Source organism: Paenibacillus cisolokensis, assembly GCF_050481165.1.
In the GTDB taxonomy this organism is placed as follows: domain Bacteria; phylum Bacillota; class Bacilli; order Paenibacillales; family Paenibacillaceae; genus Paenibacillus_AH; species Paenibacillus_AH cisolokensis.
Window position 1 is genome coordinate 1 of sequence record NZ_JBCNFP010000091.1, and the last position, 57,671, is coordinate 57,671.

At 58.0% G+C, this 57,671-nt stretch carries 53 protein-coding genes (1 of these 53 running past the window's edge); 36 read left to right on the forward strand and 17 right to left on the reverse strand.

The window, feature by feature from the left end:
* The first annotated feature begins 30 nt into the window (after positions 1 to 30).
* Entirely contained in the window at positions 31 to 1,464 is a 1,434-nt protein-coding gene (locus tag ABEV74_RS14965) for an alpha-L-fucosidase (protein ID WP_430147061.1), read from the forward strand.
* Positions 1,465 to 1,655: 191 nt separating this feature from the next.
* Here the strand turns inward: ABEV74_RS14965 and desA are convergent, their stop codons facing one another.
* The 7 genes from desA to ABEV74_RS15000 form a co-directional block, all read right to left on the reverse strand.
* Entirely contained in the window at positions 1,656 to 2,702 is a 1,047-nt protein-coding gene (gene desA / locus ABEV74_RS14970) for a Delta(5) desaturase DesA (RefSeq protein ID WP_430147146.1), read from the reverse strand.
* A gap of 472 nt (positions 2,703 to 3,174) precedes the next feature.
* Complete coding sequence (locus tag ABEV74_RS14975; protein WP_430147063.1) at positions 3,175 to 3,531, reverse strand: Rieske (2Fe-2S) protein; 357 nt, start codon at positions 3,529 to 3,531, stop codon at positions 3,175 to 3,177.
* Positions 3,532 to 3,552: 21 nt separating this feature from the next.
* On the reverse strand, positions 3,553 to 4,605 hold the full coding sequence (locus ABEV74_RS14980) for an amidohydrolase family protein (protein WP_430147065.1): 1,053 nt from the start codon (positions 4,603 to 4,605) through the stop codon (positions 3,553 to 3,555).
* Between the two features lie 29 nt (positions 4,606 to 4,634).
* The gene (locus ABEV74_RS14985) at positions 4,635 to 6,191 is read right to left on the reverse strand and encodes an extracellular solute-binding protein (RefSeq protein WP_430147149.1); all 1,557 of its coding nucleotides are present in this window, start codon (positions 6,189 to 6,191) and stop codon (positions 4,635 to 4,637) included.
* A gap of 77 nt (positions 6,192 to 6,268) precedes the next feature.
* Positions 6,269 to 7,129 (reverse strand): carbohydrate ABC transporter permease, encoded by an 861-nt coding sequence (locus ABEV74_RS14990; protein ID WP_430147067.1) that lies wholly within the window; start codon positions 7,127 to 7,129, stop codon positions 6,269 to 6,271.
* Between the two features lie 16 nt (positions 7,130 to 7,145).
* Positions 7,146 to 8,006 carry an ABC transporter permease gene (locus ABEV74_RS14995; RefSeq protein WP_145977371.1) on the reverse strand — a complete coding sequence of 287 codons (861 nt, stop codon included), beginning with the start codon at positions 8,004 to 8,006 and terminating at the stop codon, positions 7,146 to 7,148.
* Positions 8,007 to 8,246: 240 nt separating this feature from the next.
* Positions 8,247 to 10,562: a helix-turn-helix domain-containing protein gene (locus ABEV74_RS15000; RefSeq protein ID WP_430147070.1), complete on the reverse strand. Its 2,316-nt coding sequence runs from the start codon at positions 10,560 to 10,562 to the stop codon at positions 8,247 to 8,249.
* A 218-nt stretch (positions 10,563 to 10,780) separates the two neighbouring features.
* On the opposite strand from ABEV74_RS15000, the gene ABEV74_RS15005 reads away from it, so the two are divergent.
* The gene (locus ABEV74_RS15005) at positions 10,781 to 11,992 is read left to right on the forward strand and encodes a Gfo/Idh/MocA family protein (RefSeq protein ID WP_213530982.1); all 1,212 of its coding nucleotides are present in this window, start codon (positions 10,781 to 10,783) and stop codon (positions 11,990 to 11,992) included.
* Here the strand turns inward: ABEV74_RS15005 and ABEV74_RS15010 are convergent.
* Complete coding sequence (locus tag ABEV74_RS15010) at positions 11,949 to 12,539, reverse strand: hypothetical protein (protein ID WP_430147073.1); 591 nt, start codon at positions 12,537 to 12,539, stop codon at positions 11,949 to 11,951. The two genes, ABEV74_RS15005 and ABEV74_RS15010, sit on opposite strands and share 44 nt — an antisense overlap.
* A gap of 456 nt (positions 12,540 to 12,995) precedes the next feature.
* Here ABEV74_RS15010 and ABEV74_RS15015 point away from each other — a divergent pair, with 456 nt between their 5' ends.
* Genes ABEV74_RS15015 through ABEV74_RS15030 form a run of 4 tightly spaced genes read left to right on the forward strand, consistent with a single transcriptional unit; the run spans position 12,996 to position 18,882 of the window.
* Positions 12,996 to 13,706 carry a stalk domain-containing protein gene (locus ABEV74_RS15015; RefSeq protein ID WP_430147076.1) on the forward strand — a complete coding sequence of 237 codons (711 nt, stop codon included), beginning with the start codon at positions 12,996 to 12,998 and terminating at the stop codon, positions 13,704 to 13,706.
* Between the two features lie 55 nt (positions 13,707 to 13,761).
* Positions 13,762 to 16,119, forward strand: a complete 2,358-nt coding sequence (locus tag ABEV74_RS15020) for an ABC transporter ATP-binding protein (RefSeq protein ID WP_430147079.1) — start codon at positions 13,762 to 13,764, stop codon at positions 16,117 to 16,119.
* Positions 16,116 to 16,646: a DUF1854 domain-containing protein gene (locus ABEV74_RS15025; protein WP_213530976.1), complete on the forward strand. Its 531-nt coding sequence runs from the start codon at positions 16,116 to 16,118 to the stop codon at positions 16,644 to 16,646. The genes ABEV74_RS15020 and ABEV74_RS15025 overlap by 4 nt, the downstream gene beginning before the upstream one ends.
* A gap of 22 nt (positions 16,647 to 16,668) precedes the next feature.
* Positions 16,669 to 18,882, forward strand: coding sequence for an ABC transporter ATP-binding protein (locus ABEV74_RS15030; RefSeq protein ID WP_430147082.1), 2,214 nt, complete (start codon positions 16,669 to 16,671; stop codon positions 18,880 to 18,882).
* Positions 18,883 to 19,019: 137 nt separating this feature from the next.
* On the opposite strand, the gene ABEV74_RS15035 is transcribed toward ABEV74_RS15030, so the two are convergent.
* Entirely contained in the window at positions 19,020 to 20,006 is a 987-nt protein-coding gene (locus ABEV74_RS15035; RefSeq protein WP_430147085.1) for a hypothetical protein, read from the reverse strand.
* 676 nt (positions 20,007 to 20,682) lie between these two features.
* Between ABEV74_RS15035 and ABEV74_RS15040 the strand changes: the two genes are divergently transcribed.
* From ABEV74_RS15040 to ABEV74_RS15105, 14 genes are all read left to right on the forward strand, one after another.
* On the forward strand, positions 20,683 to 22,065 hold the full coding sequence (locus tag ABEV74_RS15040) for an ABC transporter substrate-binding protein (protein WP_213529092.1): 1,383 nt from the start codon (positions 20,683 to 20,685) through the stop codon (positions 22,063 to 22,065).
* Between the two features lie 90 nt (positions 22,066 to 22,155).
* The gene (locus tag ABEV74_RS15045) at positions 22,156 to 25,041 is read left to right on the forward strand and encodes an extracellular solute-binding protein (RefSeq protein ID WP_430147088.1); all 2,886 of its coding nucleotides are present in this window, start codon (positions 22,156 to 22,158) and stop codon (positions 25,039 to 25,041) included.
* Positions 25,042 to 25,056: 15 nt separating this feature from the next.
* Entirely contained in the window at positions 25,057 to 26,010 is a 954-nt protein-coding gene (locus ABEV74_RS15050) for a carbohydrate ABC transporter permease (protein ID WP_062494304.1), read from the forward strand.
* Between the two features lie 2 nt (positions 26,011 to 26,012).
* Positions 26,013 to 26,888, forward strand: coding sequence for a carbohydrate ABC transporter permease (locus ABEV74_RS15055; protein ID WP_062494302.1), 876 nt, complete (start codon positions 26,013 to 26,015; stop codon positions 26,886 to 26,888).
* A gap of 31 nt (positions 26,889 to 26,919) precedes the next feature.
* A complete protein-coding gene (locus ABEV74_RS15060) occupies positions 26,920 to 28,965 on the forward strand; it encodes a YIP1 family protein (protein WP_430147151.1) in 2,046 nt (681 codons plus the stop codon).
* A gap of 6 nt (positions 28,966 to 28,971) precedes the next feature.
* A complete protein-coding gene (locus ABEV74_RS15065) occupies positions 28,972 to 31,521 on the forward strand; it encodes a DUF5696 domain-containing protein (RefSeq protein ID WP_430147091.1) in 2,550 nt (849 codons plus the stop codon).
* 6 nt (positions 31,522 to 31,527) lie between these two features.
* Complete coding sequence (locus ABEV74_RS15070; protein ID WP_430147093.1) at positions 31,528 to 32,430, forward strand: carbohydrate ABC transporter permease; 903 nt, start codon at positions 31,528 to 31,530, stop codon at positions 32,428 to 32,430.
* Between the two features lie 14 nt (positions 32,431 to 32,444).
* Complete coding sequence (locus ABEV74_RS15075; protein WP_430147096.1) at positions 32,445 to 33,416, forward strand: carbohydrate ABC transporter permease; 972 nt, start codon at positions 32,445 to 32,447, stop codon at positions 33,414 to 33,416.
* Positions 33,417 to 33,439: 23 nt separating this feature from the next.
* Positions 33,440 to 34,825, forward strand: coding sequence for an N-acyl-D-glucosamine 2-epimerase (locus tag ABEV74_RS15080; RefSeq protein WP_430147098.1), 1,386 nt, complete (start codon positions 33,440 to 33,442; stop codon positions 34,823 to 34,825).
* A gap of 42 nt (positions 34,826 to 34,867) precedes the next feature.
* Entirely contained in the window at positions 34,868 to 35,680 is an 813-nt protein-coding gene (locus ABEV74_RS15085; RefSeq protein WP_430147100.1) for an MBL fold metallo-hydrolase, read from the forward strand.
* A gap of 48 nt (positions 35,681 to 35,728) precedes the next feature.
* Positions 35,729 to 35,866 carry a hypothetical protein gene (locus ABEV74_RS15090; protein ID WP_430147101.1) on the forward strand — a complete coding sequence of 46 codons (138 nt, stop codon included), beginning with the start codon at positions 35,729 to 35,731 and terminating at the stop codon, positions 35,864 to 35,866.
* A 159-nt stretch (positions 35,867 to 36,025) separates the two neighbouring features.
* A complete protein-coding gene (locus tag ABEV74_RS15095; protein ID WP_430147103.1) occupies positions 36,026 to 36,457 on the forward strand; it encodes a phage holin family protein in 432 nt (143 codons plus the stop codon).
* Positions 36,458 to 36,533: 76 nt separating this feature from the next.
* The gene (locus ABEV74_RS15100; protein ID WP_430147105.1) at positions 36,534 to 36,941 is read left to right on the forward strand and encodes a YhjD family protein; all 408 of its coding nucleotides are present in this window, start codon (positions 36,534 to 36,536) and stop codon (positions 36,939 to 36,941) included.
* Positions 36,942 to 37,070: 129 nt separating this feature from the next.
* Complete coding sequence (locus ABEV74_RS15105; RefSeq protein ID WP_213529086.1) at positions 37,071 to 37,454, forward strand: cupredoxin domain-containing protein; 384 nt, start codon at positions 37,071 to 37,073, stop codon at positions 37,452 to 37,454.
* Positions 37,455 to 37,515: 61 nt separating this feature from the next.
* On the opposite strand, the gene ABEV74_RS15110 is transcribed toward ABEV74_RS15105, so the two are convergent.
* Positions 37,516 to 37,773: a hypothetical protein gene (locus ABEV74_RS15110; protein WP_430147108.1), complete on the reverse strand. Its 258-nt coding sequence runs from the start codon at positions 37,771 to 37,773 to the stop codon at positions 37,516 to 37,518.
* 145 nt (positions 37,774 to 37,918) lie between these two features.
* On the opposite strand from ABEV74_RS15110, the gene ABEV74_RS15115 reads away from it, so the two are divergent.
* The 4 genes from ABEV74_RS15115 to ABEV74_RS15130 all read left to right on the forward strand — a co-directional run bounded on the left by ABEV74_RS15115 (position 37,919) and on the right by ABEV74_RS15130 (position 39,984).
* The gene (locus tag ABEV74_RS15115; protein ID WP_062494283.1) at positions 37,919 to 38,206 is read left to right on the forward strand and encodes a Dabb family protein; all 288 of its coding nucleotides are present in this window, start codon (positions 37,919 to 37,921) and stop codon (positions 38,204 to 38,206) included.
* A gap of 133 nt (positions 38,207 to 38,339) precedes the next feature.
* On the forward strand, positions 38,340 to 38,768 hold the full coding sequence (locus ABEV74_RS15120; protein ID WP_430147111.1) for a DUF86 domain-containing protein: 429 nt from the start codon (positions 38,340 to 38,342) through the stop codon (positions 38,766 to 38,768).
* Positions 38,769 to 38,992: 224 nt separating this feature from the next.
* Positions 38,993 to 39,493 (forward strand): hypothetical protein, encoded by a 501-nt coding sequence (locus ABEV74_RS15125; RefSeq protein WP_430147113.1) that lies wholly within the window; start codon positions 38,993 to 38,995, stop codon positions 39,491 to 39,493.
* Between the two features lie 2 nt (positions 39,494 to 39,495).
* Positions 39,496 to 39,984 (forward strand): YtxH domain-containing protein, encoded by a 489-nt coding sequence (locus ABEV74_RS15130; protein ID WP_430147114.1) that lies wholly within the window; start codon positions 39,496 to 39,498, stop codon positions 39,982 to 39,984.
* A 118-nt stretch (positions 39,985 to 40,102) separates the two neighbouring features.
* Here the strand turns inward: ABEV74_RS15130 and ABEV74_RS15135 are convergent, their stop codons facing one another.
* A complete protein-coding gene (locus ABEV74_RS15135; RefSeq protein ID WP_430147116.1) occupies positions 40,103 to 40,951 on the reverse strand; it encodes a helix-turn-helix domain-containing protein in 849 nt (282 codons plus the stop codon).
* A gap of 157 nt (positions 40,952 to 41,108) precedes the next feature.
* On the opposite strand from ABEV74_RS15135, the gene melA reads away from it, so the two are divergent.
* Positions 41,109 to 42,407 (forward strand): alpha-glucosidase/alpha-galactosidase, encoded by a 1,299-nt coding sequence (gene melA, locus ABEV74_RS15140; RefSeq protein ID WP_062494274.1) that lies wholly within the window; start codon positions 41,109 to 41,111, stop codon positions 42,405 to 42,407.
* Between the two features lie 158 nt (positions 42,408 to 42,565).
* Positions 42,566 to 43,375, forward strand: coding sequence for a glutamate racemase (racE, locus tag ABEV74_RS15145; protein ID WP_062494273.1), 810 nt, complete (start codon positions 42,566 to 42,568; stop codon positions 43,373 to 43,375).
* 97 nt (positions 43,376 to 43,472) lie between these two features.
* Here racE and ABEV74_RS15150 read toward each other — a convergent pair whose 3' ends face one another.
* Entirely contained in the window at positions 43,473 to 43,793 is a 321-nt protein-coding gene (locus tag ABEV74_RS15150) for a hypothetical protein (RefSeq protein ID WP_430147119.1), read from the reverse strand.
* Between the two features lie 488 nt (positions 43,794 to 44,281).
* Here ABEV74_RS15150 and ABEV74_RS15155 point away from each other — a divergent pair, with 488 nt between their 5' ends.
* The 4 genes from ABEV74_RS15155 to ABEV74_RS15170 all read left to right on the forward strand — a co-directional run bounded on the left by ABEV74_RS15155 (position 44,282) and on the right by ABEV74_RS15170 (position 46,445).
* Positions 44,282 to 45,484 (forward strand): M14 family metallopeptidase, encoded by a 1,203-nt coding sequence (locus ABEV74_RS15155; protein WP_430147122.1) that lies wholly within the window; start codon positions 44,282 to 44,284, stop codon positions 45,482 to 45,484.
* Positions 45,485 to 45,564: 80 nt separating this feature from the next.
* Complete coding sequence (locus ABEV74_RS15160) at positions 45,565 to 45,807, forward strand: hypothetical protein (protein WP_430147125.1); 243 nt, start codon at positions 45,565 to 45,567, stop codon at positions 45,805 to 45,807.
* Between the two features lie 87 nt (positions 45,808 to 45,894).
* On the forward strand, positions 45,895 to 46,197 hold the full coding sequence (locus ABEV74_RS15165; RefSeq protein ID WP_062494266.1) for a hypothetical protein: 303 nt from the start codon (positions 45,895 to 45,897) through the stop codon (positions 46,195 to 46,197).
* Between the two features lie 20 nt (positions 46,198 to 46,217).
* Complete coding sequence (locus ABEV74_RS15170) at positions 46,218 to 46,445, forward strand: YuzB family protein (protein WP_062494264.1); 228 nt, start codon at positions 46,218 to 46,220, stop codon at positions 46,443 to 46,445.
* A 64-nt stretch (positions 46,446 to 46,509) separates the two neighbouring features.
* Here the strand turns inward: ABEV74_RS15170 and ABEV74_RS15175 are convergent, their stop codons facing one another.
* Positions 46,510 to 48,498 carry an LTA synthase family protein gene (locus tag ABEV74_RS15175; protein WP_213529121.1) on the reverse strand — a complete coding sequence of 663 codons (1,989 nt, stop codon included), beginning with the start codon at positions 48,496 to 48,498 and terminating at the stop codon, positions 46,510 to 46,512.
* Positions 48,499 to 48,807: 309 nt separating this feature from the next.
* On the opposite strand from ABEV74_RS15175, the gene ABEV74_RS15180 reads away from it, so the two are divergent.
* Positions 48,808 to 49,464: an O-methyltransferase gene (locus ABEV74_RS15180; protein ID WP_244863486.1), complete on the forward strand. Its 657-nt coding sequence runs from the start codon at positions 48,808 to 48,810 to the stop codon at positions 49,462 to 49,464.
* A gap of 54 nt (positions 49,465 to 49,518) precedes the next feature.
* On the opposite strand, the gene ABEV74_RS15185 is transcribed toward ABEV74_RS15180, so the two are convergent.
* Positions 49,519 to 50,742, reverse strand: a complete 1,224-nt coding sequence (locus ABEV74_RS15185; RefSeq protein WP_430147153.1) for an MFS transporter — start codon at positions 50,740 to 50,742, stop codon at positions 49,519 to 49,521.
* A 140-nt stretch (positions 50,743 to 50,882) separates the two neighbouring features.
* Between ABEV74_RS15185 and ABEV74_RS15190 the strand changes: the two genes are divergently transcribed.
* Entirely contained in the window at positions 50,883 to 51,134 is a 252-nt protein-coding gene (locus ABEV74_RS15190; protein WP_430147128.1) for a hypothetical protein, read from the forward strand.
* Between the two features lie 53 nt (positions 51,135 to 51,187).
* Here ABEV74_RS15190 and tatC read toward each other — a convergent pair whose 3' ends face one another.
* The 3 genes from tatC to ABEV74_RS15205 are packed head-to-tail and all read right to left on the reverse strand — an operon-like array spanning position 51,188 to position 53,838.
* Positions 51,188 to 51,907, reverse strand: a complete 720-nt coding sequence (gene tatC / locus ABEV74_RS15195) for a twin-arginine translocase subunit TatC (RefSeq protein WP_430147131.1) — start codon at positions 51,905 to 51,907, stop codon at positions 51,188 to 51,190.
* Position 51,908: 1 nt separating this feature from the next.
* Entirely contained in the window at positions 51,909 to 52,139 is a 231-nt protein-coding gene (tatA, locus tag ABEV74_RS15200) for a twin-arginine translocase TatA/TatE family subunit (protein WP_430147134.1), read from the reverse strand.
* 22 nt (positions 52,140 to 52,161) lie between these two features.
* Positions 52,162 to 53,838 carry a PhoX family protein gene (locus tag ABEV74_RS15205; RefSeq protein WP_430147136.1) on the reverse strand — a complete coding sequence of 559 codons (1,677 nt, stop codon included), beginning with the start codon at positions 53,836 to 53,838 and terminating at the stop codon, positions 52,162 to 52,164.
* A 213-nt stretch (positions 53,839 to 54,051) separates the two neighbouring features.
* On the opposite strand from ABEV74_RS15205, the gene hemE reads away from it, so the two are divergent.
* The 4 genes from hemE to ABEV74_RS15225 form a co-directional block, all read left to right on the forward strand.
* Entirely contained in the window at positions 54,052 to 55,119 is a 1,068-nt protein-coding gene (gene hemE, locus ABEV74_RS15210; RefSeq protein ID WP_213529539.1) for a uroporphyrinogen decarboxylase, read from the forward strand.
* Positions 55,112 to 56,047, forward strand: coding sequence for a ferrochelatase (gene hemH / locus ABEV74_RS15215; protein ID WP_430147139.1), 936 nt, complete (start codon positions 55,112 to 55,114; stop codon positions 56,045 to 56,047). The genes hemE and hemH overlap by 8 nt, the downstream gene beginning before the upstream one ends.
* Position 56,048: 1 nt before the next feature.
* Complete coding sequence (gene hemG / locus ABEV74_RS15220) at positions 56,049 to 57,482, forward strand: protoporphyrinogen oxidase (protein WP_062494246.1); 1,434 nt, start codon at positions 56,049 to 56,051, stop codon at positions 57,480 to 57,482.
* A gap of 159 nt (positions 57,483 to 57,641) precedes the next feature.
* Positions 57,642 to 57,671, forward strand: partial view of a CapA family protein gene (locus ABEV74_RS15225; protein WP_430147142.1) — the beginning only. It continues 1,458 nt past the right edge of the window; 30 of the gene's 1,488 nt are visible here — the first part of the coding sequence; the start codon lies at positions 57,642 to 57,644; its stop codon lies beyond the right edge, outside the window.

Here is a 57,671-nt window from a genome sequence, read left to right on the forward strand (position 1 = left end):
TTAGATTTTCAAGATAGAAGGAGTCGAAGGATGGAGGACATCATCAAATACGCCGCCCAAGTAAGACCTTCGGAACGGCAGATTGCTTTGCAGGACATGGAATTTTACGCCTTTATCCACTTTTCGGTCAACACGTTCACGGATCGGGAATGGGGGACGGGCAAGGAAGATCCGGCCATCTTCAATCCCGTCCGATTCGATGCCGATCAGTGGGTGGCGGCCTGCCATGCCGCCGGCATGAAAGGGCTCATTCTGACCTGCAAACATCATGACGGCTTTTGCCTGTGGCCGAGCGCGTATACCGAGCATTCGGTGAAGAACAGCCCCTGGAAGAACGGCCGGGGCGACATCGTGAAGGAGGTGTCCGACGCGTGCCGCAGAGGCGGCATCAAGTTCGGCATTTACTTGTCGCCGTGGGACCGCCACGAGCCGACATATGGCGATTCGCCGCGGTATAACGCGTTTTTCGTCAACCAGCTGCGCGAGCTGCTGACGAACTACGGGGACATCTTCTGCGTCTGGTTCGACGGCGCCTGCGGCGAAGGGCCGAACGGCAAGCGCCAGCAGTACGATTGGGACGCTTATTATGCGGTCATTCGCGAGCTTCAGCCCGGCGCGGTCATTTCGGTCTGCGGACCGGATATCCGCTGGTGCGGCAACGAGGCGGGCTATTGCCGGGAGTCGGAATGGAGCGTCGTGCCGGCATCGCTTCGGGATAACGAGAAAATTCAGGAAAATTCGCAGCAGACCGACGACCGCGAATTCGCGCGGAGATACAATTCGCAAGACCGGGATCTCGGCAGCCGGGACATTATCCGGCACGAGCGCGAGCTGATCTGGTATCCCGCCGAGGTCAATACGTCGATCCGTCCCGGATGGTTCTACCACGCCTCGGAGGATGACAAGGTTCGGCCGCTCGAAGAGCTGCTGCGTATTTATTACGGCTCGGTCGGCGGCAACGCGACATTCCTGCTCAATATTCCGCCGGACACCCGCGGATTGATCCATGAGAACGACATGCAACGGCTGCAGGAGCTTGGCGACGTCATTCGGACCACGTTCCGCGATAATTTGGCGGCGCATGCGACCGCCACCGCTTCGGAAGCGGCGAGCGGATGCGGGCCGGACAAGCTGTTCGACGGAAACCGGGATACGTACTGGGCGCCGGAGGAAGGGACGGAATACGCCGTCATCGACATCGACCTCGGGCGGGAGGTGACGTTCGACCATATCGTCCTGGCCGAGCACCGGTACAGCCAGCGGATCGAGAAATTCCGGCTGGAGGTACGCGAAGGCGGCGAATGGAAGCCGTTGTGCGAAGAAACGGTCGTAGGCCGCAAGCGCATCTGCCGGTTCGCTCCCGTCATTGTGCGGTTCGTCCGGCTCACTATTTTGGAATCGAGATGGTGTCCGACGTTGTCTTCCTTCGAAGTATACCTGGGGCCGCAGACCGAGGCAAACTGATTCCGTAGACAGTTTGGGGAGCGTCCCGGACCGAGTAGAATAAAGTTAAAGCATTCGGTCGAGGGGGCGGAAAAGACAGGTGCGAGTAGAAGTTGCGATTTAAGGAGGCGAGGGAAAGCGGAAGTGGTGATCCTTCCGCCCTGAGATTAAGGTCAAGGAGTGCCATCTCCCGGTGTAGTCGGGAGAATCCGTTAAGATGATTTATCGGAAACACTGGTTAGTCGCTCGTCTGTTTTCCGGGCCATCAGGAAATGCTTGATGTACCCGAATCCCATCAGTTTCTTGCGATTCTCGTCCCATATGCGGAATTTAAGTGATTTCAGGCTTGACAAAAGGGTAACAGGCGGAACATCCTGGAATATCGTATTTTCTTCTTGAACACGGTCCAGATAGTAGTTCGGCACCCGGGGGCTCAGGTGATGAATATGGTGGAAGCCAATGTTTCCCGTAAACCAATGCAGAACCTTGGGCAGCTTATAGAACGAGCTCCCATGTAGAGCCGCGCTCAAATGATCCCATTTCTCGCCTTTTTCAAAGTAGGTTCCCTCAAACTGGTGTTGGACGTAGAAGAGCCAGAAGCCGACCAGACTTGAAAACAGAAAGACAGGTCCCTGGACTAGCAAGAACGCTTTCCAGCCGATTGTCCAACAAAGCAGCCCGATGATAGCGGCTATTCCGAGGTTGATGATGTAGGTATTAAGCCGTTCCTTCATCTTGGCACCCTTCCGGTTAAACCGGTATTCAATGAGGAAAACATAGGAGGGACCGAGTCCGAACATAATCAGAGGGTTCCTGTACATGCGGTAAGCCAGTCGCTTCAGCGGCGGTAATGCCAAATATTCCTCCACTGTCAACGTCCAAATATCCCCCATACCGCGCCGATCCAAGTTACCGCTGGTAGCGTGATGGACCGAATGACTGTGCCGCCACTGATGATACGGGCAGCAGGTCATGATACCGGCAACCGTTCCTAATATCTCGTTTGCGGTACGGTTGGCAAAGAAGGAACCGTGACAGCAGTCATGAAAGATGATGAAGATCCTAACCAACAAGCCGCCTGCCAGAACAGCCAGCACCAAGGTGAGCCAATAAGACACCGAAAGACTCCAATACGCAGCGTACCAGAGCATAAAGAAAGGTATAAAGGTGTTCATGATTTGCCAAATGCTCCGCTTCAGGTTCGATCTCTCGTAAGGTGCGATAATCTTCCGCCAGTTTTTCTTCTCGTTATGATCGATCGCTAAAAACTCCTCTCGCCAATTCAATAACTGAAATCATCAAAGCACGTAAAATTGTCCTGTTATGGACAACGACCGCTAATGTATATTAGCGGTCGTTGGGTACTTCGTAAAGTATAATGGATGTCCGCAATGTTTCAGTTACATTTAGGATACCATACCGGATAATGGAAGTCAACATTTGGCGTTCTATGCGAAGCCGGAAAGCAAGGGAAATTGTTCAAAATTAACAATGAGCTAGTAGGAGATTTAGGATTTATAACGAAATAGAAAGGGTCGAGGTAGCGATTGTCGTTCGCGGAATCAAATGGAAAAAATTTTGATGTAGCATGGAGGATTCCTAGCCGATGACTTATCAGAAAGTGAACATCTCTTCAGAAGATGATATCTATTTTGCGTTAAGTACCGTTCGTCATTTTCGCGTGGATTAGGACTCCCGGGACAACCCCTTGTATCCGCTTTCACTCCCGCTTCAGCCTTTCATCACGATGCCGATTTTGCTGTCGCGCAGTTCGACCGGATAACTTCTGGCGCGGATGCGCCCGCTTACGAGCGACCGGCCGGTCTTGATGTCGAACTCCCAGCCGTGCCACGGGCAGCGGACGATCTCGCCCGCCCGGCCGTACTCGTACGCGTACACGTCGGACGGCATCGTCGTCCCGCATACGATCCCTTCGCACAGCGGCGCGCCCTGATGCGGACAGTAGTTGTACAGGGCGTAAAACAGGCCGCCGATCCGGTAAACGCCGATTTCGCGCCCCTGCACGTTGACGATGACGCGTCCTCCTTCGGGCACGTCCTTCTCTTCCAACACGAAATGTACCGCCATCGTTCCCTCCGTACCGCGCCGTTACAGCCGGTAAAGCTGCCTGGCGTTTTCGTACATCACCTTGCGCCGCGCTTCCGGGCTCATCCGCTTCAGAACGGTCGGCGGGTCGAAATCCCAGTGCGGATAGTCGCTCGAATACAGCAGCATGTTTTCGGCGTCCACCATATTAAGCAGGTCGACCAGATGCTGCGGATTGTCCGGCTCCTCGACCGGCTGGGTCGACAAGTAGCAGTGCTCGCGGATATATTGGCTCGGCAGCTTCTTCAGCCACGGCACCTGGGAGCGCAGCGCCTTGTAGTTTTTGTCCAGCCGCCACATCAGATGCGGCAGCCACGCCATGCCGCCTTCGACGAGCACGACCTTGAGCCGGGGAAACTTCTCGAATACCCCCTCGCATACCATGCTGACGAGATGGGCCATGAACATCTGGGACAGACATGTATGCCATTCGATATACCAGGTCGGGTAGCCGGCCGCCGTCGGCGCCGTCGCGCTGCCCGCCCCTTCCGCGCCGGGGTGGAGGGCGACCGGCAGCCCGTTGCGCTCGGCCGCTTCGTAGATCGGGTGGAACTGGCGCTGGCCGAGCGGCGCCCGCGCCGCGCTGGAGATGATGACCTCGACGATGTCGGGATGCCTGCCGATCCGGTCGATCTCCCGGGCGGCCAGCTGCGGATCCTGCGTGGCGACCGCCATCGCCCCCTTGAACGCCGGATGCTTGCCGAGCCATTCGGTGATCAGATAATCGTTGTATGCCGAGCAGATCGCGGCGGCGAAATCCGGATCGTGGGTCGTCGAAATATTGTAGACGACGCCGGTCAGCACAGCGTACTCGACATTGTACGGCTCGATCAGCTGGCGGATGATCAGATCCGGGTCCGAGCCCGCCTTGCCGCCGCCTGGCGGCAGCGCATCCCGGCGCATGACGCCGACGGGCGAGTAATACCCGGAGTACGAGTAGCCGACGCCGCTGCGCGCCACCCTGCTCCGCCAAGGCTCGGGCAGGTAGGGGACGAGATCGGCGTCGTTCTGCTCGTTGTGGACGTCGACGTCGATCACTTTGCCAAGGTCTGTCATGGCGGTCAGCTCCTTTGCGGATGAAATGCTTACTTGGAATCGTATGTGCGCTTGTAGGCCGTATTGTACATGTTCAGCAGGTCGTCGGCGCCAAGCTTCTTCGCCTGATCGAGGAAGCGCTGATACGTCTCGTCGTTGATCGGCGTCTTGCCGGTGACGAATTCCGTTATTTGCTGCTCCAAATATTTGTTCAGATTGTTCAGCCTCGACTTCTCCAGCTCCATCTCTTCCTCGGTCTTGACGATCGCCTTCGGTGCGGGAATAATGTATGGCTCATAGCTGGCGTTGATCGCCTTGCTCTTCTCGTCCAGACCGTTCTCCCAGGCGGCGCGGGCTTTGGCGTTGTTGAGCGAAATATGGTCGTACCAGACGCCGTAGTCGCGGCGCAGCGGCACATACGGGCTGCTGCCGAATTCCTTCATGAACACCGGCTTGCCGTCCTCGATCGTGTACGTCTTGCCAAGAATGCCGAGGGACAAATAATCGGACCCTTCGTCGCCGACCAGGTAGTCCAGGAATTTCACCGCCGCTTCCTTATCCTTGACCTTGGCCGATATGGCCCGGCCGACGCCGCCGACGAGCGGCCGCGAATACTGGTAGTTGCGGATGCCTTCGGCGGCAAACTGCGGGATCGCGTCGAGCTCGAAATTCTCGTTCCCGCTGGCCGTGCGGCCTTTCTCGGTCAGCGGCGCGATATCCGCCTTCCAGAAATAGGAAATGAACGACTTGCCGGACAGTATCCGCTCTTCCCATTGCGCGCCCGTCAGCAGCGAATACTCGGGGTCGAGCAGCTTTTCCGCGTACAGCCTGTTCAAATATTCGAGCGCCTCCCGGTATCCGTCACGGTACGGGGCGAACGCGTACTCGTCGGTCTCCGGGTCCAGATTGAAGAAGCCCTGGATGCCGGTGAACGCCCGCCCGAACACGGTGTACAATCCCGTATCGCCGATCGGCGAATTGGCGGTGAGCGGGTACGAATCCGGAAATTTCTCCTTTAACGTCTTGAGCATTTGATAGAATTCGTCCAGCGTCGCAGGCGGCTTGATGCCGGCTTCCTCCAGTACGTCCTTGCGGGCCATCCAGACGAAGTTGAACCCTTTGCCCTCGGGATCGCCCTCGAGAACCGGAACGGTGTAGATGCCGCCGTCCGGTCCGGTGGCGACCGCCTTCGCTTCCGGATAGCTGTCGTAGAACGCCTTCAAGTTGGGGGCGATGTCGAGGTATTCCCCCAGATTCAGAAACACGTTCTCCGGCCCGTGCTCCCGTCCTTCCTGTGTACTCACCTGAATGAAATCGGTGACCGAGTTCGTCGCGATCATAATTTGTTTCTTCTCTTCGATTCCTTCCTGGCCGACGACCTGAAAATCGATTTTGACGCCCGTTTTCGCTTCGATCTCCTTGAAAATTTCCCAATCGTCGCGCACCTTGCCTTCGGTCCGGTCGTAGACGAGCCAGGAAAAGGTGACCGGTTTTCCGCCTTCCGTTTCGCCTTCCGCTCCTTCCTCCGCCGTGCCTTTGTTGTCCTTGCCGCCGCTGCAGCCCGCCGCCAGTCCGGCGATCAGAAGCAGAGAGAGCATGAGCGCCATCTTTTTCGTCTTCACCTTCCAACCTCCCCGTGATTGAATCTATCGGCTAATCAAGCGGATTCCCGGGGAATCCGCCGTTACCCCTTGATCCCGCCGATCATGCTGCCCTGAATGAAATATTTCTGAACGAACGGGTAGACGCACAAAATCGGCAGCGTCGCAATGATGATCATGGCGTATTTCATCGTCTCCATGTAGCTCGTATCGCCCTCGCCCTGAATATTGGAGCCCGCGATCAGAATGTTGCGCAGCATCAGCTGCAGCGGATACATGCTCCGGTCGTTAAGGTAGATGAGCGCGTCGAAAAAGGCGTTCCACTGATTGACGGCCGTATACAAGCCGATCGTCACGAGCACCGGCAGCGACAATGGCAGCACGATCCGGATCAGCACCTGAAGCGTGCCGCAGCCGTCGATCGTGGCGGCATCCTCCAGCTCCTCCGGCAGCGCTTCGAAAAACGTGCGCATAATGAACAGATGCCAGGTGCTGATGAGCGAGGGGAGGACGATGGCCCAGATCGTGTCGAGCAGCCCGAGCCGCTGCACGACGAGAAACGTCGGAATCATGCCGCCGCTGAACAGCATCGTGAAAGCGGCCATCAGCAGCACGTGCCTTCGTCCCGGCAGCCATTTTTTCGCCAGCGGATAGGCCATGGCCGCCGTCGCCATCAGCGTCAGCGCGGTATGAACGGTCGTATACCGGATCGTGTTCCAGTAGCTGATCCACAGGTCCGGATTAAACACAAGCCGTTCGTAAGCGGCAAGCGACAGCGATTTGGGCCACAGCAGCACCTGGCCGCTGACGACTTTCGCGTTGTCGCTGATCGAGGCCGACAGGACGAAGACCATCGGATACAGCATCGCGGCGGCAAGCATGACCATCAGAACCGCGTTGCACGCGTCGAACAGTCTGGAACCCCAGCTTTCCTTTATTTTCATCCGGTTCCCTCCCGCGTCACCACAAGCTGGTCTCGGAATATTTTCGGGCGAGCCGATTGGCGATGACGACCAGCACGAATCCGATCACCGACTGAAACAGGCCGACCGCCGTGGCGAAGCTGAAGTCGGCGTCCAGAATGCCTCTCCGGTAGACGAAGGTGTTGATGACGTCCGACGTTTCGTAGTTCATCGGGTTGTACAGCAGCAGTATTTTCTGGAATCCGACTTCCATGAACTGCCCCAGATTGAGGACGAACAGGATGATCATGACCGGAATCATGCCGACGAACGTGACGTGCCGCATTTGCTGAAAGCGGTTGGCGCCGTCCATTTTGGCCGCCTCGTACAAGGTCGGGTCGACGCCGGCGATAGCCGCCAAATAGAGGATGGTGCCCCAGCCGACCTTCTGCCATATTTCCGAACCGATATAGATCGTCCGGAACCACTCCGGCATGCCGAGAAACATGACCGGCTCCATCCCGAACAGCTTGACGAGAATGAAATTGACGATGCCGGTCGTCGGCGACAGAAACATGACGATAATGCCCGCGATGACGACCGTCGACAGGAAATGCGGCATATAGCTGACGCTCTGCACGAATCGCTTGAACGCCTTGTTCCGGATTTCATGGAACAGCAGGGCGAGCGCGATCGGCGCCGGAAAATGAAACAGCAGATCGTAAACGTTCAGCATGACCGTGTTGCGGATCAGCTTCCAGGAATCCGGCGTATAGTGGAAAAACTCGATAAAATGCTTGATGCCGACGAATTTGCTGCCGAAGATGCCCCGTCCGACCGAAAAATCCTGGAACGCGATGATGATGCCGTACATGGGCACATATTTGAAGACGATATAATACAGAATGCCGGGCAGCATGAGCAAATAGAAAACGCGGTACTTCCGGAGCGTCCGCACTGCCTGCCATGCGCCGGATGATCGCCGTCTCCGGTTCTCCACGCCCGCACCTCCTTATGGCTTAACGATAAGAATCCGGAAAGCCGCCGTAAAGCGCGCATATTTTGTTGAAGGCGCAGCATTTGCCCCGGGCGAATGCCGCGACCCGATTCGGGACGCCGCGCAAAAGCCGCGCAAAAAAAGAGACGCGCGCAAAAACGGTCATGCGCGGTAAGCGCTCCGGTACTGCGCGGGTGTAATGCCTTCGTACCGGCGGAAAACGCGGATGAAGGAGCTGCGCCCCCAATAGCCGACGCGCTCGGCGATCTCGTCGATTTTCATATCCGTATCGAGCAGCAGCCGCTTCGCCTCGGAGAGCCTCACCCTGGCGATGTACTCCACATATTTCTCGCCGACCTCTTCTTTGAATACGCGGCTGAAGTGGCCGACCGACATGCCCATCTGCTCCGCGTAACGTTCGATCGACAACTCCTCGCCGTAGTGGTTCCGGATGTGCGCCAATATATCGGCGAGCTGAACGCTTCTGGCGTCCGGCTCTTCCTTGCGGAACAGCATGGCGTGAATGTCCCGGAAGCATTGCCGGATTTCGTCCCAGGTCGCGCAGCGTTCGAGCCTGTCGAACATGGCGGCGTACACGGAAATGCCGAAATCGCCGCGATCGGCGCCGGCGGCGCGAATCCAGGTGTTCAACACGTCGGAGCAGAGACATTTGACCTGAAACGCGTTGGCGTTCCGCCGCATTCCCGCATCCAGCAATTCGCCTACGGACTGCAGCAGGCCGTCGAAGTCCCGCTGTTTGACCCGATTGAAGATCAGATTGACCTCATGGACGGACAGGAAGCTGTCCCACGGCACATCGACGTCCGGCGCCTGCTCCTCGCTGCATATTTCCACTTCCGGATGAAGCCCCTTGTACCGGAGCATCGTCCGGGCATGGAGGTACGACTTGTGCAGTTCTTCGATCGCATGCGCCGTTTTGCCGATGCCGATGGCCGCTTTGTAATAAGGCTGCGGCAGGATGGACTGAATCAGAACGGCGGCTTCCTTCGGACCGAACGGCCCCGGTCCGTCATGATGGACGACGCAGGCGAGCAAGCCGGGCTCCGTCTGGCACAGCCAGACGCTGACGGGGAGCAGCTTGCGGATCTTCTCTTTCAGCTCGGCCATCAGAAACGTTCTGGACGTCTCGGGAAGCCGCTCCTGCATAGGCGAGCGGTATTGGAGTTCGATGCAGAGCACGGTTCGCTGCGCTTCGGGCTCGTACGGAAAGTCGATCTCCTTGGCGTAACAGGCGATCGACAGGCGATCGCGGTATCCGCCGAGCAGAAGCTGGGTAATAAAGTGCTCCTTCACGATCGGAACCATGCCGCTGACGAGCTGCGCCAGCTCTTTGTTTTCGGAAATGATCAGGCTGGAAAACCGCTTGATGACATCGAAGTCGTTGCGTTCCCGCGTCTTCGGCTCGTCGGCCCTGCGATGCGATTGCAGTCCGGTGCGGATTTCCCGGATCGGCGAATACAGCTTGCGGCTTAAATAATAGGAGACGAAGCTTCCGAGAATGAACACGAATCCGAGAAACACGGCGCTGATCGTACGGATGAGACGGGCAGGCTTCAGCAGCGTCTGCAGATCGATCAGGCTGACATAGTACCAGTCGTCGTGAAAGCGGGACTTCATGAACGTCAACGCCTGTCCGTTTCCGCTTCTGACCAGCGTACCTTCCGCATTCGAGCGGATCGTCTCCGGCCAGGCGGAGGCGGCGAGCGCGGCGTTTCCCGCCTGGCTGACGATCCGGCCCGACCGGTCGACGATCGCCGTTCCCGTCACCCAGTTTTCACGGATGCGGATCAGCTCGCGAAGCCTGTCCCGGTCGATGTTGACGGCGAGATAGGCGTCGGGGACGGACGTATTGAACGGATAGCTCATCAAGGCGGAAATATGGGAACGGGAAGACAGGACGTTGTCGGAGAACAACGGCTTCTGATGGACGGTATGCGGCTTGGTGAACACCATCATTTTTTTGCCGGTGAAATGCGAGAAGAACGCCGGCTGGTCGGCCCGGTCCAGCGGATAGTAGTGGGTGAAATACATCTTTTTGCCGGTATGGGTCCGGTAGTCGACGACCAGATCCCGATCGGCGGCGTACAGAAAAGCGCTGGAAACGAGTTCGCCGGACTCCAATTTGCCGAGCTGTTCCATCAGGGCGTGAAGAAGCTCGGTGTGATGCGGATTTTCCGGCGCGCCGTCGGCTGCGGCGAGCAGGCTTGCCAGATTGGCGGAGCCAAGCGTGTGAATCATGCCCGTCATGAGCGAGGAAAACAGGGCGTCGGTTCGATCGGAAAAATTCCGCATCGTGCTGTTGCTCAGTTTGGACGCGTCGTTTTCGATGATGCGCACGACGAACGAGTAGGTGAAGACGCTGGCCGCTACGACAGGCGTGAGGATGAGGAGGAAATAGCTGGCGAAAAAGCGCCAGAAGAGGGCGATATTCATCGTACCGGATTTGAATAGGCGCATATCGTTCCGAAGTCCCCCTTAGCCGGTCTCTTTTTTTGTCATTGTATGTTGACAGGCCGGACAATAGGACGTGGATTCGCTTGGCAGAAGCTGCGTCGGCGCGCGCAGGCGAGAATTTTTTTTATTTCCGGCGATAAAAAAGGATTTTCATGCCGCAGCGAGAATTACAATTTGTCGAAGCAGGAGATTGACCTTGCGATGAAGGAGTGGGATGGCGAATGAAGGATAACGTAAAAGTCGGCATGATCGGACTCGGTCACCGCGGCATGGGACTGCTGGAACATATCATTCTGCCAATGGACGATGTGGAAGTTGTAGCCGTATGCGACCTGTATGAAGACAGAATCCGGGAAGCCGCCGACAAGGTCGGGCAAGCGCAGGGGAAGCGTCCGCTCGAAACGAAGCGGTACGAAGACGTGCTGGCGCTCGAATCGGTCGATGCCGTCGTGATCGGCGCGTCGTGGGAGGCGCATATCGAGATTGCCGTCGCGGCGATGGAAGCGGGCAAATACGCGGCTTGCGAAGTGGGGGGCGCCGCCTCCGTGCAGGAATGCTGGAAGCTGGTCGAAACATACGAGCGGACCCGGGTGCCGTGCATGATTATGGAAAACTGCTGCTACGGCCGCGACGAGCTGATGGTGCTGAACATGGTCAAACAAGGCGTTTTCGGCGAGATCGTGCATTGCGCGGGCGGATACCACCACGATTTGCGGCACGAAATCGCTTACGGCAACGAAAACCGGCATTACCGTCTGCGGCATTATACGAACCGCAATGGCGAAAATTATCCGACCCACGAGCTCGGGCCGATCGCCACGATTCTCGGCATCAACCGCGGCAACCGGATGGTGTCGCTCGTCTCGATGGCCTCCAAGTCGAAAGGGCTCCAAGCGTATGTGAAGCGCGAGAAAGGCGCGGACAGCGCGCTGGCCGCAACCGATTTCATGCAGGGCGACATCGTGACGACGATTATCAAATGCGCGCGCGGCGAAACGATCGTGCTGACGCTCGACACGACGCTGCCGAGATATTATTCGAGGGGCTTTACGGTCAGAGGAACGAAAGGGATGTACGTAGAGGAAAACCAGTCGATCTTCATCGACGGGCAGCACGACGAGGCGCATAACGATTGGAAAGACCATTGGGGCAACGCCGAAAGCTTCAGGGAGCGGTACGAGCATCCTATATGGAAGCGTTTTACCGAAGAGGGAGTGAAGGGCGGCCACGGCGGCATGGACTGGCTCGTTTTCGAGGACTTCTTCAAGAGCGTCCGGAACGGGACCGAAACGCCGCTCGACGTATACGACATGGCGGCGTGGATGTGCATTACCGCGCTGTCCGAGGAGTCGATCGCCCTGGGCGGCCATCCGGTGGCGATTCCCGATTTTACGAACGGCAAATGGATGAGCCGGGAGCCGTTCCGGTTTTAGGAATGGCCGCCCGCCGGGGCGGGCAAGAGGTCCGGCCTCTTCGAATAAGCGGTTGAAAACCGTCTGAAGACGCGGCGCCTGCGCCGCGTCTTCCATTCGCATTAATGAAACGTAAAGCGGTCAGTCCGGTCAATTCAATAAACTTGTGTTGCACATCCTGAACTTCCTGCGACTGGGATTCAAGGATTTCCCGATTCTTCTTCGCTTCCGCCATCCCTTGATCCCATGTTGCGTAAACCTTTTTTTCTTTGGCAAGCTGGAGCAACAATTGTTCCGTGATCAATTCTTTCAGAAGCTCCTCATCGGCAGCGTCGACATTGTCGATCTTCTTGTAGGACTTGTAGTTGGCCAGGTCGACGTTTGTAATCGCCGTTTCTCCGACGAGAACCAGAACTTTTTGTTCGAGGGCCAGGTTGGCCTTCCGTTCTTCTTTTATTTCGCTAGTCGTTGAGGCGAGCGGCGCAATGGCGAAAGTGGACAAAACCCCCGCAGTCAAAGCGCCGGCGATTGCGACGGATGCGATCGTCATGTGCTTTTTCCATTTCATTTTCACCCCTCCTCGTACATGTTCAGGAAACCGGCAAAGGTTCGGTAACCGTTACGGCTCTCGTTTCTTCCGTATTATTGCCGCTTATGCCCCAGCTTTCAAAAACGACATAGAGCGGGCGGTCGGGCGCGTGTTCCGCGGGGACGGTAAATCCGATCTTCACCGATTCGTTCGCACGGATCAGCGATGCTTCCGACCGCCGCCGTGTTTCGCTTCAAATCGCAAGTCCTCCTCTACCGACATTCTCGCTGTTCCGAATCGAAAAGCGAGGCATGTCGAGCAGCTATTTTCCTCTCTTTCCTGATCTTAACATATTCTCGATGGAACAATAAACTCGTCATCAACCGATTTTTTACTTTCCGGTTGTGCCGAGCCTGTGACGATGCAACTTTCGCCCACGGACCGGCGTCCACAGTAGAAATGATGATTTACCACTTTATGGGAGGCTGCGGAAAAATGCGAAAGATGAAGCGGATGGTCGTATTATGGCTCGGAAGTTTGCTGCTGACAGGCTCCGTTGCCTATTCGGCGGGCAAAATATCGCTGTACGTCAACGGAACGGCGGTCAAGGAGGCGGCGGTCTATGTACAGAACGGACAGGTTTACGTGCCGGTCAGACTGGTGTCCGAAGCGCTGGGCGCGGACGTATCGTGGAACGCCAGCCGCAAGGAAGTGCGTATTGATGGCGTTACGGGCGGGGTCTGGAACGACGGCACATTCCCTTCCTTGCCGTCGAATCTGGACGCGGTCAATGTCGTGAACCGCTATATGGCGGCGCTGCAAGGGGCGTTTTCAGGCTTTTACGACGCGGATGAAGATTTCAAAGCGTTGCTGTCCAGGCAGGCTTTGAAAGAAGACAGCCGGGTTTGGCATCCGATCTCCGGCCTGGTCGGTTCTTCCGCAAGAGCCATCGTTAGGTACGAGATCGTCGACGGCAGACTTGCGGGCGAGGATGCGGACGGGCGGCCGATCTATGAAATCGCCGTGCGGTATTCGGTCCACGATCCGGTCGACGATGCGAAATACCAGCTGCTGACTAAAGCCTATACCGTCATCATGGAGCGGACCGACGGTAAAGGGCTGGCTTACCGGATCGACCGGGAACGGCTTCTGTCGCGGAAGGAATTGAAAGAGGAGCCAAAACCGTTCTTTTTTCGATCAAAATGAATAAAATGCAAAATGATTAAAATGCAAAATTTCTCTTTCCCGGAAGAAGTGGAAGGTGTATGATAAAGGCTGGAAAAAGCATGTCAAATATCGAAAATCGAAAGAGTTGATGACGATACTTCCGAATGAGATCGTATCCTTGCTCAAGCAGTATGAAGCGGCGGAGGAGGATATCGTTTGCTGGACGGTTTGCGACCGGATGCTGGACGGCGGCTTTGCGGACATGTATCTGGTTCTGCTCCGGGAGCATCTGTTCATCTTCTCCGGCAGCCGGGAGCCGTCAAGCGAGAAGACATTCAAAGGCTACGCCGTGCTGCGCAAATCCGCGAATCGGCCGTCTCCGGCCAAGCCTGCCGCATGGGAAGTCGAGCGCATCGGAATCGATCGGATTGAATCCGTTTCCATCGTCAATCTGGTCGCTTCCGGCATGGTCGTCATGAAGGATTCGGCATCGGAGGAACGAATTGCGGGGGCGTTCACCAACGGGCACATGAAGCAAGCCGCGAAGCTGGCGGCGGCATTCGAGAAGCTGAAGAAAAATGAAGAGATCGATATCCGGGAGCTGGACGGCGATCATAGCGGTGCAACCTGTCCGAAATGCCGGATGATCTATCCCGAGGAAGGCCGTCAAGTGTGCCCGAGGTGCATGAAGAAGCACGCCATCTTTATCCGGCTGCTGTCGCTCGCCGGAAAATACAAGCTGTCCTTGTTTTTTATTGTTCTTTTCATGCTGCTGAACTCGGCGACAGGGCTGGTCATCCCTTATTTTCAGGGAACGGTGCTGTTCGACCAGGCGCTGGCCGGAACCGGGACGTTCGCGGGCAAGATCGGTCTTGTCATTCTGATCATCATCGCGTTCCGGACGCTCTCGCTGCTGTTCGGCGTCTTGTTCGGCATCATGATTGCGAAGCTGGCGGCGAATGTCGCCTTCGATTTGAAATCGTCCGTTTTTACCGCGATGCAGCGGCTTTCGCTCGATTTCTTCATGCGAAAGCAGACCGGCCACCTGATGACCCGGGTGAACAACGACGCGCACGAGCTGCAATATTTTTTCGTCGACGGAATGTCCTACTTCATTGTCAACGCGATGAATATTATCGGCATTGCCGCCGTGCTGTTATGGATGGACTGGCGGCTGACGCTCATTTGCCTCATTCCGATGCCGCTCGTTTTCTGGCTCGTCCGGAAAGCGTTTCCGAAATTGTGGCGGCTGTCCTGGCGCAGACACCGGCGAGTGAGCGCGCTCAATTCGATCATCAGCGATACGATCCGCGGCTCGCGGGTTGTCAAAGCTTTCGGCAAGGAGCAGATGGAGATCGGCCGGTTCCAGCGGGCCAACGACGCGTTCTCCGGCGCGGAAAAAAATTTCAACAAAATGAGCGGGACGGTCTTTCCCGTTCTGAATCTGCTTACCCAGACGGGCGGAATTCTGATCTGGGCGTTCGGCGGCTGGAAGGTGATGCAGGGCCAGATGTCGTTCGGTGCCGTTCTGACGTTCGTCAATTACATGTACATGCTGTACGGGCCGATCCAGTTTATGAACAACATCGTCGGCTGGTGGTCGTACTGCATGGCGGCGGCGCAGCGCATCTTCGAAATCCAGGACGCCGTACCCGACGTCGCGGAACGGCCCGATGCGGTCCGTTTGCCGGATATGAAAGGCGATATCGAGGTGAACAACGTCACGTTCGGATACGAGCCGAACAAGGCGATTTTGAAAAATGTGTCCCTGCGCGCAAAGCCCGGTCAGATGATCGGCGTCGTCGGCCATTCGGGAGCGGGAAAATCGACGCTCGTCAACCTGATCTCCCGCCTGTACGACGTGACGGAAGGCGAAATCCGCATCGACGGCGTCAATGTCAAAGACATCTCGATGGCCTCCTTGCGCAGCCATATCGGCATCGTCTCCCAGGACGTCTATGTGTTCTCGGGCACCATCGCCGAGAATATCGCGTACGCGAACCCCGACTGCACGACGGAAGATATTATCCATGCCGCCAAAATCGCCAATGCGCACGATTTCATCGAGAAGCTGCCGGACGGCTACGATACGCTGGTCGGCTCGGGCGGCTACAACCTGTCCGGCGGGGAGAAGCAGCGGCTGTCGATCGCGCGGGCCGTGCTGCACAATCCGAAGGTGCTTATTCTGGACGAGGCGACCGCTTCGCTCGATACGGAGACGGAACTGCAAATCCAGGAGGCGCTCGATTCGCTCGTCAAGGGCCGGACGACGATCGCGATCGCGCACCGGCTGTCCACGCTCCGCAATGCCGATTATTTGGTCGTCATGGATCGCGGCAAGGTCGTCGAAGCCGGCACCCACGACGAGCTGATGGAGAGGAAAGGCGCCTACCACGATCTTGTCCGGAAGCATGACGAAGCGCTCAAGATGAAGGAGGGGGTGATCGCGTGACGCAAGACGGAAACGTTGGAAAGACGGAACTCGCCGACGCGGCCAGAATCCGGTACTTGACGAAGGAGAATGCGGAATTTGCCGAGACGCCGGGCCATCTGCTCGCTGTCAAAACGGACGGCGAGGAGCACTCGCCGGTGTATGTGCACTGCTCCTTTCCGCATACGAACCGGCGGGTCTATCTGTCGATCCGGACGGCGGACAACAAGGAGATCGGCATGATCCGCAATTTGGACGACTTTCCGCCGGAAACGGCCGCCCTGCTCGAGCGGCAGATGGCCATCCGTTATTTTACGCCGGAAATTACGAAGGTCGTCGCCGTGAAGGAGGAGTTCGGCTATTCGTACTGGGAAGCGGAAACGACGGCCGGGCTTTGCCGGTTTACGGTGCGAAACGGTGGCGGCAACGTCAAGTTTGCGGCGGAGAACCGGCTGCTGATCACCGATGTCGACGGCAACCGGTTCGTCATTCCCCGGCTGGATCAGCTGAGCGAGAAGGAATACCGGATGGTCGAAATGCGCTTGTAACCGACAAGCAACGGAGGTTTCCATGAACCTGAATTTTTCGCTCCCGGAACGGGATTTGGCAGCGGCGAAGCGAGCGGTAGGAGCGGATATCGCCTACAGCGTGCCCGCCGATCTGTCGCTTGAAGGCCGACGGGTGAACGGCTATCTGGTGATCGGCCGCGACAAGTGGGCGTATGTGGAGAACGGCGAGACGCGGGACAGCGGCCTCATCGCGGACGCCTGCGACTACAAAATCGTGCCGTTCGTCGGCAATGCGGTGCTCGAAGCGTCGGAAAGCGGAACGAAGCGCATTATCGTCCGGGTGACGATGCAGCATGCGGCAAGGTACGGCTACATCGCGCAAATTTTGAACGATATGGCCGCAAAGCGAAAAATCCGCATCTACAACAACGAGGCGGAGCCCGTCTGCGTTCAATGCGGCGGCCCGCTCGTGCCGGGTACCCGGGTTTGTCCGCGCTGCATGAACAAGGCGGCCGCTTTCAAAAGGCTGTTTCTCGTATCGAAGGGACATTGGCGGAAGCTCGCGCTCGGACTGGGCGTACTGATCGTCTCTTCCGCCCTCGCGATGGCCGGCCCGTACTTTCAGAAGCTGATCGTCAACTCCGCACTGCAGCCGCCGGAAGGGCAGAGCGCGAGCGTCCGGATGTTCTTCCTTGCCTTGACCGGGATGCTGCTTGTGCTGGCATGCGGCGAGCTGCTCGGCATCGCGAGAAGCCGGATTATGGCGAGCGTCAGCTCGGGCATCGCGGCCGACCTGCGCAAGACGGTATTCGATAAGATTCAAAACTTGTCGCTCGGTTTTTTGACATCGCAGCGGGCCGGGGACATTATGAACCGGGTGACGGCCGATACGGACCGCATCCGGCATCTGATTCAGGAAATGTGCACGACGGCCATTTTTCAGCTGATCATTCTCGTCGCGTCCGCGTACCTGCTCTTTTCCGCCGATTGGCGGCTTGCGTTCGTCGTGCTGCTGCCGGCTCCGTTCGTTGCCTATTTGCACTACTATATTTGGAGATACGTGCTCCGAAAGCTGTTTCACAAGCAATGGCGCATTTCCGATAAAGCGAATTCCTTCCTGCACGATGTGCTGAGCGGGATCCGGGTCGTCAAGGCGTTCGGCAAGGAAGAGCGGGAAATCCGGCGGTTCAGGGCGTACAACAGCGAATTCGCCGCCGCTGCGATCAAGAGCGAGAAGCTGTTCAGCATCCTGTCGCCGATTTCGAACTACTTGATCCAGCTCGGACAATATCTTGTCCTGATGATCGGCTGCTATATGATTATCGGCCGGGAGATGAACGTCGGGGAACTGATCCAGTTCAGCGCGTACGCGTCGATGATATTCGGTCCGATCGCCTGGCTGATGTTTATGCCGCGTTGGGTGGCGAACGCCGTCATCTCCATCCACCGGGTGTTCTCGGTTATCGACGAGCAGCCGGAAGTGCTCGATTCCGAGCATGCCGTGGAGCATAAGATCCGGGGCGCCATTACGTTTCGCAATGTCGTCTTCGGCTACAAATCGTACGAACCGGTGCTGAAGGATATCGATATTGAAATCAAGCCGGGGGAAATGATCGGACTCGTCGGCCATTCCGGGGCGGGGAAGTCGACGCTGATCAATCTCGTGACCCGTTTCTACGACGTGAACGAGGGCGCCATACTGATCGACGGGGTCGACATCCGGTCCATCCGGCAGGAAGACTTGCGTTCGCAGATCGGGGTCGTGCTGCAGGAGACGTTTCTGTTCAGCGGAACGATCGCGGAGAACATCCGGTATTCGAAGCCGGACGCCACGCTGGAGGACATTATCCGGGCGGCCAAAATCGCGAACGCGCATGATTTCATTATCCAGCTTCCGGACGGTTACGATACGCGTCTCGAGGAGAACGGCAACAATCTGTCCGGCGGCGAGCGCCAGCGGCTCGCGATCGCGAGGGCGGTGCTGAACGATCCGCGCATTCTTATTCTGGACGAAGCGACCGCATCCCTCGATATCGATACCGAGACGGCCATTCAGGAAGCGCTCAAGCGGGTGACGCAGAACCGCACGACGATCGCCATTGCGCACCGGCTCACGACATTGCGCAATGCCGACAGGCTGCTCGTGCTGGATAAAGGGCGGGTAGCCGAAGTCGGCACCCATAATGAGCTGATGGAGAAACGGGGCATTTATTACAAGCTCGTGACCGCCCAGCGCGGCATGGCCAAGAAGAGCGGCCAGCCGGCGGCTGTGTGAGAGAAGCACGCAGCGAAGGCGGGCTGTCCGTATCGGACGAGATAGCGAGAAGAAATGAAGCTAGGTTTCAGGCAAGATTGTCAAAGGGCGGCTCCTTTGTCTTCATAGACAAGGGAGCCGCCCGGCTTATGCGGATATTATTCGATCGGGATGTTGGCGCTGCGGAACGCTTCGACCTTCGCCGTCAGCTTGTAGTTTTCGTCCTTGAGCAGTTTCATGAACTTCTGCAACAAAGTCAAGTATTCGCTTGACGACGGCTTGTTATACTGCAGGACGAGCGTATAGCCTTTTTTGGCGTTCGGCATGATCGTCTTGGTGTTGTAGTCGAACAGCGGCGTATTGCTGAGTCCATAGAACGTAAACAGTTTGTAGCGGTCGAACAGCGTCTTCACCTGGGCTGCCCGGTTGGAATACGGAAATTTCGCGACGAACTGTTCCATGGACAATGTCCGGTTGACAAGCTCCTGATAGCCGATCGTCAGCGCCGCATCCTTGGCGACGGCTTTTTCCGATTCCACGGCCATAATATCGAAGTAAGCCTTAATGTCGGGATTAACATACGCGCCGTATTTCCGGAACTTCGTATAGTCGACGATCGGGAAGAACATCCCTTCGGCCGTTTCCAGCTTGTAGCCGCTTGCGTCCGCCTCTTTCAGCAGCGCGATCAGCTTCCGGTCTTTTGTCCGCTTGATCACGTCGGCAAAATCGTCGCCGAAACGGTACACTTTGAAGATCGCGGTTTGAACGGATGTGGAGTTAAAACGCGCTTCCATAGCCGGCAGCGCCTTTTTGACGGCGTTCTCGAGATGGAGCGTCATCAGCGTCGCCTGGCGTTTGGATACATCGCCGATATGCTTGTTCAAGAAAGCGAACGCTTGCGGCAGTTGGCCCCGCTTCTTCAGCAGCGCATTGTACTGATCGACGATTTTGTCGGCTGCTGTGCTGCTTGCCGCGGCGGTCTGCGCTGCGGCAGAAGCATGGACCGCAGCGCTTCCGGCCGCGGCGGCCGAAAGCCCATCCGCCCGGACGGCCGAAACCGTATAGACCGTTCCGGCGGTCAGCGTCAAAGCGGCGAGCGACGCAGCCGTCCAAATCTTCATTTTTTTCGAACCGTTATGTTTCATTAGCAATCTCCTCCTGTCAACCGGGCGGTTTCGTCCGCCCCTTTCATGAACCGATCTTACCCCCCGCATGTTTCGCAACCATATCGAAATGTTTCCAACTTGCAAACTTTTAAAAAAACTTTTCCCCGAATCTATCTATGGAGTTTTTTTTTATTTTTCATTTTTTAGTGGAATATTTATTTATACTGTGTTAAGATAGCTTCAGAACCTCAGCAGGCGATTGTTAATCGGTTTACATACTGCCTCCATGATAACAAGAGCTTGCAACGACTTCAGACATCCTTGCCATTTAACTTTTAACCTCCAGAATTACCAACCGGTTTCTTCTCGCGATACTTGCTTATGCTTGATTTCTGTCTGTTTTATTTATAATGTATCCGTTTTCCGTTTTAGAAGGCTGCGGGATAAATAAAGGCGCGTGTGAAGCGGCAAAAGATGTGAAATCCGATCTTTTTCGTTGCATCATTTCGCGCATATATTTGTTCATTGAAAGTTAAATTATTCTATTAAATATTTATTATGTAAATTAATTACGCCTAATTTCGTGTTTTTAATTCTGATATAGAACGGTAATTCGACGTTATTTTGTAAGGTTCAACTCTGATAGGGGGTGATTCATCGTCACTTTCACGGTGAAAAGGATTTATCTTCTACAAATCGGAGGGGAAAACGAACCATGAAGCAAATGAAGGTCGTGATGTTGTTTCTGTTGGCGCTTGTTTTGATCGCTGCGCCTGCCTGCAGCAAAACCGAAGAGTCGGAGACGCCTCCCGCTGCGGAACAGACAGGCGAACAGACCGAGGCCGAATCGCAGACGCCTGAAGAGGAAGAGCCGCCGGCGCCCGAAGTGCCAGCCATCGACATGAACGGCTATACCATCAAGATGGTTCACTGGATCGACGGCCCGCAGGAAGGAACGCAGGAAGGCGATCTTGCGGTGGCGAGAGAGAAAGAAATCGAAGAGAAGTACAATGTCAACATCGAATGGGTAAAAGTACCGTGGGGCGAGCCGCCGACGATGATTACGAACGCCGCGCTTGCCGGCGAGCCGGTCGCGGATCTGGTGGCGCTTGATCTGTATCACGCCATTCCGCTGATTCGGCAGGGGCTGCTCCTTCCGGTCGACGATCTGTTCGACATGAACGATCCGAAATGGCCGGTGAACATGAAAGAGAACGGTTCGTTCGAGGGCAAGCAATACGGCTTTACCGACAAGATTACGGGCAGTACCGGACTGTATTACAACAAGACACTGTTCGAGCGCGAAGGCTTGCCCGATCCGCACGATCTGATCGAGCAGGACAAGTGGAACTGGGATTCGTTTCTTGACATTGCCAAGCGGGCGACCAAAGATACGGACGGCGACGGCGTTGTCGACCAATGGGGGATGACGACCTATCTCGGCAACCTGACAAGGCTGCTGGTCTATTCCAATAACGGCAATTACTACGAGCTCAAGGACGGCAAATACGTCTTCTCGCACGACAATCCGAACACGCTGGAAGCGCTCCGCTTCCTGGGCGATCTGTTCAATGTTCACAAGGTCGTGCTGCCGAACACGCACAATTCGTTCGACGACTACACCGAATCGCAAACCGTATTCAGCAGCGGCAAAGCGGCCATGATTAACGGCGAGCTGTGGGAAGGCGCGGAACGCAAAGATATGACCGACGAGCAGGGCTTCGTTTATTTTCCGAAAGGGCCGAAAGCGACGGAATATTCCAATACGATCGAAAACTTCGTGCTCTGGTACATGCCCGCGAATGCGAAGCATCCGAAAGAAACGGCCCAGATCTGGCAGGATCTCGTGCTGTGGGACCGGGTCGAGAACGCGAAACGCGAGGACGCCGAGAAGCAGCGGCTGGCCGACGAGAAGGACGTCGAGCTGATGGTGAAAATTACGGATATCGTGACACCGTTCTTTAATGCGACCGGCGGCGCTGTTGGCGATGCCGCGTGGGGAATCGTCAACAACGGCGAAACGCCGGAAGCGGCGCTGGAACGGGTCAAACAGGTGGCGCAAGATTCGCTCGACCAGAATTTGAACACGAAGCCGTAAACGAACGAGAGGGAACCGCCGCCGGCCGGGGTTCCCTCGCCAGCGTCAAGATGCTTGTCCGAACGAAAGATGTAGGAATGAGGGGTGCGCGTGCACAAGAGGACGAGAAATCAATTGATCGCCGCGGCTGCGGTCGTCCTGATCGCATGGGCTGCAATCGCCTCTCTGCTGCCCGGAAATTCCGCTTCGGGGAACGGACATATACTGGAGCCGGCATCTCCCCGGACGGACGCCGCAACCGGGCTGTCCGCCGAGGCGGAGCAGGACCGGTACGAAGCCTATATGACCCGCCATGCTCAGCAGGCCCGTCCCTCGATCCGCATCGTCATCGAAGCGGAGACGTTCGCCGCGACAGACGGGATGGAAGCCGAAGTGCTGCAGCAGTTCGAGGGCGCGACGGGTCCTGTCGTCCGTACGGCCGAAAGCGGCGCGATCCATTGGGATATCGATGTGCCGGAGGACGGGCTGTACAATATCGGCCTTCGCTATTACCCCGAGCCCGGGAGCAGCTCTCCGATCGAACGGGAGCTGACGATCGACGGACAGCTTCCGTTCGAGGAGGCGGGACGGCTTGTCTTCAGCCGCGTCTGGCGCAATGAAGCGGATACGATCGAGCGGGATGCGCGGGGGAACGAACGGCGGCCCGCGCAGGTCGAGCAGCCGCAATGGCAGGATGTGGTGCTGCGCGATGCGGACGGCTATTACGACGAACCGTTTTTGTTCTATTTGACGAAAGGCAGCCATCGCATCACGCTGCAATCGCTTCGCGAACCGTTGACGGTCGACTATCTCCTCTTGTACCAGGAGGACGCCGTGCCTGCCTATGCCGAGATCAGCGCCGCCTATGCCGAGGCAGGGTTCAAAACGACAAGCGGCGTTATGGTCAAAGTGCAGGGCGAAGATGCGGCGCTCAAATCGAACCCTTCCCTGTATCCGATTAACGACCGGACCAGTCCGGCGACGGAGCCGTATCATGTGTCGAAAATCCGGATGAACGCGATCGGAGGCGTCAACTGGAAAACGCCGGGGCAGTGGCTGGAATGGGAGTTCGACATTCCCGAGGACGGGTTGTATCAGTTCGGCGTGCGGTATATGCAAAACACGGTTCGCGGCGTCAACGTCGTCCGGAAAATGTATATCGACGGCAAAGTGCCGTTCAAGGAAGCGGAAGCGGTGCCGTTCCGCTACGGCGGGGAATGGCAGCTCGGCATGCCCGGGAGCGGCGGCGAGCCTTACCTTTTTGCGCTGACCGAAGGCAAGCATACGGTGCGTCTCGAGCTGACGATGGGCGAACTGTCCGATACGATCCGGATGGTCCGCTCGAGCATTCGGCGGTTAAACGAACTTTATTTGAAAATTGTGATGATTACCGGTTCCGTGCCGGACCCGTACCGCGATTATCAGCTGGATTCGCAAATTCCGGACATGGAGCGAATTTTTCGCGAGGAGAGCGAAGCGCTGAACCGCGCGGCCGACCGGATGGACGAGATGGTCGGCGGCACGAGCAGCAGCACGACCATATTAAGGACGACCGCCTATCAGCTTGCCGATCTCGGCGACCGGTCGGAGACGATCGCCTCCCGGCTCAAACAGTTCAAGGACAACGTCAGCTCGCTCGGAACGTGGCTGCTCAGCGTCAACGAACAGCCGCTGACGATCGACTACCTCTTTTTCAAATCGCCCGACGTGGCAATGCCGCGGGCGAATGCCGGTTTCCTGGGGGAAATGTGGCATGAGACGATGGCCTTTCTGAAATCTTTTACCGAAGACTACAACGCGGTCGACAGCGGCGAGGGCGGCGGTCAGGCCGTAACGGTCTGGATCGGCTCGGGACGCGATCAGGCGCAGCTGCTGCGCTCGATGATCGACAGCATGTTTACGCCCGAGACGGGAATCGAGATCGACTTGCAGCTGGTCAATCCGGCTGTCGTCATGCCGGCTACGCTTGCCGGGAAGGGACCCGACGTCGCGCTCTCGATGCCGGATATTATCAACTTCGCGATGCGGGGTGCGGTGCAGGATTTGACGGCATTCCCGGATTTCGGAGAAGTGCGGAGCCAGTTCATGGACAGCGCCTTCACCGGATTTACGTACCGGAACGGCATCTATGCCTTGCCGGAGACGCAGTCGTTCCCGATGCTCTTTTACCGCAAAGACATTCTGGACAATCTCGGGCTAGAAGTTCCGGACACCTGGGAGGACATGTACCGGATCATTCCCGAGCTGCAGAAAAACAACATGGAGCTGGCGCTTCCTTTCACCATCGTATTCGAAACGATGCTTTATCAGGCGGGAGGCGCTTATTACCAGGGCGACGGCATCGCCACCGATCTGGATTCACCGGTAGGGATCGAGACGTTCCGCAAATGGACGGAGCTTTACACCAACTACAAGCTGCCGCTTGAATTCGATTTTATCAACCGTTTTCGGACCGGGGAAATGCCGATCGGCATTGCGGATTACACGACATACAACTTCCTTAAAATTTTTGCGCCTGAAATTCGCGGGCAATGGGATTTCACGCCGCTTCCGGGCACGAAACAGGCGGACGGAACGATTCGCCGGGATGCGCTGACGACCGCTACGGGCACCGTCATCTTTAACAATTCGAACCGGAAGGAAGCGGCTTGGACGTTTCTGAAATGGTGGACCGGCGCGGAGGCTCAGGCGACATTCGGGCGGGAGATGGAAGCGATTCTGGGCGAATCGGCCCGCTACGCGGCGGCCAACCTGGAAGCGCTCCGGATGCTGCCGTGGTCTTCTCGCGAATACCGGAGCCTGATGGACCAGTTCGAATGGATTCGGGGCAGACCGGCCGTACCGGGCGGTTATTCGCTTGACCGGCATCTGAACAACGCGTTCTATGAAGTTTACAATGACGGCAGCGAGCCAAGGGAAACGCTGGAAAATTACGTCCGGACGATCAACGAAGAGATCACCATCAAACGCAAGGAATTCAATCTGCCGACCAAGTAGAAGGGAGAGGCCCTTATGCCCGTGCTGGAACGAAGGACGAAGGGGGCGGATGCCGTCCGCTTGCTGCCGGTGCGGCTGCGAACGGTCTGGAAGGAGGTTGTGCGGAACCGGTCCATTTATTTGATGCTGGCGCCGTATTTCCTTATATTTTTCACATTTACCGTTCTTCCCGTCGTACTGTCGCTTCTGGTCAGCTTTACGAATTTCAACATGCTGCAATGGCCGGAAGGCGTCGGCTGGAGCAATTACGCCCGCCTGTTCGTCCGCGACGACGTTTTTTTGATCGCGCTGAAAAACACCTTGCTGTTTGCCGCCATTACCGGCCCGATCAGCTACATCGCCTGTTTCGTGCTGGCCTGGATTATTAACGAGCTGTCTCCGAAAATTCGCGCCATTGCAACGCTTGTGTTCTATGCGCCGGCACTGTCCGGCAATGCATTCATCGTATGGACGCTGCTGTTCAGCAGCGATTCTTATGGCTACATCAATGCGTTTCTGATCAAGTGGAGAATCATTCTCGAGCCGATTCTATGGCTGAAAGACCCGAAATACATTATGACGATCATTATTATCGTGCAGCTGTGGCTCAGTCTCGGAACAAGCTTCCTGGCGTTCATCGCCGGCCTGCAGACGATGGACAAGACGTTGTTCGAGGCGGGCGCGATCGACGGCATTCGCAACCGCTGGCAGGAGCTATGGTATATTACGCTTCCGTCGATGCGGCCGATGCTTTTGTTCGGAGCGGTTATTCAAATCACGTCTTCCTTTGCCGTGGCGGAGGTGGCGACGCAGCTGGCCGGGTTCCCGAGCGTCCAGTACGCCGGCCATACGATTGTGACGCATCTGATGGACTACGGTTCCATACGTTACGAGATGGGGTATGCTTCCGCGATTGCGACCGTCCTGTTCGCGCTTATGCTCGGTTCGAACCTGATCGTCCGCAGGCTGCTGTCAAAGGTTGGTGATTGACAATGACATTCCGTTTCAGACTTCGCCGCAAAAAAGTGAGCCGGTCGCTCTACGGCGACATCTCGCTGTTCGTGCTGCTGGCCCTTGTCGGATGCTTCATGGCGATGCCGCTTCTGTTTGTCATCAGCAACGCGTTCAAACCGATAAACGAGATTTTGCAGTTTCCGCCGAAGTTTTTCGTCCGCAACCCGACGCTCGACAATTTCACCGATCTTTATTATTTGCTTCAAGGATCATGGGTTCCGGCCACGCGGTATTTGTTTAATACGATGTTTATCGCCGTCCTCGGCACGGCGGGACACGTCGTCATCGCCTCGCTGGCGGCATATCCGCTGGCCAAGCGGAAGTTTCCGGGGAGAGGCTTTCTGTTCACCGTCGTGGTGCTCTCCCTGATGTTTTCCGCCACGGTTACCCAGATTACCAACTATATGACGATGTCGTGGCTCGGCATGCTGGACACCCATTGGGCCGTTATCGTTCCGGCCATCGGCTCGTCGCTCGGCCTCTATTTAATGAAGCAATTTATGGAGCAGGTGCCGGATGCGCTGATCGAGGCGGCGGAGATCGACGGCTGCAGCGAATTCCGCATTTTCTGGAACATCATCATGCCGGTCGTCAAGCCGGCCTGGCTGACGCTCATCATATTTTCGTTTCAGGGATTGTGGGGCGCGGGCGGCGCGGCCGGTTCCATGTACATTTACAGCGAGCAGCTGAAGACGATCGATTACGCGCTCGGCCAAATATTGGCCGGAGGCATCGTCCGGATCGGCCCGTCGATGGCGGCGCAGCTGCTGCTTCTGCTCGTACCGATCACCATCTTTACGTTGTCGCAGAGCAGCGTCATTCAGACGATGTCCACTTCCGGCATGAAAGATTGAACAGGAAAGGAGAAGCGTAACCGTGAAACGAATGCGATGGCTGCTGCTCCTCCTGTCTTTGGCGGCGATGGCCGAAACGGCGCCGTCGGCGGCAGCCGCTCCCTATCGGGGATACAATTACTCGTTCTGGGGAGACGTCACGCCCGCGCCGAACGCTTACTTGCCGTCCTTCCAGCTCGACGGCGACCGGCTTGGCGCCGGCCCTTTGCAGTCGCCGGAAGATCTGTTCATTACGCCGGCCGGCATGATCTACATCGCGGACACGCGCAACAACCGGATCGTCGTGCTGAACGACGAGTTCAACCTCGTTCGCGTCATCGACAAATTCGACCATAACGGCAAAGAGGATGCGCTGGCCGAGCCGCATGGCGTATTCGTCAAGGACGATTCCCGGCTGTTCGTCGCCGACACGGGCAATGCGCGCATCGTGGAGCTGACGACCGAAGGGGCGTTCGTCCGGGAAATCGGCGCGCCCGATTCGGATGTGCTGCGCAGCAGCCTCCGATATGTGCCGGTGAAGCTGGTCGTCGATTCCGCGAACCGCATGTACGTCGTCAGCAAAGGCGTATTCGACGGCATTATGCAGTTTGATTCCGGCGGCAAATTTACCGGCTTCATCGGAACGAACAAAGTGACCTTCAATCCGATCGACATGTTCTGGCGCCGGCTGATGACAGAAGAGCAGCGGAGCAAGATGGCGCTTAATATTCCGGAAGAGTTCAACAATGTGGATATCGATGCGGAAGGATTTATTTATACCACGACGGCCGAAGGCTTCACCGACGAGCCGGTCAAGCGTCTCAACCCGTCGGGGGTCGATGTGCTGAAGCGGGACGGCTACTTCCCGCCGAAGGGCGACATCTGGATTACGTTCAACGGCACGCGCATCGGGCCGTCCTCGATGATCGCGGTTGCCGTCGATCGAAACGGCATATACAGCATATTGGACGGCAAGCGGGGACGCGTCTTCACCTACGACCGGGACGGCAAGCTGATGTATGCGTTCGGCCAGCTGGGGGAACAGCTTGGCGGCTTCCGCACCCCGTCCGATCTCGCGATGCTGGGCGAGAAGGTCGTCGTGCTGGACAAAGGGATCGGAAGTCTCGTTATCTTCGAGCCGACGCGGTACGGCAGAATGATCCGCAATGCCGTCATCTACACCGACAACGGCGAGGAAGAGAAAGCGGTCGCTGCCTGGAAGGAAGCGCAGAAGCTGAACAGCAATCTCGAAATCGCTTATCTCGGAATCGGCAAGGCGGAGCTGCGTCAGGGCAGCAATCGAGAGGCGATGGACAGCTTCTTCAACGGAATGCACCGCGAATATTACTCCCGCGCGTTCGAGCGCTACCGCAAAGACTGGATGTGGCAGAACTTCAGCTTCATCGCGACCGCTTTGCTCGTAATCGCGGCGCTGCTGCTTGTCGGAAGGCGGCTTGTCCGCCACCGCGCGGGGGAGCCGGGAACGGTCGGTATGGCGTGGTATACCATCTTCCATCCGTTCAAAGGGTTCTGGGATCTGAAATACGAGCGAAAGGGGAAAATCTGGTTCACGCTGGCGCTGCTTGTCCTGCTGTCCGTATTGTTTCTTCTGAAACAGCAGCTGAGCGGATTTATTTTCAACCCGGATGTCACCTTCGAAGCGAGCATTATCGATGAGCTGAAATTTATCGTGCTGCCGTTCTTCCTCTGGTGCATCGCCAACTGGTCGCTGACGACGCTGATGGACGGGGAAGGCAAGTTCGGCGAGATCGTCGTGGCGACCGGTTATGCGCTCGTGCCGATCGTGCTCGCGCAGCCGCTGCTTATCGTCCTGTCCAACGTGATGACGGTGCAGGAAGGCTCCTTCTATTATTTTATCGAATCGGTCGCTTACGGCTGGTTCATCGGCCTGCTGTTCGTCGGGATGATGACCGTGCATCAGTACACGGTCGGGAAGACGATCGTGACGATGCTGCTGACGCTTGTCGTAATCGGCATCTTCGTCTTTCTCGGGCTGCTCGTGTTCAGTCTGGCCCAGCAAATGCTGTCGTTCGGCATGACGATCTACAAGGAAATTTCATTCAGGATCGGGGAGTGATGACGTATGAAACGGCATCTGCCGGCTATCCGCCCTCTTCTGATGCTGCCGGTCATCGTCCTGGCCGCGCTCGCCGCGGGCTGCTCGCCCGAGCCGGCCGATCCCGCGTCCGCGGTGCCTCTCGACGGGAGGCAGGCGGCGGCCGAGGAATCTCGGGACGCCATGCCGGTATCGCCCGATGCGGAGCCGATCCCCGGCATGGAAGCGGTGCTGGAAAGCAAGCAGCTTCGTCTTTATATCAGCCGCACAACGGCCGAAATCGCCGTCCTGCACAAAGCAAGCGGCACGATCTGGCGTTCCAATCCGGAAGACCGGGAGAGCGATTCGCTCGCGACGCCGAATTTGAAGGGGCGGCTCGGCGCGCAGCTCGCGCTGACTTATTTGACGCACAACGGTCAAACGAAGGAATACGACAGCTTCAATGACAGCGTCCGATACAACCAGTTTGAGATCAAGCGCAGCGAGCAGGAAGTGACGGTCACCTTCCAATTCGGCAGCCCGGAGAAAGGGCTGGAATCGATTCCGGCGCAAATGTCGAAAGAGCGCTTCGAAGACAAGCTGCTCAGCGCGCTCGCCGATCAGAAGGACAAGGACGCGGTCATTTCCCGTTTCAAGCTCGACGACAAGGCAGGCGTTTACGTGCGCCGTGAAATCCCGAATTCGGCGGTCAAGCGGCTTGTCGAGCTGTTCGAGAAGGCCGGTTATACGGCGGAGGATTTGGCGATCGATAATGCGGATGCCGCCGGCGGCGAGGGCGCTGCGGCCAATCCGAAATTTACGGTGCCGTTGACATACAGGCTGGACGGCGGGGAACTCGTCGCAACGGTCGACGCTTCGGCCATCGTAGAAGGGACGCCGCCGTTCCGCCTGTATTCGCTCGGCTTGCTGAACAACTTCGGAGCGGCGGGGAAAGCCGATAGCGGCTATATTTTTCTGCCGGACGGTTCCGGGGCGCTGATGGAACTCAACAGCGGGAAAAATTGGGCGCAGCCGATCGTCATTCCGATATACGGCGACGACGGGGCGATAGCCGTTGACGAGAAGATCAGCCAATTCGAGACGAGCCGGATGCCGGTATTCGGCATGCGGAAGAACGGCAGCGCGTTTCTGGCCGTGATCGAGGAGGGAGACGCGATGGCCCGGCTCACCGCCGATATCGCCGGACGCCTTCACGATTACAATACCGTCGGCGCGCAATTTACGCTGCTGCCGCGCGATACGGTGCGGCTGAGCCAGAACGAAGCGATGATCAAAACGCCGAAGAACGGCTACAAGGGGCTGCTGAGCATCCGGTACGCCTTTCTCGAAGGCGAAAACGCCGATTATTCCGGAATGGCTTCCTATTATCGCGGTTATCTGGAAAAGAAGCACGACTTCGTTCCGCTTTCGCCGGAAGGGGATTCGCCGTTCTACGTCGAGCTGGCAGGCGGTGTCCCGAAGCAGCGGTCGTTTCTGGGCGTACCGTACGAAACGCTCGTTCCGCTCAGCACATACCGTCAGGCTGTTGAACTGGTCGAGAAGCTGAATGCCGGGCAAGTACGCAATGTGCGCCTGAAATATTCGGGATGGTTCAACAACGGGGTGCGGCATCAATTTCCGGACGATATCAAGCGCGACGGAAAGCTGGGTTCGCAGCAAGAGTGGGAGGCGCTGGCGAACCGGCTCAAGGAAGGCGGAGGAGCGCTGTATCCGGACGTCGCGTTTATGCGGGTGTACCGTTCCGGCAACGGCTTCAGGCCGTCGGCCGACGCGGCGCAGCTCATTTCCCGAAGATTCGTGAAAGTTTATGAGTTTTTGGAAGCGACCTATCAGAAAGATTACAGGCGATTCTCCCATTATTTGCTCTCCCCTTCCGCTTTGGGAGATACCGTTGCTAGGTTTTTGGACGATTACGGCAAGTACAACCCGGGAACGCTGTCGCTCCGCGATTTGGGCGGCGAGCTGTATTCCGATTTCCGCCTGAGAGGCGAAGTGCTGCGCGAGGAGGCCAAACGGATCGTCGTCCGCGAGGCGGCCCGTATTCGCGAGGCGGCGCCCGATCTGATGATCAGCGGAGGCAACGCTTATCTGCTCCCGTACGTCCGGCACGTGCTTGACGTTCCGTTAACGGGCAGCGGCTACAAGCTCGCCATGGAATCGGTGCCGTTCTACCAGATGGTGCTGCACGGGTATATCGATTACGCGGGCAAGCCGTACAATTTGGCGGAAGACCAGGATACGCGCATCAATGTGCTGAAGTCGCTGGAAACCGGATCGTCCGTTTATTACAGCTGGATCCTGGAAGATCCGGCCATTCTGAAAAATACGCGGTACAACGATTTGTACGCCCATAACGGCGAAATGTGGCTGGACGAGGCGGTAGAAGCGTACAGGGAGGTAAACGGCGTGCTGAAGAAGGTGCGGGGCAAGCCGATCGTCCGGCACGAGAAGCTGGCGAAAGGCGTATTTCGCACGACATACGGCGGCGGGTTGAAAGTAACGGTCAACTACAACGGCAAATCGGCCAACGCGGACGGCGCCGTCATCGGGCCGCGCGATTACGTGGTGGAGGAGTGAGGCGTCATGATCAAACCGAAGCCGTTGACCCTTGAACGTAAAAAAGCGCTGTTCGGCTTCCTGTTCGTCGCCCCCTGGCTGATCGGTTTCCTGCTGCTGATGGCCGTTCCGTTCTACCGCTCGCTCCGCTTCAGCCTGAGCAAGCTGACCATCGATAGCGACGGCTATTCGCTGGAGTGGGTCGGGCTTCGGAACTACCGGTACATTTTTATGCAGGATGCCTGGTTTGTCCGGGTGCTGACGGATGCCGTCGTCACGATGGCGACCAATCTTCCGCTCATTATTTTTTTCAGTCTGTTCACGGCAACGCTGCTGTCGCAGAAATTCAGGGGACGAATGCTGGCCCGGGCGATCATCTTCCTGCCGGTCGTGCTGGCGTCGGGCATTATCGCGCAGCTGGACAGCGGAAATTATTTGGCCCAAATTATCGGTCAGGTCGGCCAGGACATGGAAAGCAACTACTCGGGCCTGCGCAGCATCGAGCTGAGGCCGCTTCTGCTGGAAGCGGGGATGAGCCGGGATGTGGTCGATTATTTGAGCGGCGCGGTCGATCGCATTTACCAGATCATTACGCTTTCGGGCGTGCAAATTCTGATCTTCCTGGCCGGTCTGCAGTCGATTTCGCCTTCCTTGTACGAAGCGGCCAAAATCGAGGGGGCGACAGGCTACGAAGCGTTCTGGAAAATTACGTTTCCGATGATTACGCCGCTCATTCTGACGAACACCATTTATACCATTATCGATTCGTTCTATAACAACGGCGTGACCGGCATGATCCAGGACGCGGCTTTCGTGCAGCTGAATTTCGGGGTCAGCTCGGCGATGTCCTGGGCCTATTTCATCACCATTTCCATTATATTGTCGGTCTCGGCCTATTTGATTACCAGACGCGTTCATTACAACGATTAGGGGAGGGGTGGCCTTTGAAAGCCGAAATAGGTCGCGCGGCGGCCGCTCTTGCCGCCTGGAACCGCCATTACAACCCGGTGGAAAAAACGAAGACCTGGCTGTGGATCATGGTCCGGTCCGTCCTGCTTTTCGGTATCAGCTTCATCATTTTGTACCCGATTATGACCAAAATCTCGATCGCCTTCAAAAGCAGCGAAGATTTGTTCGACTCGACCGTCGTCTGGATTCCGAGAAACGTTACGCTGGATAACGTGAAGCGGGTCATGGAATATCTGGATTACTACACAGCCGTTACCAATACGCTGCTGCTCAGCGTCAGCGTCGCGGTTCTCCAGCTCGTTTCATGCGCGCTCGCCGGCTACGGATTCGCGCGATTGAAATTTTGGGGCAGCGGCGTTCTGTTCGCGCTCGTCGTTTTTACGATCGTCATTCCGCCGCAGACGATTATGGTGCCGACGTACCTGCATTACCGCTTTTTCGATGTGTTCGGCATTTACGGGCTGTTCACCGGTTCGAAAGGCGTCAATCTGCTGGAATCGTATTGGCCGTTCTTTATTTCGTCGGCGCTGGCCATGGGGTTGAAAAACGGCTTGTACATCTTTATTTTCCGGCAGTTTTTCCGGGCGTTGCCGAAGGAGCTGGAGGAAGCCGCTTATGTGGACGGGGCGGGCGTGCTCAAGACGTTCGTCCGCGTCATGCTGCCGAATGCGACGCCGTCGATCGTGACGGTGCTGCTGTTCTCGTTCATCTGGCAGTGGAACGACAGCTATTTCGTCAACCTGTTCACGCCGCATGCGACGCTGCTGTCCCGCACGCTCGCCCTGCTGCCGGGCATCGTACGCCCTGAATACGTCGGGGGAGTCGCGCATACGTCGCTTTACTTGAACACCGGCACGCTGATGGCGATACTGCCGATTTTCGTCCTGTATCTGTTCGCGCAAAAATATTTTGTGGAAAGCGTCGAACGGACGGGCGTCGTCGGCTGACGGAAGGAGGCTGCGAAGAAGCAATGGCCAAGGCGGAAGCGATTTACGGCCCGAGCATCCAGGTCGATCCGACCTTTCCCTATTATTTGAACCGGACGGCCGACAGCATTGCCGAGGAGATCGAGCTGGCCGGCTACCGGATCGTCCATTATTTCGTCGTCAACGAGAACCGGGTGGACGGCGAACTGATCGACGCGTTTCGCCGGCGGGGGATGGCCGTATGGGCGATGACGCTCGGCAACGGCACGTATTCGACGGAACGCTTCCCGGCGGAATGGCCGAGTTGGCGGATGGAGCTGCTGAAGGAGCCGGAGGACGGCTACGTCCGGCTGTCGCCGTTCAGCGACGGGTACGTGACATGGAAGAAGGAGGCGCTGGCCAGCCTCGTTTGCGACTATCCGTTCGACGGCATCGAGATCGCCGAGCCGTACTTTCCCGAGTGGGACGGCATCCGGCGCGGCGTATACGGAGACGTCGGCCCGCTGGCAAGGCGGGCGTTCCGGGAACGGTACGGGCGGGAAATGCCGGATTTCCGCGATCCCGCCCGGCCGGACTATTATTTGAACGACCCCGACACGTACCAGGCATGGGTCGAGTTTCGCGTCGAAGCGGTGAACGGCTTCCTTGACGAGCTGATCAACGGCGCCGGCGGCGTCCGGGCCGTAAGACCGGACATTCTGGTGGCGACCTGGTCGCTCGCCGTCGACGCCGGAGCGGATGCGGCCGACCGGCTGCGGGAGATGCAGGGGCTGGACGCGGCGGCGATGATCGGCCGCGTGCGGCCGGACATCCATTACTTGCAGACGCATTGGCCGGACTGGATACGCGGCGATCTGCCGCCGGACTATGTGACCCGGTACAAAAATTTCGTCGACCGCATCCGCTACTTCCATCCCCGCATCCCGCTCGCCGTGCAGGCCGACATCGGTTCGGCGCGCGGCATGGTGAAGGGCGGGGAATGGCTTGACGCCTTCCGCCGGACGGTCCGCGCCTGCGGATTCGCCTCCTGGACCGCGTACGAGTACCATATCGGCGGCTATATGTACGAACGTCCGCCGGTGCCGCTGCGGGCGGTGCGGAAGTCCGACGGCACGGTGACCGTCAGCTTCAGCAAGCGGATAGACGCGGCGACCGGAAGCGATATACGGCGCTACAAGCTGCGGACGGCGGACGGCCTTCGCCCCGTGGAAGCGAAATGGACGCGGGCTTCGGTCGACGGCAACCGGGTGAAGCTATGGGCCGATTCGCTGCCGGAGGAGCCGTTCGTGCTGGAAATCGGCGGAGTGGCGGATACGCCGGAGCTGATGCTGTACCCGCCGGACAAGGCGCTCGAAGTCGCTCCTGGCAGCTGCATCGGCGTGTCGGACCCGGAAGCGGCGGAACTCGGAAGCGGCGGAATGACCGGATAAGTGAGGGAATAAGCGGATTGGCAATCGATCGGAGGCGATAGCATGATCGTCCATTTTCTCGGCACCGCGGCTGCGGAAGGGTTTCCCGGCGTATTTTGCCGCTGCGAGCACTGCGGCAAAGCCCGCACGCTCGGAGGGCGGAACATCCGGACGCGCAGCTCGGCCATCATCGACGGAACGCTCAAAATCGATTTTCCCCCGGATACGTATATGCACGTATTGCGTGACGGTCTCGATCTCGGCCTTGTGCGCGACCTGTTCATTACGCATACGCATGCCGACCATCTGCTGGCATCGGAGCTGGCGATGCGCCTTCCCGTCTTCGCCCACGGCCTGGACGGACCGCTGCGCGTCTATGGCCATGATGCGGCCGTCCGTGTCTGCCGCGGCGCGCTCGGACGGCCGGACAGCGAGCGTCTGCAGCTTCGCCGCATCGCGCTGTTCGAGACGGCGGATACGGGCGAGGCGCGAGTGACGGCGCTGCCGGCCAACCACGATCCCGACGAAACGTGCCTGCTGTTCTGGATCGAGAAAGGCGGGCGCACCGTCTTCTACGGTCATGACACCGGCTTGCTGCCGGCGGAGACGTGGGCATGGATGGCGGGGCGGAAAGCCGATCTCGTCATATTGGATTGCACGAACGGCAATTTGCCGTTTACCGGCAGCCATCTGAACGTCGAGGCGGCCATCGGTATCCGGGACCGGATGAGAGCCGAAGGGATGCTCGCTCCGGCCGCGCGCGTCGTCGTCACCCATTTTTCCCATAACATCGGACTCATGCATGACGATTTGACGGCTATCTTCGAGCCCGAGGGCATCATCGTCGCCTACGACGGGATGAAGCTGGAGCTGTGAGAAAGGAGCGGCCGGAACAACGATGATCATGGGGAGGGAGAGGGCGGCATGCTTTCGGACAAGAGCGGCGAGACATTCGCTTCGGCGGGGCGGTTAAGGCTGACGGGAACGTTTCTGCAGCCATATTTGGGAGCCGTCTGGACGAAGCCGGCGCTGCGGACTATGGCCAAGGTAACAACGAAGTGAATAAATGCCGATCGACCGCCGGACCGGGGCTCATAAGCCGAACCCTGGGACCGGCGGCCGTCGTTCAACGACGCTGTCGTTCGCTGCATGAAAGTACGGACAACCTTCTCCCGTGCTGCATATCATATTGTATGTTTCGGGAATAAGGAGAGATGGGGAATGCAGCAGCTTACGGTCAGCGGGATTTGCGCGTTGGTTGGCTCGATCATTACGTTTTCATTCGGCGTATGGCCGGAGACGCTTACATTTTTGCTGGTGGCGATGGGGGTCGATTACGTGACGGGAATCGCCGCCTCTCTCAAGGAAAAGAAAGGTCTCAGCAGCTTGACGGGAGCGTGGGGACTGGCCCGCAAAGGGCTGACATTGCTGGTGATCATGCTCACCCATCGCATCGATGTGCTGCTGGGAACCGAAGGGATGGCGATGGGCGCCGCCATCTACTTCTATATTGCGAACGAATTGATCTCGATTGTGGAAAATTACGGTCGGCTCGGCCTTCCGCTGCCCGATTCGCTGCGCAGGTCGATTGCGCTGCTGAAGGACCGCACGGACGATGACGACGACACCCCCTCGACAGATCGGCGGCCGTAATCCGCCGCTTGCATAAACGAGATGCTTTCCGATATAATAAGAACAAATGTTCGATTTGTTTGAAGGGGTGGCAATCATGGCCGTGATCAACGATACCCGTCCGTCCGCTGCCGCAGCGCAGCCGAATCCCCGCGTGCCGCTCCATACCGAGGAAGAGATGGATCAGGTCAAACGGTACGTGCTGCTCGGCGTTACGTTGCGCATACTGGATCACGACATTCGCGCCGTCGCCGCCTCCGGCATGAAGCTGCCGCGCTTGTACGAGTCGATGCTGCGGGGCGTGCAGGACCGGGTGCTGCTGGAGATGGCCGCGATCCGCCGGCAATTTCGCAGCCGGGGGATCAAGATTTACGAGGAGCGCCGGGAGTCGGACGGTTTGTCCGCGCAGTATATATGCCGAGGCTATCACCACCGTTTTTTCATGCTTTGGACGTTCGTAAAAGCGGAGTCCGAGCGGCTGCTGCGGAGCTATTTGGCGCATTGAAAAAGTTCATCGATTTGTCAAAAAGACAAAAAAACTTTCCTCTTTTCCCCTGTTTATGGTTGAGAACGCTTGAGGAAGTTGGGTATTATAAGAGTTAGACATTTCGATGACAAAGGGGATTACGTTGTTATGCAAAAATGGATCATGTTTGTCGTATTCATATTTGCCTCGCTGCTCAGTGTTTATCTCATCATCTTCTCTCTTCCGGAGAAGCCGAAGGATGAGACCGAAGGGCTGCCGGAAGGCGTTACGCTGATGAAAGTGGTCGCTTCCAACGACTTCGTGTTCGACAAGCCGGAGTACCGCGTCAAAGCAGGCGAAACGGTACGGCTTGTACTGCAGAACAAGAGCGGCATTCACGGCATTGAAATCGCCGAGTTCGGCATCAATTTGCAGGGAGACAAGTTGCAGCAGGACGTCACGTTCGACAAGCCCGGCACTTACGAAATCAAATGCAGCGTCGCATGCGGCATAGGACATGATACGATGAAATCCGTTCTTGTTGTCGAATAAATACGAAGGAGCCCGCCCGGGGCTCCTTTCTTCATGATGCGGAGCGGCCGGCTGTCTGCTGTCAGCTCTCGCTCCGTCTTCTGTGCCGTTCGCGATTAATGAGAACGTCCGCAATATATCCGATCAAAGCCCAGCTTAGCACGGTAAGGATATACATCAGCACGACGCTGACCCGGTGCACGTCGACGAACAGGTCGACAAGCCACGCCGGAATGCTGAACATGAAAAAAATAAAGTTGTGTGGATCGTAGCCTGTCGCGTTGAACAGGCATAACGCCACGCCGAACAGCGACGCGGCAATGGTAACCGGATACCGCATTCGATCAAGTCCCCTTCTGGTCCAGTGCCGATGATCACGGGGCGGCAATTCGGCCGCAGGCCGGTTGCCGAAAGCCATCCGCATGAGTTATTATGTGACAAAAGGATGCTTGTCATGCGACAGATAAAAGGAGAGGTAACAACAGATGGTTAAGCATATCGTGCTGTTCAAATTGAAAGACGGCAGTCCGGAAAATGTCGAGCGGACGGCCCAGGTGCTGAGGGATATGGAAGGCCGGATACCGGAACTGAAATCGATCGAAGTGGGCATCGACGTGCTGCACAGCGACAGGTCGTACCATATCGCGCTGACGACGACGTTCGATTCGCTGGAGGCGCTTCAGGCGTACCAGGTGCATCCCGTGCATCAGAAGGTGATCGAGCATATGTCCCGGGTGCGCGAAGCATCCGTCAGCGTCGACTACATCATTTAGGAGCGTTCTTTCATGCGAGATGTGTATGAGATGCTGACTTATCTGCTCGTTATCATATTGAGCAGCATCATTATGGTCTATGCGCTGAAGCGCAAAGCAAGGAAGAAGCAAAATAAAGGCGGGCAATAACGATATGTACTATGTGAACCGGGAACAAATCGAGAAACGGCTGCAAGCGATTCCCGAGCTTGCCCGGGCCGTCGAGCAGCTGCAGGCCGGCTGGCAGGGCAGCTTGCTGGAAGGACTGGCCCAGGAGCGCGCGCTGCACCTGGCAATCGAAACGGTAACCGACGTCGGAAGCTTCCTGATCGACGGATTTTTGATGCGCGACGCGAGCAGTTACGAGGATATCGTCGAAATAATCGGCGGCGAGGGCGTCATACCGCCGTCGCTGCATGAGCCGCTTGTGGAGCTTGTCCGGCTGCGCCGGCCGCTCGTGCAGCAATATTATGAATGGCCGCGCGTCGAGCTTCACCCGCTGACGCCTCGGCTGGCGCAGCTGATGCGCGATTTTGCGGCGGCGGTGCAAGACTACTTGCGCAGCGATCTTGGCGGCATGTAGTCTGGCCGTCCTGCCGACGCGCCAGAAGCGGATTTTCCCCGGATTTATCGCGATTTGATTTATGAAAAAGAGACCGCATTGCTCAAAGCAAAGAGCCAAGCGGTCTCTTTTTTTTGCCGTTTGACGCCTCGACATTGTGTCAAGACGAGCCCAATCTGCTTATAATGGCAATACGAATTGGGCATTCGCCCGGTTTGCCGGAGCGAAAGGAGGCGCAATCAGGCATGATTGTCACATGGAGCGTCGCAGCCGCGTCCGCCGCTTTCATCGCCTTGGCGGCCGGCAGTCTCATTTTTCTTCGCGCCATGCTGCATCGGATATCGAGAATGCAGGCGGCGGCGGAAACGATGGAACGCGAGCTTCAGGCGCTCGCGGCGGACGTCCGGGGAGCCGTCGTGCCGGCCGGCCAGACGTTCGCGGCAGTGAAACAGCAGATCGAACGAACGGCGAAGCTGTTCGAGGCGGTGGAACGGTTCGGCGACTCGGCGAATCAAGTGGCGGGGGCCGTTCACCGCGTATCATCCGTGCTCGCGGACTCTGCGGCCCGACATGCGGAACGGGCGGCCGGCCAATACCGCGAAGCGATCGGAAACGCGATGGATTGGGCGGAGCTCGGCTTGACGGCCTGGCAGCTGTTGCAAGCGCAGCGCGAGTCGGCCGGAATGCGTTCCCGGGTATCGCAAAGGCGGGGCGAAGGGCACGATAAGAACGAAAGGAGCGTATAACGATGGCAAAACGAAATCAATCGAAAAGCTTCTGGATCGGCGCATTGGCAGGGAGTCTGGTCGGATCGGTAACGGCGCTGCTGCTGGCGCCGAAGAGCGGCAAGGAGCTGCGCAAAGATATAGCCGAAGGAGGGCGGGCGGTGGGCGAAACCTCTTCCCGCATCGTCGGCCAGGTGTGCGAAACGACGGGGCGCATTTCCCGTCAAGTAAGCGGCCAGACTGCGCAGTTGACCAACAAGGCGAAGCAGACGGCAAGCCAGGTCATCTCGCAGGTTAAAAGCTGGCGTGGCGAAGGCGTCGTCTCTACGTCGAACGTTCCGGCTTCCGCTTTGACGGATACGGCTGACGAACTGACAGAGGCGTCCGACGAACTGACAGAGGCGTCCGACGAATTGACAGAGGCGTCCGACGAACTGACGGCGGTGCCGGCAGAAGAGGAGCTTCGGGAGACGTTGGATAAGGCCGAGCGGGAGCAAAATAAAGAGCTGTAAACGATCCGCTGATTGGCGAAGAACGAGGCGGCAGCCGCGCGGTATGCGGCTGCCGCCTTGAACTGCCGGTACCGTCTCCCGCCTCTTGGCGGCGCGCTGCGGCGCCCCGGTCAGCCCGCTACCGGCGAAGCGCGGAACGGTAAGCCGTAGGGGAAAGGCCGTACCGTTTGCGGAACATTTTGGAAAAATAAAGCGCGTCGCCGATGCCGACGGAAGCGGCCACTTGTTCGATCGTCAGCCGGCTCTCCAAGAGCTCCTTAGCCCGTTCCATCCGGATATGCTGCAAATATTGCATCGGTGACATGCCGGTATGCCGTTTGAACATTTTCGACAGATGCGTGCGGTGATAGCCGAGCGCCTTGGACATCTGATCGATCGATATCGGTTCGGCGAACTGCACCGTCAGCCACCGGACGGCCTGGCCGATTTGCCGTTCCATATCGGAGGCCGGCTTGGAAGGATTGGGCAGCCGTTCGGCATTGGCTTCGCCAAGCTGCTTGAGCAGCAGCCGAAACAGTCCGCCCGCTTCCAGATCGGCAAGCGCCTCCTGCCGCTCCTTCAGCAAATAAAGGCGTATTCGCTGATAGATCCGGATTAGGCGGCTGTAGTTGGCGGAATGAATGATCGGATGATCGGGCGTAACGCCGATGGAGGACAGAATCCGCTCCGCGCCTTCTCCCTTGAACGCGACCCAATGGTACTGCCACGGATTGCGGTCGTCCGCCTGGTAGCTGACCACCTCATCGGGATAAATGAAGAACGTGTCCCCGGACCTACATGTATACGCTTTATCCTTCATTTCGAAGTGTCCTTGCCCCGCGGTAACGGTATGGACCAAAAAATAACCGTGCAAGGTGGGGCCGATTTTGTGGGAGGGAAGCGGCTGCCCCTGGCCGCAGAACATAACGGTCAATTCCTTGTCCGCCTGGGAGGGGTTGATGCCTACCGAGATCATATAATGATTCATCGGGCAATCCGACCTTTCCGTTTCCTTTCTTACCGCTAGCGTAACCCGAAAAACTACAAATGTCCATATAAAAGTGATAAACGTCCATATCGTTTCGGCAGCCTCTCGGCTATATTCGAGAAGAACGGATATTTACATTTTCAGGAGGTCTCGGAACATGCCGAAAATTACATTCCTTGGCGCAGGCAGCACCGTCTTCGCGAAAAACGTGCTTGGCGACTGCATGCTGACGCCGGCGCTGCAAGATTTTGAACTGGCGTTGTACGATATCGACGCCGAGCGGCTGCGCGATTCCGAAAACATGCTGAACAATCTGAAGCATACGACGGGCAGCGGCTGCCGGATCCGCGCCTACAGCGACCGCAAGGAAGCGCTCCGCGGCGCGTCCTACGTCATCAATGCCATCCAGGTCGGCGGCTACGATCCGTGCACGATTACCGACTTTGAAGTGCCGAAAAAATACGGCCTCCGGCAAACGATTGCGGATACGGTCGGGATCGGCGGCATTTTCCGCAATCTGCGCACGATTCCGGTGCTCGAGGAATTCGCCCGCGATATGCATGAAGTATGTCCGGACGCGTGGTTCCTGAACTACACCAATCCGATGGCCGTGCTGACCAACTATATGAATACATACGGCGGCATCAAGACGGTCGGTCTTTGCCACAGCGTGCAAGCCTGCGTGCCGGGGCTGTTCCGCAGTCTCGGGATGGACGACAAAGGCGTCAAGACGAAGATCGCCGGCATCAACCATATGGCATGGCTGCTCGAAGTGACGAAGGACGGCGAGGATCTGTATCCGGAGATCAAGCGCCGGGCCGCAGAAAAGCAGAAAGAGAAGCACCATGATATGGTCCGTTTCGAGCTGATGCTCAAATTCGGTTATTATGTCACCGAATCGTCCGAGCATAACGCCGAGTACCATCCGTATTTTATCAAGAAGAACTATCCGGAACTGATCGACCGATTCAATATTCCGCTCGACGAATATCCGCGCCGCTGCATCAACCAGATCGAGGGCTGGAAGAAAATGCGCAGTCAATTGGTGGACAACAAGGATTTGACCCATACCCGCTCGCACGAATACGCCTCGTACATGCTCGAGGCGATGGAGACGAATGTGCCGTTCAAAATCGGCGGCAACGTCATGAATACCGGCCTCATTACGAATTTGCCGAAGGAAGCGTGCGTCGAAGTGCCTTGTCTCGTCGACCGCAGCGGCGTCACCCCGACGTATGTCGGCGATTTGCCGCCGCAGCTGGCGGCGCTTAACCGGACGAATATCAATACCCAGCTGCTGACGCTGGAGGCGGCCGTTACGAAGCGCAAAGAGCATATTTACCACGCCGCGTTGTTGGATCCGCATACGGCAGCGGAGCTGTCGATTGACGATATTATTTCGCTGTGCGACGATCTGATCGAGGCGCATGGCGACTGGCTGCCCAAGTTCCATTAAGCGCGCCGCCCTCGCCCGGCCGTTGTCTTTCACGGAAGACGCGGCCGGGCGCTTTTCTTGAACGGCAGGCTGATATGCGTTATGATGAAGGTACGTTTTGCCCTATACATTCATATGCTATTCTGTTCTTTTATCTCGTTCAAGAAAGCGGTGTGTAAGTGGAACAACCGATAGCTATTCTGGATTCCGGCGTAGGCGGTCTGACTGTGGTCAAAGAAGTAATGCGTCAGCTGCCGCGGGAAAAAATCATCTATTTCGGTGACACGGCCCGCACGCCGTACGGTCCGCGATCTCCAGAGGAAGTCAGACGTTTTACAAGGCAAATCGTCGATTACTTGATTCAGTTCAATCCGAAAATGATCGTGATCGCCTGCAATACGGCGACAGCGGTGGCGCTTGAGGATATCCGCGCCCGCGTTTCGATTCCGGTCGCAGGCGTCATCAACCCCGGCGCGCGAGCCGCGGTCGGCAAGACCAAAACCGGTTTCGTCGGCGTAATCGGAACGGAAGGGACGATTCGCAGCGGCGCGTATGAGGTGGCGCTCAGGGTGCTTTCGCCCCACATCCAGGTGTACAGCCAGGCTTGCCCGACCTTTGTTCCGCTCGTCGAAAGAGGAAATTTCCGCTCGCCGGAAACGTATGAAACGATCCAACGCACGATCGGCCATTTGCGCGAGCTGCCGATCGATTGCCTGATTCTCGGCTGCACGCACTATCCGTTTCTGTCCGATACGATATCGGAAGTGATGGGGCCGCAGGTCGAGCTGATCAGCTCGGCCGATGAAACGGCCCGAGAGATCAGCACCATTCTGCATGACAAGGGCAAGCTGGCTTACGGCGAAGAGATTCCGGTGCATCAATTTTTTTGCAGCGGCGATCCGCGCATGTTCAAAGAGATCGCCCAGCAATGGCTTGGGAAAGAAATTCGGCTGACGCCTGTCGTATGGAAAGTGTCGAAAATCGGCTAAACGCAAAGCCGCAAAAAAGCCGCTCCCGGGGTTCGGGCGCGGCTTTTTTTGCTTTCTATTTGCCTCTCTAACCGTCTGCGCCATCCGCTCGGGTCCTTCAGCCGCCCGCCATCCGTGTAATCGTCTCCGGTCTGCCGGTCGCCCCGCTTTCCGTCAATCGTCTCCGTCCCGTCGGTGCGCCCCGCTTTCCGTTAATCGTCTTCGGTCTGTCGGCCGCCCCGCCTTCCGTCAATCGTCTCCGTCCCGTCGGCCGCCTCGCCATCCGTCCAATCGTCTCCGTCCCGTCGGTGCGCCGCCATCCGTCCAATCGTCTCCGGTCTGTCGGCCGCCTCGCCATCCGTTCAATCTTCTCCGGCTCGTCGGTGCGCCGCCTTCCGTTCAATCGTCTCCGTCCCGTCGGCCGCCCCGTTTTCAGCATCCCCGTCTCCCGGCAGATTGCTTTGGCGAAAATCCTGCGAAAGTGCAGGAATTTTGGTCCGAATAGATGACTAGGGTGCAAAATCTTGCGAAAATACATCATTTTATGGAAATTTTCGCTTGTCTGGCTTGAACCGATCAAAAAAACTGTATTATCGCAGGAATTTTCACGTTTTGGCCGTTTTCCGTCCGAAAAAGCTGCACTTTTGCAACTTTGTTCCTTCGGGAGTCGCGGCGGGGGCCGATGCGCAGGCGTTGGGCGGGGGACGATGTGCACGGGCGTTCGGCGGGGCCGATGCGCGCAGGCGTTCGGCGGCGGTCCTGCCGCGATTGGTGTCACACCGAGGTGGCCGCCATGCCGTCATGCCATTATGCCGTCATGCTGCTTCCGTCATGCGCCGCCCCTAAGGGGAATACGATGGTAGCAGCGGGCACGCGCCGCTGCCGCCGTTTCGGTTGCGGCGGTGCTGCCGCAAAAGGAGGATGCTCATGCTCACCTATGCTGTTCGCCCGGGCGACACCTACTTGCGCATCGCCCGCAAGTTCGGCGTCAATCCGTATGCGCTGTACGCGGCCAATCCGGCGATCGCGCCCGGCGAATATGCGCAGCCGGGGGACTTGCTGCGTATCCCGGCCCGCCCGGCGCGCCTTCGCGTGCTGCAACCGGGCGATACGCCGGACAGCCTGAGCGGCCGGTACGGCATTCCCGCCGACGCTTGGATCGGCTGCAATCCCGCTTTGGCCGCCGGTGGCTGGCATCCCGGAGCCGTTGCCGTCGTTCCGCCGGCCGGGACGCCCGGCATCGTGGACGCGACGGCCGAATACGGCTACCGGGATATGATGGCCGATTGCGCGGCGCTGAAGAAACGTTATCCGTCGTGGCTGGAGCTCACGGTTATCGGCACGAGCGTGCTGGGCAAGCCGTTGCCGGCCATGCGCATCGGCGGCGGTCCGCGCCGGCTGCATGTCAACGCTTCGTTTCACGCCAACGAATGGATTACATCGGCTCTGCTGATGCGTTTCGCGGAACAGCTTGCCGCCGCATGCGCCTCCGGCGGGGAAATTGCGGGCGAGCCCGCCCGGGAATTGTGCGGCCGGACAACGCTGTGGCTCGTGCCGATGGTCAATCCCGACGGCGTCGAACTCGTTCAGGAGGGCGTACGGCCGGACCATCCGTTCTATCGGGAGCTTCTCCGCTGGAACCGGGGGTCGCGCCGTTTCGACCGCTGGAAGGCGAACGCCCGCGGCGTCGATCTGAACGACCAGTTTCCCGCTCATTGGGAAGCGGAATGCGAGCGACGGGATACGGACGGGCCGGGACCGCGCGATTATCCCGGACCGTCGCCGCTCAGCGAACCGGAAGCGGCAGCGATGGCGGCATTCGCGGAGGCGCATCGGTTCGACGCGGTCGTGGCGCTTCATACGCAAGGACAGGAAATTTACTGGAACTACCGCGATTACGAGCCGCCCGAATCCGAGCGGCTGGCGCAGCGTCTCGGCAGGGCTTGCGGCTACAGGCCGGTTAAGCTGTCGGGCAGCGACGCGGGCTTCAAGGACTGGTTCATCCAGCGGTTTCGCAGGCCGGGATTTACGGTCGAGGTGGGACTCGGCGTCAATCCGCTGCCGCTTGAGCGTTTTCCCGAATATTACGAAGAGGTGGAGCGGCTGCTGGCGGAAGCGATGAAACCGTAGTCCGGAAATGAAGCGGCGGCGAGGGGGAGGCTTAGGCGGAAGCGGCTTGTGGTATACTGAAGATAAAGGGGGCGTCGCCTATGCGGAAACTGTTGTCGCTTCGCCATTGGAAGCATGTGTTCGTACGCGTCTTCCGGCTGCTCACATCGAAAGACGTATCGGCGGCCGACAAGCTGCTGTTTGCGATTCCGGTGCTGCTTTACTGGGTGCTGCCTGACGCCATGCCGCTTTTGCCGTTCGACGATATCGCGGTCACGATGGCGGCGGCGGAGTTTTTCACGCGTTATATGGAACGAAAATACGGCTCCGGATCGCGAGGTTGATCTGGGGCCGTACTTTCAATACAATAGGGAGGACAGGCCGCTCTCGCGGGCGGCAAGGCGGAAGCTGACAAAGGAGCTGGGAAACCGATGAACTGCAAAATAACACGCAATGCCGCGAAAGTGCTGCGCGCCGAATTGGACAAGCCCGAACACGAGGGCAAGAAGCTTCGCGTTTATATCACTCATGCCCACGGCGATCATGCCCATTACGGCTTGGCGATTGACGATGCCGGCGAGAACGACGAAGTCGTCGCAACGGACAAGGACATCGACGTCATTATGGAGAAGGGCGTCGATCTGCTCGACGGCGTCAAGATCGACTATTTGTATTTTCCGCAGGAAGGGTTCGTCATTACGAATCCGTCCAAGGGCAACCACGGCGATCATTGAGGGACGGGAAAACGCAGACGATGGCCAACGATATCCGGATATGCGACAAATGCCGGCATATTCGCATCAAAACCGTGCTTCCCAGGCTGCGGCAGCTCGCGCCTGACGCCGACATCCGGGTGGGCTGCAAGTCGTATTGCGGGCCGTGCAAACGATCGGCGTTCATTTTCGTCAACGGCCGTTATTTGACGGCGTCAACCGAAGACGAGGCGCTGGAGAAAGCGGCAAAATTTATTAAACGCGCCTAACGGCAATCGAAAAGCACCTTCAGAACCGCTATCGAAGCGGGTCGAAGGTGCTTTCGCTTTGCTCTCATTCGCCCCGCGAGAGGACGGGGACAAGATTGTATTCCACCAGCCGATCCGAAGCGGCCAGCTCCCGGGCGGCCGCTTGCGCGCCCGGCTTGCAAATTGCCGGATCGGTCGTTTCACCGCTTGCCAGATCCCAGCATGCGCCGTTTTCCGGAATGCCGTCGGAAGAAGGCAAGTAATACACCTTGCCGTCGGTAAACGCGCCGCTTCGCAGCACGACCTGCTTGTCTTCGGCGACCGGCTTGGCGGTAATGAGCGGGGTGCCGACCAAATGCTGATCTTTGGTCGAGATGCCGAGCAGATGCTGGATCGTCGGCGACAGATCGATCTGGCCGCCTACATCATCGTACGTGCCGGCATGCGCCCCGTCCGGCAGGTGAACGATCAGCGGCACCTGCTTCAACATCTGCTGCCTTTCGATTTCGTTCAGCGGTTTGCCGACGAAGCTTTCGAAATAACTCCACTCGTTGATCGAATTGTCATGATCGCCGTACAGGAGCAATATCGTCTTGTCCCACAATCCTTCCTTCTTCAATCGCTCTACCAGATGGCCGACCGCCTGGTCCACATAATGGACGGATTGCAGGTAATCGCCGAATATCGTTCCGTCGTACTCCCCGACATCGAGCTTGCGGCGGTCTTTCGGCAGCGAGTACGGATGATGGCTGGTGAGCGTAATGAGAAACGCGTAAAACGGCTGTTTCTGCTTCGCCAGCAAACTGATCGACTGTTGAAAGAACGAGTCGTCTCCGAGCGACCAGCCGAGCGGCTCATCCATTGCGAAATGCTTTTTGTTGTAAAAATGATCGTACCCCAACCGGTCGTACATCACGTTGCGGTTCCAGAACCCGCCCTCGTAAGCGTGAAAGGCGCTTGCCGTATATCCGTTGTCCTTCAGCACTTTCGGCAAACATTCGAACTCGTTGTGCGCGTACTGGATAAATACCGAACCGTTGAGCACCGGGTGGGCCGAACATTGGACGGCGAAATCCGCATCCGACGTTCTGCCCTGCGCGGTCTGGTGATAGAACCGGCTGAAGTAGACGCTGTCTTCCAGCAGCCTGTTCATATTCGGCGTCACTTCCTGACCGTTGACGGAACGGCCGATGACGAAATTTTGCAGAGCTTCCACCTGGATGACGATGACGTTGCTGCCCTTGTAGGCGCCGAACAGTCCGTCAGACTCCGCCCGTGCGCGCGCCTCTCCTCTCGCTTTGAACCAATCGCCCGCTTCCGCCGTCTGTTCCGCCGGCAGCTTATTGTGGTGGAAAAGGCGGCGTTCCGCATACCGGTACGCGTCGTAACCGTGAAACCCGATAACGCCTGTCACGTTGTACAGCGACACATTCCACCAGTTTCCGGAAAACAGTCCTTTGGCCCACGTATTTTTGGCGATATTGACAGGGACGAAGACGAGCGCCATGCCGCAGGCAAACACGATGAGGCTGACGGACAGCCGCAGCGTCAGCTTGCGCCAGACGGGACGCGCCGCGTTGTGCGTGCGGGACCGCCGTGCATCCCGGTTGCCGAAGAGCGCGTACAGCATGAACGGAATGACGAACGGCCAGTCCGCATACAGCCACAGGTCGACGGGCCTGAGCAGCGCGCCGATGCTGCCTCCGAGCGAATCGAGCTGCGAAGCCTGAAACAGCACCGGCACCGAGATCAAGTCTTGAAAATACCGGTAATAAACCAGATCGGCATAAATGACGAGCGTCAGGACCAGATTCAAAATCGCCAGCGCCGCAATCCGGCCCCGGAACGGCAGAAGAATCGTCCAGAACGACACGAGCGCCAGCGACCCGAGCGCGACCAGCACGTCATCCGGCGTCATGGCCATATTTTTCACGTCGATCAAACGGTCGAACAGAATCAGCTTCAGCAGCATGGCCGCATAGAACAAAAGCAGCTCGATCCCGTACAGCCGCTCCACGATTTCGACGGTCACTCTTATTCCGCGCCGCGCCGTCTGCTGTAAAGAACTAATCATAAGCCTTAATTCCTTTCCAAAAGCTATGCCCCATTTTTGATTTTTACGAAACATTAACAAACCGTTTTCAATATATCGTACAACAAAAAAGGATTTCAAGTCTTTTGGGAGTCGTTGGGAAATTGCGGCTGCCAGCTTAAGCCCGGCCGTTCATGGCGCTTGTTTCCATTGTTGCCGTATCGGCTGGAAAAACATACAATCAAGTATAGGACAAAAAAGCGGCTTGCATTTTCAAACATGCGGAACGTCATTGTTCCGCCAGCCGCTGCACGGCCATCACGGAGCATTCGAAAGGAGCGACATGCGAAGGTGAAAGCGGAACAAGGCCCGGTTGCGCCCGAGCGCTATATCGAAGAGCTGTTCGGACAAGATGAAACGTTGGAGCGGGCACTCGCCGGGATACGGACGGAGGGCATGCCCGAAATATCGGTGGCGCCGGGATACGGCCGGCTGCTGACCTTGCTGGTGCGCCTGTCCGGTGCGCGGGAAGTGCTGGAGATCGGAGCGCTCGGCGGCTACAGCGGAATCTGTCTGGCGCGCGGGCTGCCTGAGGGCGGACGGATCACATCGCTTGAACTGCTGGAACCGTACGCGGCAGTAGCGAGGCGGCATATGACGGAAGCGGGATTCGGGGAACGCGTCGACTATATCATCGGCGATGCGAAGGAGTCGCTGGCAAGACTGGAGGCGGAAGGGCGGCGATTCGGCTTTTTCTTCATCGATGCGGACAAGGAAGGCTACCCGTTCTATCTGGACATGGCGCTCCGGCTCGCCCGCCCCGGAGCCGTCATTGCCGCCGACAACGTTTTGCTGCGCGGCCGGACGGCGGACCCGAATCGGGTCGGACCGTCGGTGGTGGCGATGCGGGAGTTCAACGAACGCATCGCGACGGACGAGCGGCTCGACGCAACGATATTGCCGGCGTATGACGGCTTGGCTTTGGCGGTGGTGAAACAGAGCGAATGATACGAAGCAAGGCCCGGGGCGGCAACTGCCCCGGGCCTTCTTTTCATGCCGCTGTCAATCCGAAGAGGTCGCGGAGCCGGTTCCGCCGCCGCGGCGCAGAAGCGACTGCCAGACCCATACCCCGTTCAAAAACAGCAGACCGGCGGACAGAAGGAAAAGCCCCTGGATGCCGATCCAGCCGGAAAGCGCCCCTCCGACGACCGGTCCTGTCATGTTGCCGAGGCTGAGCGTGCTCGTATTAAAGCTGTAGGCCCGGCTCTCCATCCCTTCCGGCGTATATTTCCGGATGAGCGTATTGACCGTCGGGATAAGTCCGCCGAGAAAGATGCCGAGCGCGAACCGGGACAGCAGCAGCTGCCATACTTCGCCGGCCAACGCCTGGGGAATGAACATGACCGCCGCTCCGATCAGGCAGACGGCGAGCAGCTTCTCCGCCCCGGCACGGTCGCTCAGCCTTCCGAGAATCGGGGAGGCGACCAGGTTGGACATGCCGGTTACCGAGCCGACGAAGCCGGACCAGAACGCCAAATTTTCGGCCGTTCCGTGCAGTTGCTGGACGAACAGCGGAATGAGCGTCATCGGGCTCATCATCGCGAACTGGATCAGGAATGTGGCCACGAACAAGCTCAGCAGCTGTGGAATGCGTTTGAGCTGCCGGAAACCTTCGATGACCGACACCTGCGGCAAAGAAGCGGCCTTCTCCTTGTCGAACGATTCTTTCACAACGAACAGGGCAAGCAGGGAAGCGCCGAACAGCATGCTTCCGGTCAAATAAAAGATCGGCCGATAGCCGATAGCGTCCGCCATCAATCCGCCGATTAACGGTCCGAGTATCGTTCCGGCAATGCCTCCGGACTGCAGCGTCCCCAGCGCGAACCCCATACGGTTGCGCGGCGTATTGGTCGAGATGAGGGCGACGGATGCCGGATTGAAGCCGGAAATGGTCCCGTTCACAAGCCGGAGAAGGAGCAGCTGCCACGGGCTGCTCGCAAAACCCATCAGCACCATCACGATCGCCATGCCGAAGCCGGAGCGCAGCAGCATCGCCTTGCGCCCGTAGCGGTCGGCGAGCTTTCCCCAGAGCGGCTGAAAAAAGAACGAAGTTATGAAATTGCTGGCGAAGATGATTCCCGCCCATGTGGCGATCTCGTGCTGGTCGGCAAGCCCCAGATCGGACTGCAAATACAGGGGCATAAACGGCAAGATCATCGTCATGCCGCCCATAACCATAAACTGCCCGACCCACATGACGGCGAGGTTGATTTTCCACTGCTCTATAACGATGCACCTCCCGAGCAGACCAAGCAGTCCGTTAACCATATGGTGCAGTGCCGTTTCTTCAAGTATAGCACATTGCTGCAGACAAATCATGGCAGCTCCCGCAAGCCGGCGAAACGATCGATGCGGGCGGGGCGTTCGTGTACTGCCATATGGATGACCGCGACGTCGAGCAAGTCATCCGCTATCCGCATTCGCTGATCGCCTCCGACAGTCTTCACTGCGAGACGGGGAAGCCGCATCCGCGTCTGTACGGCATCTTTCCCCGCCTGTTCGCGGAGTATGTGCGAAAGCGTCGGCTGCTCGGTCTGGAGGAAGCGGTGCGCAAGGAGACCTCGTTTCCGGCCGCCGGCTCGATGCTGCGGGCCGCCCGCAGCATCGAGCCGGCATGAAGCATCCCCTCCGTCCGTGATCGGGCGGAGGGGATGCTGCGGTTTGGCGCAGGCTACCGGTTTTGCGGCTCCGGCCGTTTCCGGCAGGCGAGCCTGGAGATCGTGACGCTGATTTCATACAGCATAAGCAGCGGGACGATTACGATAATATCGGACAGGATGTCGGGCGGGGTTATCGTCACCGCGACGACGACGAGAACGAAATAAGCCATTTTGCGCCCTTTCGCGAGCCGCGCCGGATTCAGAATGCCGACCTTCGTCAGAAACAGGACGGCGGCGGGCATTTCGAACAAAAATCCGAACGGCAGCGTCATGTACAGCATGAACCGGAAATATTTTTCCGCCGTATACATCGCTTCGAAGTCGGCGGCCATCTGCTCCATGAACGAGAGCACCATCGGGAACAGCACGCCGTATCCGAACGCTATGCCGGTCACGAACAGCGCGAACATGACGGGGATGAAGAGCAGCGTCTTCCGCCGGGCGCTTTCGGACAGCGCCGGCTGCACGAATTTCCACGTCTCGTAAGCGGCGACCGGAATGGTCACGGCAATGGCCGCGACGCCGGCGATCATGAAATAAACCCAGATCACATCGGACGGGCCGAGAATGACCAGCTTTCGCTCCATATCCCGCACGAGCCATTCGTAGATGTCGCGCACGTACAGAAAAGCGGCGGCCAGCGAGACGAGAAAGGCGGCAAGCGTCCGGATGAGCCGCCTTCTCATCTCGTCCAGATGAGCGATAAAGCTCATTTCCTTGCCTTTGCCCATATTACGATTTCGGCGCTGCGGCGGAAGGCTTCGCGTCCTTCGCGTCTTCTTCGCCGTCTTTGTTCCCGGCCTCCGGCTCTCCGCCGACGAGCCCCCGCGTCGCGCTCTTGAATTCGCTCAGCGTGCGGCCGAAGGCGCGGCCAAGCTCGGGAAGCTTCGAAGGTCCGAAAATGATCAGCGCGATAAGCAGAATGAGAAGAAGTCCCCCGATTCCGATATTGCCGAAGGGCATGTTGGATCAGCTCCTTTCGAACTTAACCGTTGCGTTTGAATCCGCTGATCGCCACGACAGCGCTGCGCGCTTTCGTATCGCCCTTGCGGTGCGGCCAGCGGCTCGTCGGATTGTTCAGGTCGGTCGTATTTTCGCCGGGATGCTGGATCGACAGAAACAGTGTCTGCTCGTCCGGCGTGAAGAACGGACCGGTCATTTCGCACTCTCTCGGGCCGGACGCGAATTGCAGCGCTTCTCCTTTGGCAGGTCCGGCGGTCGGAATGACGAACAGACCGTTGTTTTTGAACGACTTGTACACCCCTTTGTTCAGGCTGCCCGACGAAATGTCCGTGACGACCCACAGGCTGCCGTTCGAGTCGAAAGCCAGATTGTCCGGCGAGCTGAAGCCCGATTGCCGTCCCCCGGCGGCGAAAATTTCGAAGTCGAAGCTTTCGGCCGCGAGATTGTCGCCGTTCTCGAATATGCGCGTAATATGGCCGTGAATGTTCCCGTGGGAATCGTTGTTCGTATGGCAAATAAATACGGTGTTGTCAAACGGCGAAATTTCGATGTCCTCCGGCCGGTCGGTCGGCGTGCCGCCGACGATCAGTGCGGCTTCGTGGCAATGCGTGACGACGTCCGCCTGCGTGCGGAATTTGGCGAGCAGCTCCTCGCGCGATCCCGATACGCCGGACGGCGCTTTGAACTTGCTGTCCGCAAGCGCCTTTTTCACCGCATCGATGGTGACCGGAAGCCAGGCGCCGGATTTCAGGCTGGCGACGTAGAGTGTGCCGTCCTCCAGCAGCGCCGCGTTGGCGCGGCCCTTCGCCGCATTGTACTTCCCCTTGCTGACGAATTTGTACACGCAGGCGTCCTTCTTGTCGTCTCCCATGTAGACGACGACGCGCCCGTCTTTCGCCAGCCCCATCGCCGTATTTTCGTGATGGAAGCGGCCGAGGGCCGTATGCTTCTTCAAATATTTCCCGTCGAACGGATCGATCTCCACAACCCAGCCGTAGTGGGTCGGATTCAGCCCGGACACTTCCGCGGTTTCCTCGAAATTTTCCTCGCAGGACAGCACGGTGCCCCACAGCGTGACGCCGCCGGAGCAGTTGGCGAACGTGCCCTGCACCGTCTTCGCTTCGAGGTCGGCATCGGAACCGGCAGCGGGACCGGTCAGCTCGAAACGGGTAAAGCCGTTGATGCGGCGGGCGTATTTGGAATTCGTGTCCATTTTCCAGACTCCGTTCTCGTCCCGGTAAACTTCAATGACCGACATCCCCTGGTAATATAGATTTTGCTCGATCTGTTTTGCGGTCATTTTGCCGTCCACGACCGGACCGATGGAAAAGATGTCGGTATATTCGTGATTGTTGACGAGCAGGCCGCGCGTATTGGAGCCGTCAATCGGGAAGTAGGCGTTGTAGTCGGAACCTGCGCCGAACCGTTCGCCTTTTTTGTTAATCACATCGTCGAACGCGGCGACGACATCGTATTTGTAGTTTCGGGGCAGCAGCAGCTGGTCGCTGTCGGAGGGCTCGATCGGCTCGAAGAAGCCGCTGACCCGGTTTGTATTGTAGCCGAACAGATGATCCGCCGTTTTCGAGACGGCGGACGCCTTGCCTTCCAAAGTGCCGAGTCCGGCCGATGCGGCCGCGAGCGCCGCCGCGCCGGTGCCGAGAAACGACAAAAATTTGCGCCGGTCCATATTTTGTTCCATTCATCCCCACTCCCCTGATCCGCAATTTGGTTTCATGGACAAGCATAGTTTCCGAATGTCAACCGGGCGTCACGGCGGTTTGAATTATTTGTAAAACCGGACCGGTTTGTCATACTATTGTCATGGAAATGCACCTGCTTGTGGTTGTTACGGGCTAGTAAAACGGGCATAATGGAAACGAAGGGAAATTTGGAGAAATGGGGAACGGCTTCTATGAATGGCAACGACCGTTTCATTCGGGCATGCCGGAAGGAAAGCGTCGACCGCATACCCGTGTGGTATATGCGCCAGGCGGGACGTTACGATCCCGACTATCGCAAAATAAAAGAAAAATATTCGCTGCTCGAAATTTGCCGGCAGCCGGAGCTGGCCGCGGAAGTGACGATGATGCCTGTCCGCAAGCTCGGCGTCGATGCGGCGATTTTATATTCCGATATTATGAATCCGGTCGCTTCGATCGGCATCGACTTCGATATCGTGGCCAACGTCGGCCCGGTCATCGCCAATCCGATCCGCTCGGCTGCGGATGTGGAGCGGCTGAAGCCGATTGATGTGGAGGGAGATCTCGGCCATGTGCTGGAAACGATCCGCATTCTGGACCGCGAGCTCGACGTGCCGCTGATCACGTTCGCGGGGGCGCCGTTTACGATCGCCAGCTACCTGATCGAAGGACGGCCGTCCAAAAACTATTTGCGCACGAAAGCGCTCATGTACGAAGCGCCCGATGTATGGGGCCGCTTGATGGACAAGCTGGGCGATATGGTCATCGCCTATTTGCGGGCGCATATGGCGGCGGGGGGCAAGGCGTTCCAACTGTTCGACAGCTGGGTCGGGGCGCTCGCGCCTCATGATTTTCGCCGTTACGTGCTGCCGACGATCGAACGGATTTTCGGCGAGCTGGCGGATTTGCCGCAGCCGAAAATTTATTTCCCCGGGGTCAGCTCCGGGGAGCTTCTGCCCGAGCTGGGCGGCGTGAAGGCGGACGTTATCGGACTTGACTGGCGGGTGTCGATTACGGAAGGCCGCCGCCGTCTCGGCGGCAAGTTTGCCATACAGGGCAATCTTGATCCGATTGTGCTGACGGCTCCGATGGCGGTGATCGAAGAGCAGGCCAAAGCCATTATCGATCAGGGCATCGCCGAACCGGGCTATATTTTCAATCTGGGCCACGGGCTGTTTCCGGAAGCGTCGCTCGACAAGCTGCGCGAGCTGACCGCGTTCGTGCACGAATATTCGTCCGCTGCGCTTCGCCGGACACGAGAGGAGGTCTCCAATGTCTGACCGTAAAATCGGCGTTCTCGTCATGTCTTACGGGACGCCGGAAAGTATGGATGGAATCGCTGAATATTATACGCATATACGCAGAGGCAATCCGCCGTCGCCGGAAATGCTGGCCGAGCTGACAGCGCGCTATGAGGCCATCGTAGGCGGCGTCTTCCCGCTGCGGGCCAATACCGACCGGCAGGTGCAGGCGCTGCAGGAGACGCTCGACGCGGCGGCGCCCGGCCGTTACGTCTGCTATCAGGGGCTCAAGCATGCCCGGCCGTTCATCGAGGACGGCGTGGAAGCGATGGCGGCGGACGGCATTCGGAAGGCGGTCGGCATCGTGCTCGCGCCGCATTATTCCGTCATGAGCGTAGGCGGGTATATCAAGCGGGCGCAGGAGAAAGCCGGAGCGCTCGGCCTCGAAGCCGAGTTCGTAAAGTCGTATCATCTGCATCCGAAGCTGATCGAGGCGCTGCGGGCGCGGCTCGTATCCGGAATCGAAAAGCTTGCCGCGGCGGGCGAAGGCAAGACGAAGGTGCTGTTCAGCGCGCACAGCCTGCCCGAGAAAATCCGGGAAATGAACGATCCTTACGAGCGGCAATTGCTGGAGACGGCAACTGCGGCGGCGGAAGCGGCGGGCGTGTCCGATTGGGACTTTACGTGGCAGAGCGCCGGGCGGACGCGCGAGCCGTGGCTCGGCCCGGACATACTGGAGACGCTGCGGGACGTGAGCGAGCAAGGATACCGGAAGGTGCTGTCGGCGCCGATCGGCTTCGTTTCCGATCATCTGGAAGTGCTGTACGATATCGATATTGAAGCGAAAGCGGCGGCCCGGGAGCTTGGCATGACGCTGGAGCGGATCGAGATGCTCAATACCGACCCGCTGTACATGGAGGCGCTGGCGGAATCGGTGACAGAAGCGGATAGATGGAGAGGGGAATGACATGAGCGGAACCGGACCTGATCGAATTGTCGTAATCGGCGGAGGAATCAGCGGACTGAGTTCCGCTTTTTATTTGCTCCGCGAAGCGGAAAAGCGGGGGCAAAGCGTCGAGGTGACGCTGGTGGAGGCGGCCGGCCGGCTAGGCGGCAAAATCGAAACGCTGCACCGGGACGGCTTCGTCATCGAGAAAGGGCCGGATTCGTTCCTTGCCCGCAAAACGGCGATGATCGAGCTGGCACGCGAGCTCGGCATTGCGGACGAGCTGACGGGAACGAATCCGGCGGCCCAAAAAACGTATATTTTGCACGGCGGAGCGCTCCACCCGATCCCGAAAGGAATGGTGCTCGGCGTGCCGACGGACATCGCGTCGCTGTTGAAATCGAGCCTGCTGACGGTGGAAGGGAAGTTTCGCGCGACGCAGGATCTGCTTATTCCGGCCAAGGCCGGCGAGGAAGACGAATCGATCGGCGCATTCCTGGAGCGCCGCTTCGGCCGCGAAATGGTGGAGCGGGTGGCGGAACCGCTGCTTGCCGGCATTTATGCGGGCGATCTCGACGAGCTCAGCCTGCAGGCGACCTTCCCGCAGTTTCGGCAAGCGGAGCTGGAGCACGGCAGCCTGATCCGCGGCACCCGGCACAGCCGCCGTCAGGCGGCGGCCGCGCCGCCGCTGCCGAAGGAAGCGCAAGGCAGCGTCTTTCTGACGTTCAGGCGCGGCCTGTACACGCTGGTCGAGGCGCTGGAGAAGGCGCTCGCCGGATGCGATATCCGGCTCGGGACGAAGGTGAACGCCGTGCGCCGGCCGGACGGCCGGAGAGGGTACGAGGTGGAGCTCGGCGGCGGCGAAACGATCCGGGCGGACGGCGTCGTCGTCACGACGCCCGCCTGGGACGCGGCCAATTTGCTGGAGCCGCTTGTCGACTGCAGCGAACTGCGCGGCATTCGGTACGTCTCGGTAGCGAACGTCGTGATGGCTTTCGACAAGGCCGATGTTGACGATATTTCGTTCGATGCGACCGGCTTCGTCGCCGCCCGTACGGACGGGCGGACGATTACCGCCAGCACCTGGACATCGGCCAAATGGCCGCATACGAGTCCGGATGACAAGGTGCTGGTCCGCTGCTACGTCGGGAGTGCGGGAGACCAGCATTCTCCGATGCTTCCCGACGACCGGCTGATCCAGAACGTCCGGCGCGATATTCGCGAGACGATGGGGATAACGGCGGAACCGCTGTTCGTCGAGCTGACGCGGCTTGCCCGATCGATGCCCCAATACCCGGTCGGGCATGTCGGCAGGACCGCCCGGTTCCGCGCCCGTCTGGCGGCGGCGCTGCCCGGCGTTCAGGTGACCGGAGCGGCGTTCGACGGCGTCGGGCTTCCCGATTGCATACGCCAGGGCAAAGAAGCGGCCGCCGCGGTGCTCGACGCCCTGTCTTGACGCGCCGAACGGCCTGCGAAATTCATTCTGCAGTCCGATTGACGACTGCACTCCGAATGTCTGGTATAATGATACGGGGCGGCGGTCCGTTCGGCGGGTCGCCGCCTTCTTAAATATAGTGGGAGACAATAAGGGAAAGATGTTTCGGAGGTTCAGGCTATGGCGATTTCGGAGAATGAAGCCTCGCGG

Excerpts from the sequence above, each read along its gene's own strand:
- ABEV74_RS14965 (WP_430147061.1), top strand. The coding sequence starts at position 31 with ATGGAGGACATCATCAAATACGCCGCCCAAGTAAGACCTTCGGAACGG.
- ABEV74_RS14975 (WP_430147063.1), bottom strand. The coding sequence starts at position 3,531 with ATGGCGGTACATTTCGTGTTGGAAGAGAAGGACGTGCCCGAAGGAGGA.
- ABEV74_RS14980 (WP_430147065.1), bottom strand. The coding sequence starts at position 4,605 with ATGACAGACCTTGGCAAAGTGATCGACGTCGACGTCCACAACGAGCAG.
- ABEV74_RS14985 (WP_430147149.1), bottom strand. The coding sequence starts at position 6,191 with ATGGCGCTCATGCTCTCTCTGCTTCTGATCGCCGGACTGGCGGCGGGC.
- ABEV74_RS14990 (WP_430147067.1), bottom strand. The coding sequence starts at position 7,129 with ATGAAAATAAAGGAAAGCTGGGGTTCCAGACTGTTCGACGCGTGCAAC.
- ABEV74_RS14995 (WP_145977371.1), bottom strand. The coding sequence starts at position 8,006 with ATGCTGCCCGGCATTCTGTATTATATCGTCTTCAAATATGTGCCCATG.
- ABEV74_RS15000 (WP_430147070.1), bottom strand. The coding sequence starts at position 10,562 with ATGCGCCTATTCAAATCCGGTACGATGAATATCGCCCTCTTCTGGCGC.
- ABEV74_RS15005 (WP_213530982.1), top strand. The coding sequence starts at position 10,781 with ATGAAGGATAACGTAAAAGTCGGCATGATCGGACTCGGTCACCGCGGC.
- ABEV74_RS15010 (WP_430147073.1), bottom strand. The coding sequence starts at position 12,539 with ATGAAATGGAAAAAGCACATGACGATCGCATCCGTCGCAATCGCCGGC.
- ABEV74_RS15015 (WP_430147076.1), top strand. The coding sequence starts at position 12,996 with ATGCGAAAGATGAAGCGGATGGTCGTATTATGGCTCGGAAGTTTGCTG.
- ABEV74_RS15030 (WP_430147082.1), top strand. The coding sequence starts at position 16,669 with ATGAACCTGAATTTTTCGCTCCCGGAACGGGATTTGGCAGCGGCGAAG.
- ABEV74_RS15035 (WP_430147085.1), bottom strand. The coding sequence starts at position 20,006 with ATGAAACATAACGGTTCGAAAAAAATGAAGATTTGGACGGCTGCGTCG.
- ABEV74_RS15040 (WP_213529092.1), top strand. The coding sequence starts at position 20,683 with ATGAAGCAAATGAAGGTCGTGATGTTGTTTCTGTTGGCGCTTGTTTTG.
- ABEV74_RS15050 (WP_062494304.1), top strand. The coding sequence starts at position 25,057 with ATGCCCGTGCTGGAACGAAGGACGAAGGGGGCGGATGCCGTCCGCTTG.
- ABEV74_RS15055 (WP_062494302.1), top strand. The coding sequence starts at position 26,013 with ATGACATTCCGTTTCAGACTTCGCCGCAAAAAAGTGAGCCGGTCGCTC.
- ABEV74_RS15060 (WP_430147151.1), top strand. The coding sequence starts at position 26,920 with ATGCGATGGCTGCTGCTCCTCCTGTCTTTGGCGGCGATGGCCGAAACG.
- ABEV74_RS15065 (WP_430147091.1), top strand. The coding sequence starts at position 28,972 with ATGAAACGGCATCTGCCGGCTATCCGCCCTCTTCTGATGCTGCCGGTC.
- ABEV74_RS15070 (WP_430147093.1), top strand. The coding sequence starts at position 31,528 with ATGATCAAACCGAAGCCGTTGACCCTTGAACGTAAAAAAGCGCTGTTC.
- ABEV74_RS15080 (WP_430147098.1), top strand. The coding sequence starts at position 33,440 with ATGGCCAAGGCGGAAGCGATTTACGGCCCGAGCATCCAGGTCGATCCG.
- ABEV74_RS15085 (WP_430147100.1), top strand. The coding sequence starts at position 34,868 with ATGATCGTCCATTTTCTCGGCACCGCGGCTGCGGAAGGGTTTCCCGGC.
- ABEV74_RS15090 (WP_430147101.1), top strand. The coding sequence starts at position 35,729 with ATGCTTTCGGACAAGAGCGGCGAGACATTCGCTTCGGCGGGGCGGTTA.
- ABEV74_RS15095 (WP_430147103.1), top strand. The coding sequence starts at position 36,026 with ATGCAGCAGCTTACGGTCAGCGGGATTTGCGCGTTGGTTGGCTCGATC.
- ABEV74_RS15100 (WP_430147105.1), top strand. The coding sequence starts at position 36,534 with ATGGCCGTGATCAACGATACCCGTCCGTCCGCTGCCGCAGCGCAGCCG.
- ABEV74_RS15105 (WP_213529086.1), top strand. The coding sequence starts at position 37,071 with ATGCAAAAATGGATCATGTTTGTCGTATTCATATTTGCCTCGCTGCTC.
- ABEV74_RS15110 (WP_430147108.1), bottom strand. The coding sequence starts at position 37,773 with ATGCGGTATCCGGTTACCATTGCCGCGTCGCTGTTCGGCGTGGCGTTA.
- ABEV74_RS15115 (WP_062494283.1), top strand. The coding sequence starts at position 37,919 with ATGGTTAAGCATATCGTGCTGTTCAAATTGAAAGACGGCAGTCCGGAA.
- ABEV74_RS15120 (WP_430147111.1), top strand. The coding sequence starts at position 38,340 with ATGTACTATGTGAACCGGGAACAAATCGAGAAACGGCTGCAAGCGATT.
- ABEV74_RS15125 (WP_430147113.1), top strand. The coding sequence starts at position 38,993 with ATGATTGTCACATGGAGCGTCGCAGCCGCGTCCGCCGCTTTCATCGCC.
- ABEV74_RS15130 (WP_430147114.1), top strand. The coding sequence starts at position 39,496 with ATGGCAAAACGAAATCAATCGAAAAGCTTCTGGATCGGCGCATTGGCA.
- ABEV74_RS15135 (WP_430147116.1), bottom strand. The coding sequence starts at position 40,951 with ATGAATCATTATATGATCTCGGTAGGCATCAACCCCTCCCAGGCGGAC.
- melA (WP_062494274.1), top strand. The coding sequence starts at position 41,109 with ATGCCGAAAATTACATTCCTTGGCGCAGGCAGCACCGTCTTCGCGAAA.
- ABEV74_RS15150 (WP_430147119.1), bottom strand. The coding sequence starts at position 43,793 with ATGCTGAAAACGGGGCGGCCGACGGGACGGAGACGATTGAACGGAAGG.
- ABEV74_RS15155 (WP_430147122.1), top strand. The coding sequence starts at position 44,282 with ATGCTCACCTATGCTGTTCGCCCGGGCGACACCTACTTGCGCATCGCC.
- ABEV74_RS15160 (WP_430147125.1), top strand. The coding sequence starts at position 45,565 with ATGCGGAAACTGTTGTCGCTTCGCCATTGGAAGCATGTGTTCGTACGC.
- ABEV74_RS15165 (WP_062494266.1), top strand. The coding sequence starts at position 45,895 with ATGAACTGCAAAATAACACGCAATGCCGCGAAAGTGCTGCGCGCCGAA.
- ABEV74_RS15170 (WP_062494264.1), top strand. The coding sequence starts at position 46,218 with ATGGCCAACGATATCCGGATATGCGACAAATGCCGGCATATTCGCATC.
- ABEV74_RS15175 (WP_213529121.1), bottom strand. The coding sequence starts at position 48,498 with ATGATTAGTTCTTTACAGCAGACGGCGCGGCGCGGAATAAGAGTGACC.
- tatC (WP_430147131.1), bottom strand. The coding sequence starts at position 51,907 with ATGGGCAAAGGCAAGGAAATGAGCTTTATCGCTCATCTGGACGAGATG.
- tatA (WP_430147134.1), bottom strand. The coding sequence starts at position 52,139 with ATGCCCTTCGGCAATATCGGAATCGGGGGACTTCTTCTCATTCTGCTT.
- ABEV74_RS15205 (WP_430147136.1), bottom strand. The coding sequence starts at position 53,838 with ATGGAACAAAATATGGACCGGCGCAAATTTTTGTCGTTTCTCGGCACC.
- hemE (WP_213529539.1), top strand. The coding sequence starts at position 54,052 with ATGAATGGCAACGACCGTTTCATTCGGGCATGCCGGAAGGAAAGCGTC.
- hemH (WP_430147139.1), top strand. The coding sequence starts at position 55,112 with ATGTCTGACCGTAAAATCGGCGTTCTCGTCATGTCTTACGGGACGCCG.
- hemG (WP_062494246.1), top strand. The coding sequence starts at position 56,049 with ATGAGCGGAACCGGACCTGATCGAATTGTCGTAATCGGCGGAGGAATC.